Annotated in this window: 47 protein-coding genes and 1 rRNA gene; 36 read left to right on the forward strand and 12 right to left on the reverse strand. The window is 73.0% G+C overall.

The genetic code is table 11. From position 1 onward, the window contains the following. The first annotated feature begins 122 nt into the window (after window positions 1–122). The 7 genes from rrf (at window position 123) to H291_RS0100035 (ending at window position 8,938) form a co-directional block, all read left to right on the forward strand. Window positions 123–239, forward strand: a 5S ribosomal RNA gene (rrf, locus tag H291_RS0100005). Between the two features lie 158 nt (window positions 240–397). Continuing rightward, window positions 398–1,144 carry an IclR family transcriptional regulator gene (locus H291_RS0100010; protein ID WP_157236622.1) on the forward strand — a complete coding sequence of 249 codons (747 nt, stop codon included), beginning with the start codon at window positions 398–400 and terminating at the stop codon, window positions 1,142–1,144. Window positions 1,145–1,264: 120 nt separating this feature from the next. Continuing rightward, on the forward strand, window positions 1,265–2,851 hold the full coding sequence (gene aceB, locus H291_RS0100015) for a malate synthase A (RefSeq protein ID WP_020012914.1): 1,587 nt from the start codon (window positions 1,265–1,267) through the stop codon (window positions 2,849–2,851). 42 nt (window positions 2,852–2,893) lie between these two features. Then, the gene (locus tag H291_RS0100020; protein WP_020012915.1) at window positions 2,894–4,369 is read left to right on the forward strand and encodes an FAD-linked oxidase C-terminal domain-containing protein; all 1,476 of its coding nucleotides are present in this window, start codon (window positions 2,894–2,896) and stop codon (window positions 4,367–4,369) included. Next, the gene (locus H291_RS0100025; RefSeq protein ID WP_020012916.1) at window positions 4,369–5,637 is read left to right on the forward strand and encodes an FAD-binding oxidoreductase; all 1,269 of its coding nucleotides are present in this window, start codon (window positions 4,369–4,371) and stop codon (window positions 5,635–5,637) included. The genes H291_RS0100020 and H291_RS0100025 overlap by 1 nt, the downstream gene beginning before the upstream one ends. Next, window positions 5,637–6,989, forward strand: coding sequence for a glycolate oxidase subunit GlcF (gene glcF, locus H291_RS0100030; RefSeq protein ID WP_020012917.1), 1,353 nt, complete (start codon window positions 5,637–5,639; stop codon window positions 6,987–6,989). Before H291_RS0100025 ends, glcF begins: the two co-directional genes overlap by 1 nt. A gap of 131 nt (window positions 6,990–7,120) precedes the next feature. Next, window positions 7,121–8,938: an L-lactate permease gene (locus tag H291_RS0100035; protein ID WP_020012918.1), complete on the forward strand. Its 1,818-nt coding sequence runs from the start codon at window positions 7,121–7,123 to the stop codon at window positions 8,936–8,938. A gap of 136 nt (window positions 8,939–9,074) precedes the next feature. On the opposite strand, the gene H291_RS34845 is transcribed toward H291_RS0100035, so the two are convergent. Next, window positions 9,075–10,472 (reverse strand): hypothetical protein, encoded by a 1,398-nt coding sequence (locus H291_RS34845; protein ID WP_198012368.1) that lies wholly within the window; start codon window positions 10,470–10,472, stop codon window positions 9,075–9,077. Here H291_RS34845 and H291_RS34005 point away from each other — a divergent pair. The 15 genes from H291_RS34005 (at window position 10,437) to H291_RS0100110 (ending at window position 30,047) form a co-directional block, all read left to right on the forward strand. After that, the gene (locus H291_RS34005; RefSeq protein WP_198012369.1) at window positions 10,437–11,558 is read left to right on the forward strand and encodes a hypothetical protein; all 1,122 of its coding nucleotides are present in this window, start codon (window positions 10,437–10,439) and stop codon (window positions 11,556–11,558) included. The two genes, H291_RS34845 and H291_RS34005, sit on opposite strands and share 36 nt — an antisense overlap. Then, window positions 11,555–12,562 (forward strand): HAD-IIA family hydrolase, encoded by a 1,008-nt coding sequence (locus H291_RS0100045; protein ID WP_020012920.1) that lies wholly within the window; start codon window positions 11,555–11,557, stop codon window positions 12,560–12,562. The genes H291_RS34005 and H291_RS0100045 overlap by 4 nt, the downstream gene beginning before the upstream one ends. A 252-nt stretch (window positions 12,563–12,814) precedes the next feature. Then, the gene (locus tag H291_RS34010; protein WP_020012921.1) at window positions 12,815–12,991 is read left to right on the forward strand and encodes a hypothetical protein; all 177 of its coding nucleotides are present in this window, start codon (window positions 12,815–12,817) and stop codon (window positions 12,989–12,991) included. A gap of 11 nt (window positions 12,992–13,002) precedes the next feature. Further along, a complete protein-coding gene (locus tag H291_RS28020) occupies window positions 13,003–13,977 on the forward strand; it encodes a TlyA family RNA methyltransferase (RefSeq protein WP_033325239.1) in 975 nt (324 codons plus the stop codon). Further along, complete coding sequence (locus H291_RS28025) at window positions 13,974–14,921, forward strand: NAD kinase (RefSeq protein WP_121387838.1); 948 nt, start codon at window positions 13,974–13,976, stop codon at window positions 14,919–14,921. Before H291_RS28020 ends, H291_RS28025 begins: the two co-directional genes overlap by 4 nt. Window positions 14,922–14,929: 8 nt before the next feature. Further along, window positions 14,930–16,684 (forward strand): DNA repair protein RecN, encoded by a 1,755-nt coding sequence (recN, locus tag H291_RS0100065; protein ID WP_020012924.1) that lies wholly within the window; start codon window positions 14,930–14,932, stop codon window positions 16,682–16,684. 5 nt (window positions 16,685–16,689) lie between these two features. After that, on the forward strand, window positions 16,690–17,913 hold the full coding sequence (gene steA, locus H291_RS0100070; RefSeq protein WP_020012925.1) for a putative cytokinetic ring protein SteA: 1,224 nt from the start codon (window positions 16,690–16,692) through the stop codon (window positions 17,911–17,913). Window positions 17,914–18,002: 89 nt separating this feature from the next. Beyond that, window positions 18,003–19,028 (forward strand): copper transporter, encoded by a 1,026-nt coding sequence (locus H291_RS28030; RefSeq protein WP_020012926.1) that lies wholly within the window; start codon window positions 18,003–18,005, stop codon window positions 19,026–19,028. Window positions 19,029–19,124: 96 nt separating this feature from the next. Continuing rightward, complete coding sequence (locus H291_RS28035; RefSeq protein WP_020012927.1) at window positions 19,125–20,030, forward strand: hypothetical protein; 906 nt, start codon at window positions 19,125–19,127, stop codon at window positions 20,028–20,030. Continuing rightward, complete coding sequence (gene murJ / locus H291_RS0100085) at window positions 20,027–21,763, forward strand: murein biosynthesis integral membrane protein MurJ (RefSeq protein ID WP_020012928.1); 1,737 nt, start codon at window positions 20,027–20,029, stop codon at window positions 21,761–21,763. The genes H291_RS28035 and murJ overlap by 4 nt, the downstream gene beginning before the upstream one ends. A gap of 126 nt (window positions 21,764–21,889) precedes the next feature. After that, the gene (locus tag H291_RS0100090) at window positions 21,890–23,566 is read left to right on the forward strand and encodes a CTP synthase (RefSeq protein WP_020012929.1); all 1,677 of its coding nucleotides are present in this window, start codon (window positions 21,890–21,892) and stop codon (window positions 23,564–23,566) included. A gap of 37 nt (window positions 23,567–23,603) precedes the next feature. After that, window positions 23,604–24,236: an NUDIX domain-containing protein gene (locus H291_RS0100095; RefSeq protein WP_020012930.1), complete on the forward strand. Its 633-nt coding sequence runs from the start codon at window positions 23,604–23,606 to the stop codon at window positions 24,234–24,236. A 212-nt stretch (window positions 24,237–24,448) separates the two neighbouring features. Beyond that, on the forward strand, window positions 24,449–25,213 hold the full coding sequence (locus tag H291_RS28040; RefSeq protein ID WP_020012931.1) for a DUF4230 domain-containing protein: 765 nt from the start codon (window positions 24,449–24,451) through the stop codon (window positions 25,211–25,213). 75 nt (window positions 25,214–25,288) lie between these two features. Then, window positions 25,289–26,272: a hypothetical protein gene (locus tag H291_RS0100105; protein WP_121387844.1), complete on the forward strand. Its 984-nt coding sequence runs from the start codon at window positions 25,289–25,291 to the stop codon at window positions 26,270–26,272. A 259-nt stretch (window positions 26,273–26,531) separates the two neighbouring features. Further along, window positions 26,532–30,047, forward strand: a complete 3,516-nt coding sequence (locus tag H291_RS0100110; protein ID WP_020012933.1) for an AfsR/SARP family transcriptional regulator — start codon at window positions 26,532–26,534, stop codon at window positions 30,045–30,047. Between the two features lie 69 nt (window positions 30,048–30,116). On the opposite strand, the gene H291_RS0100115 is transcribed toward H291_RS0100110, so the two are convergent. The 6 genes from H291_RS0100115 to H291_RS0100140 all read right to left on the reverse strand — a co-directional run bounded on the left by H291_RS0100115 (window position 30,117) and on the right by H291_RS0100140 (window position 36,213). Beyond that, window positions 30,117–30,938 (reverse strand): ABC transporter permease, encoded by an 822-nt coding sequence (locus tag H291_RS0100115; RefSeq protein WP_020012934.1) that lies wholly within the window; start codon window positions 30,936–30,938, stop codon window positions 30,117–30,119. Further along, a complete protein-coding gene (locus H291_RS0100120) occupies window positions 30,935–31,930 on the reverse strand; it encodes a daunorubicin resistance protein DrrA family ABC transporter ATP-binding protein (RefSeq protein ID WP_020012935.1) in 996 nt (331 codons plus the stop codon). The genes H291_RS0100115 and H291_RS0100120 overlap by 4 nt, the downstream gene beginning before the upstream one ends. A 47-nt stretch (window positions 31,931–31,977) precedes the next feature. Next, window positions 31,978–32,925 carry a COX15/CtaA family protein gene (locus tag H291_RS0100125; protein ID WP_020012936.1) on the reverse strand — a complete coding sequence of 316 codons (948 nt, stop codon included), beginning with the start codon at window positions 32,923–32,925 and terminating at the stop codon, window positions 31,978–31,980. 156 nt (window positions 32,926–33,081) lie between these two features. Then, window positions 33,082–34,296, reverse strand: a complete 1,215-nt coding sequence (locus H291_RS0100130) for a S8 family peptidase (protein ID WP_020012937.1) — start codon at window positions 34,294–34,296, stop codon at window positions 33,082–33,084. 139 nt (window positions 34,297–34,435) lie between these two features. Further along, a complete protein-coding gene (locus H291_RS0100135; RefSeq protein WP_020012938.1) occupies window positions 34,436–35,209 on the reverse strand; it encodes an ABC transporter permease in 774 nt (257 codons plus the stop codon). Further along, complete coding sequence (locus H291_RS0100140) at window positions 35,206–36,213, reverse strand: ABC transporter ATP-binding protein (protein WP_020012939.1); 1,008 nt, start codon at window positions 36,211–36,213, stop codon at window positions 35,206–35,208. Before H291_RS0100140 ends, H291_RS0100135 begins: the two co-directional genes overlap by 4 nt. A gap of 222 nt (window positions 36,214–36,435) precedes the next feature. On the opposite strand from H291_RS0100140, the gene H291_RS28045 reads away from it, so the two are divergent. From H291_RS28045 to H291_RS0100180, 8 genes are read left to right on the forward strand one after another with little or no spacing between them, the layout of a single operon-like run. Beyond that, a complete protein-coding gene (locus H291_RS28045; protein ID WP_157236624.1) occupies window positions 36,436–37,227 on the forward strand; it encodes a helix-turn-helix transcriptional regulator in 792 nt (263 codons plus the stop codon). After that, window positions 37,227–38,663: a Fe-S cluster assembly protein SufB gene (sufB, locus tag H291_RS0100150; protein WP_020012941.1), complete on the forward strand. Its 1,437-nt coding sequence runs from the start codon at window positions 37,227–37,229 to the stop codon at window positions 38,661–38,663. Before H291_RS28045 ends, sufB begins: the two co-directional genes overlap by 1 nt. A gap of 1 nt (window position 38,664) precedes the next feature. After that, window positions 38,665–39,867 (forward strand): Fe-S cluster assembly protein SufD, encoded by a 1,203-nt coding sequence (gene sufD, locus H291_RS0100155; protein ID WP_020012942.1) that lies wholly within the window; start codon window positions 38,665–38,667, stop codon window positions 39,865–39,867. After that, the gene (locus H291_RS0100160; protein WP_020012943.1) at window positions 39,864–40,208 is read left to right on the forward strand and encodes a non-heme iron oxygenase ferredoxin subunit; all 345 of its coding nucleotides are present in this window, start codon (window positions 39,864–39,866) and stop codon (window positions 40,206–40,208) included. The genes sufD and H291_RS0100160 overlap by 4 nt, the downstream gene beginning before the upstream one ends. Window positions 40,209–40,255: 47 nt before the next feature. Continuing rightward, window positions 40,256–41,026 (forward strand): Fe-S cluster assembly ATPase SufC, encoded by a 771-nt coding sequence (gene sufC, locus H291_RS0100165; RefSeq protein ID WP_020012944.1) that lies wholly within the window; start codon window positions 40,256–40,258, stop codon window positions 41,024–41,026. A 30-nt stretch (window positions 41,027–41,056) separates the two neighbouring features. Beyond that, window positions 41,057–42,385, forward strand: a complete 1,329-nt coding sequence (locus tag H291_RS0100170; protein WP_033325244.1) for a cysteine desulfurase — start codon at window positions 41,057–41,059, stop codon at window positions 42,383–42,385. Between the two features lie 29 nt (window positions 42,386–42,414). Continuing rightward, window positions 42,415–42,894, forward strand: a complete 480-nt coding sequence (gene sufU / locus H291_RS0100175; RefSeq protein WP_020012946.1) for a Fe-S cluster assembly sulfur transfer protein SufU — start codon at window positions 42,415–42,417, stop codon at window positions 42,892–42,894. A gap of 10 nt (window positions 42,895–42,904) precedes the next feature. Further along, window positions 42,905–43,282, forward strand: coding sequence for a metal-sulfur cluster assembly factor (locus H291_RS0100180; protein WP_020012947.1), 378 nt, complete (start codon window positions 42,905–42,907; stop codon window positions 43,280–43,282). Window positions 43,283–43,658: 376 nt separating this feature from the next. Here the strand turns inward: H291_RS0100180 and H291_RS28050 are convergent, their stop codons facing one another. Then, window positions 43,659–44,234, reverse strand: coding sequence for a hypothetical protein (locus H291_RS28050; RefSeq protein ID WP_157236625.1), 576 nt, complete (start codon window positions 44,232–44,234; stop codon window positions 43,659–43,661). Between the two features lie 257 nt (window positions 44,235–44,491). Between H291_RS28050 and H291_RS0100190 the strand changes: the two genes are divergently transcribed. Together H291_RS0100190 and H291_RS0100200 are read left to right on the forward strand one after the other, a co-directional pair. After that, window positions 44,492–45,004, forward strand: coding sequence for a hypothetical protein (locus H291_RS0100190; protein WP_020012949.1), 513 nt, complete (start codon window positions 44,492–44,494; stop codon window positions 45,002–45,004). A 286-nt stretch (window positions 45,005–45,290) separates the two neighbouring features. Beyond that, the gene (locus H291_RS0100200) at window positions 45,291–46,313 is read left to right on the forward strand and encodes a hypothetical protein (protein ID WP_157236626.1); all 1,023 of its coding nucleotides are present in this window, start codon (window positions 45,291–45,293) and stop codon (window positions 46,311–46,313) included. A gap of 244 nt (window positions 46,314–46,557) precedes the next feature. Here H291_RS0100200 and H291_RS0100210 read toward each other — a convergent pair whose 3' ends face one another. Beyond that, window positions 46,558–47,796 (reverse strand): MFS transporter, encoded by a 1,239-nt coding sequence (locus H291_RS0100210; RefSeq protein ID WP_020012953.1) that lies wholly within the window; start codon window positions 47,794–47,796, stop codon window positions 46,558–46,560. A gap of 162 nt (window positions 47,797–47,958) precedes the next feature. Between H291_RS0100210 and H291_RS0100215 the strand changes: the two genes are divergently transcribed. Beyond that, window positions 47,959–48,684, forward strand: coding sequence for an alpha/beta fold hydrolase (locus H291_RS0100215; RefSeq protein WP_020012954.1), 726 nt, complete (start codon window positions 47,959–47,961; stop codon window positions 48,682–48,684). A gap of 2 nt (window positions 48,685–48,686) precedes the next feature. On the opposite strand, the gene H291_RS0100220 is transcribed toward H291_RS0100215, so the two are convergent. After that, window positions 48,687–51,914 (reverse strand): ATP-binding protein, encoded by a 3,228-nt coding sequence (locus H291_RS0100220; RefSeq protein ID WP_020012955.1) that lies wholly within the window; start codon window positions 51,912–51,914, stop codon window positions 48,687–48,689. Window positions 51,915–52,047: 133 nt separating this feature from the next. Here H291_RS0100220 and H291_RS34015 point away from each other — a divergent pair, with 133 nt between their 5' ends. Both H291_RS34015 and H291_RS0100230 read left to right on the forward strand, forming a co-directional pair. Further along, complete coding sequence (locus tag H291_RS34015) at window positions 52,048–53,418, forward strand: SigE family RNA polymerase sigma factor (RefSeq protein ID WP_084467539.1); 1,371 nt, start codon at window positions 52,048–52,050, stop codon at window positions 53,416–53,418. Between the two features lie 195 nt (window positions 53,419–53,613). Then, window positions 53,614–54,147, forward strand: coding sequence for a hypothetical protein (locus tag H291_RS0100230; RefSeq protein ID WP_020012957.1), 534 nt, complete (start codon window positions 53,614–53,616; stop codon window positions 54,145–54,147). Between the two features lie 6 nt (window positions 54,148–54,153). Here H291_RS0100230 and H291_RS0100235 read toward each other — a convergent pair whose 3' ends face one another. Next, window positions 54,154–54,357, reverse strand: a complete 204-nt coding sequence (locus tag H291_RS0100235; protein WP_020012958.1) for a hypothetical protein — start codon at window positions 54,355–54,357, stop codon at window positions 54,154–54,156. Between the two features lie 440 nt (window positions 54,358–54,797). Between H291_RS0100235 and H291_RS0100240 the strand changes: the two genes are divergently transcribed. Beyond that, a complete protein-coding gene (locus H291_RS0100240) occupies window positions 54,798–56,387 on the forward strand; it encodes an alpha/beta hydrolase (protein ID WP_020012959.1) in 1,590 nt (529 codons plus the stop codon). A 54-nt stretch (window positions 56,388–56,441) separates the two neighbouring features. Here the strand turns inward: H291_RS0100240 and H291_RS0100245 are convergent, their stop codons facing one another. Continuing rightward, window positions 56,442–57,290, reverse strand: a complete 849-nt coding sequence (locus H291_RS0100245) for a hypothetical protein (protein WP_020012960.1) — start codon at window positions 57,288–57,290, stop codon at window positions 56,442–56,444. Window positions 57,291–57,671 lie beyond the last annotated feature (381 nt).

The raw sequence follows: 57,671 nt of genomic DNA on the forward strand, positions 1-57,671 counted from the left end.
ACCGTGTTAAAAGAGATTCTTTGTTGTGCTACGCGTCCACTATGCGGTTCCCGAGTCACGGGCACCAACCCCCTGCCACTAGTGATAGTGGGTGTGTGGGGTTTGCTTGTTCTCGATAGTGTTACGGTGGTCATAGCGTGGGGGAAACGCCCGGTCCCATTCCGAACCCGGAAGCTTAGCCTCACAGCGCCGATGGTACTGCCCTGGTGACGGGGTGGGAGAGTAGGACGCCGCCGGACAACCATTCCCAGGAGGGGGTGGGGTTGCTAGCCCTGACGGGTTGGTGATCCCACCCCCTACCTGCATTCCCGGAACAAACGCCAGCACCCCGTCTTCCGCTGTGTGGAATGCTGGTTCCGCCGACCGGTAGGTCTGGCGTACCGACGGGGAGAACGACGTGGCAGAGACTGGTGTGCAGTCGGTCGAGCGAGCGCTCGACCTGCTGGAGATCCTTGCGGAGCTCGGCGGTGATGCCGGCCTGAGCGAGCTCTCGGAGCAGTCGGGGCTGCCGCTGCCTACCATTCATCGCCTGATGCGTACCCTCGTCGCCCGCGGTTACGCGCGGCGGCTGCCCTCGCGCCGTTATGCGCTCGGGGCCCGGGTGATGGGACTCGGTGACGCGGCCGGCCGACAGCTCGGCGCCGGCGCGCGCCGGCACCTGGCCCGCGTGGCGCGCGAGCTGGGCGAGACCGCGAACCTCGCGATGCTCGACGGCGAGATGGCGGTCTACGTGGCGCAGGCGGCGTCGTCGCACTCGATGCGGATGTTCACCGAGGTGGGGCGGCGAGTGAACCTGCACAGCACCGGCGTCGGCAAGGCGCTCCTGGGGGAGCTGTCCGATGGCGCGGTGCGCGAGATCGCGGCACGGGTGGGCCTCGCGCCCGCGACCGACCGGACGATCACCGACGTCGACGCGCTCCTGGCCGCCGTCGGCGAGATCCGGGAGCTCGGGTACGCCGTCGACGACGGGGAGCAGGAGATCGGCGTGCGGTGCTTCGCCGTCGTCGTGCCGGGGGTGCCGGTGCCGACCGCGCTGTCCGTGTCCGGGCCGGCGGCGCGGGTGTCGTTCGAGTTCGGCGAGCGCGCGGTCCCGCTGCTGCACGAGGTCGCCCGGGAGGTCGCGGCGGAGCTCTCCGGCAGCTGACGGGCCGCGGACGCGTTGACCGGGCGTCGTCGGGCACCTAGGGTTTTCGCTAGGAAGTATTCAGTTTCCGCATCGTGGAATTACTGCGGGAGCCGAGCCGATCGACCAAAGGAACTCGACGTGGACACTCCGGACGGCCTGACGATCAGCGGCGACATCGCGCCCCGCGCGGAAGAGGTGCTCACCCCGCAGGCGCTCGGGCTGGTGGTGGCCCTGCACCGGGCGCTCGACGACCGCCGGCTGGAGCTGCTCGAGGCGCGACGGCGCCGGGTCGAGGACCTCGCGGCGGGCGGCACCCTCGACTTCCTGCCCGAGACCCGGCACATCCGCGAGGACCCGACGTGGCGCGTCGCGGAGCCGGCCTCTGGCCTGGCCGACCGGCGCTGCGAGATCACCGGCCCCACGGACCGGAAGATGACCATCAACGCCCTGAACTCGGGCGCCAAGGCCTGGCTCGCCGACCACGAGGACGCGAACACCCCGCAGTGGAGCGCCGTCGTGGGCGGGCAGCTCAACCTGCTCGACGCCATCAACCGGAACATCGACTTCACGGGCGAGAACGGCAAGCACTACGCGCTCAAGCCGGACGACGAGCTGGCGACGATCATCGTGCGGCCGCGCGGCTGGCACCTGCCGGAGAAGCACCTGCTGGTGGACGGCCGTCCGGCGTCGGGCAGCCTGGTGGACTTCGCGCTCTACCTGGCCACGGCGGGGCTGCGGCAGATCGAGAAGGGCCAGGGCCCGTACTTCTACCTGCCGAAGATGGAGTCGCACCTGGAGGCCCGGCTCTGGAACGACGCGTTCGTGCTGGCCCAGGACTTCCTCGGCATCCCGCGGGGCACCATCCGCGCCACGGTGCTCATCGAGACCTACCCCGCGGCCTTCGAGATGGAGGAGATCCTCTACGAGCTGCGGGAGCACAGCGCGGGCCTGAACGCCGGGCGCTGGGACTTCATGTTCTCCGTGATCAAGTCGTTCCGGACGCGCGGCACGGACTTCATGCTGCCCGACCGCAACGCCGTCACCATGACGGTGCCGTTCATGCGGGCCTACACGGAGCTGCTGGTCAAGACGTGCCACACGCGCGGCGCGCACGCGATCGGTGGCATGGCCGCGTTCATCCCGAGCCGCGACGAGGCGGTCAACGAGGCCGCGTTCGCCAAGGTGCGCGACGACAAGACGCGCGAGGCCAACGACGGGTTCGACGGCTCGTGGGTGGCCCACCCCGGCATGGTCGGGGTCTGCACGGAGGTCTTCACCTCGGTGCTCGGCGACCGGCCGAACCAGATCGACCGCACCCGCGAGGAGGTGCAGGTCACCGCCGCGCAGCTGCTCGACGTCGCCGCCACCCCCGGCGACGTCACCGAGGCCGGGCTGCGGAACAACATCTCCGTGGGCATCCAGTACCTCAAGGCGTGGCTCGGCGGGCTCGGCGCCGTCGCGATCTTCAACCTGATGGAGGACGCCGCCACCGCGGAGATCTCCAGGTCCCAGGTGTGGCAGTGGCTGCACAACGACGTGACGCTCGCCGACACGGGCCACCGGGTCACGCGCGAGCTGATCGACCGGATCGTCGAGGAGGAGATCGCCAGGCTTCCCGGTGACCCTGCAGACTACGCGGAGGCCAGGCAGACGTTCCTGGAGGTGGCGGTCGCGGACGACTACGCGGACTTCCTGACCCTCCCGGCCTACGCCCGCATGCCCTGACCAGTACTCGACGAGCACCGCGCGCAACGAGGAGGTTGCCGGATGGGCGAGAGCAGTACCAGCGGGCTGAGGAACGTCGTCGGCGAGCTGCTGGCCGAGCTGGGCGGCGAGCAGGTGATCACCGACCGGCAGCGGCGGCGGACCTACGAGTGCGACGGGCTCGCCGCCTACCGCGTGATCCCCGGCGCGGTGGTCCTCGCCCGGGACGCGGCCGACGTCGCGACGGCGGTACGGGCCTGCGCGCGACACGGCGTGCCGTTCGTCGCGCGCGGGTCGGGCACCGGGCTGTCGGGCGGGGCGCTGCCGCACGCCGAGGGCGTCCTCGTGGTCATGTCGCAGCTGCGGGCGATCCGGGAGGCGGACCTGGCCAACCAGCGCGCCGTCGTGGACCCCGGGGTGATCAACCTCCAGCTCACCGCCGCGACCAGCCCCGACGGGTACTACTTCGCGCCCGACCCCTCCAGCCAGTCCGTGTGCTCGATCGGCGGCAACGTCGCCGAGAACTCGGGCGGCGCGCACTGCCTCAAGTACGGCTTCACCACCAACCACGTCACGGGCGTGGACCTGGTGACGCCCGGTGGCGAGCAGGTCGAGATCGGCGGCAAGGCGCCGGACCCGCCGGGGTACGACCTACTCGGCGCGCTCGTCGGCAGCGAGGGCACGCTCGGCATCGTCACCGCCGCGACGGTGCGCCTGACGCGGCTGCCGCAGGAGGTCCGCACCCTGCTGGCCGCCTTCCGCACCATGGACGACGCCGGGGCCGCCACCTCCGCGATCATCGCGGCCGGCGTGATCCCCGCGGCGATCGAGATGATGGACGCCCTGGCGATCGAGGCCGCCGAGGCCGCCGTGCACTGCGACTACCCGCACGGCGCGGGCGCGGTGCTCGTGATCGAGCTCGACGGGCCCGCCCCGGACGTCGCGGGGGAGTTCGACGACGTCGTCCGGCTGTGCGAGGGGGCCGGCGCGTTCGAGGTGCGGGTCGCGGCGGACGACGAGGAGCGCGCCCTGATCTGGAAGGGCCGCAAGTCCGCGTTCGCGGCGGTCGGCCGGATCAGCCCGGACTACATCGTGCAGGACGGCGTGATCCCGCGCACCGCCCTGCCGCTCGTGCTGCGGCAGATCGCCGAGCTGAGCGAGAGCGCGGGCGTGCGGGTGGCGAACGTCTTCCACGCGGGCGACGGCAACCTGCACCCGCTGGTGCTGTTCGACGGCGCGGTCGAGGGCGCCGTCGACCGCGCCGAGGCGGTGGCCGGCGGGATCCTCGACCTGTGCCTGGAGCACGGCGGGTCCATCACGGGCGAGCACGGCGTGGGCGCCGACAAGGCCAAGCACATGCCGCGCATGTTCACGCCCGACGACCTGGACACGATGCAGGCGGTGCGCTGCGCGTTCGACCCCGAGGGCATCTCGAACCCCGGCAAGGTTTTCCCGACGCCGCGGCTGTGCGGGGAACGGCCCGGGCGGCACCGAGGCGCGCACCCGCTCGCGGAGTCCGGCGTGGCGGAGGTCTTCTGATGGCGGACCTGCGGCGGCTCGCCGGGGCGCTGCGGCACGACGGCGGCGCGGTGCGCGAGGCGGGACCGGAGGACACCGTCGACGGGGTACCCGCCACGGTGGTGGCGCGGCCGGCGTCGGCGGACGGCGTGGCCGCCCTGCTGCGCGAGGCGACCGCGCAGGGGCTGGTCACCGTGGCGCGCGGCGCCGGGACGGCGCTCGACTGGGGCGCCCCGCCGGAGCGTGTCGACCTGGTCCTGGAGACCACGGGCCTGGACCGGCTCGTGGAGCACGGCGCGGGAGACCTGGTGGTCGTGGCCGAGGCCGGGCTGCCCGTCGCGGAGCTGCTGGAGAAGGTCGGCGGCGCGGCGCAGGAGCTGGTGGTCGACCTGCCGCCCGCGCGGCTGGCTGGCGGCTCCACGGTGGGCGGTCTGCTGTCGACGGGCGTGTCCGGCCCGCGGCGCCTGCAGCGCGGCGGGGTGCGCGACCTCGTGCTGGGCGCGACCGTTGTGCTCGCCGACGGCACCGTCGCGTCGTCGGGCGGCAAGGTGGTCAAGAACGTGGCCGGCTACGACCTCGCCAAGCTCCTGACCGGTGCGTACGGGACCCTCGGCATCGTGGTCCGGGCGGCGTTCCGGCTGCACCCGGCGCGGCCGGACCGTGCGTTCGTGATCGGCTCGGGCCCGGCGGCCGACGTCGCCGCGCAGGCCCGCGACGTGGTCGCCTCGCAGCTCGCGCCCGCCGCGGTCGAGATCGACCGGCCCGCGGGCAGCGACGTCGCCGAGGTGGCGGTGCTGCTGGAGGGGACCGGGGCTGCCGTCGGGCAGCGGGCCGCCGACGCGGCCGGGCTGCTGGGCGGCCGGGTCCGGGCGGAGCAACCGGAGTGGTGGGCGGCGCTGCCCGGGACCAGCGGCGGGCCTACCTGCGACGGCTCGACCCTCGTCAAGGCGACCGCGACGCTCACCGGGGTGGCCGGGCTGCTGGCCGCGGCACGAGAAAGCGAGCAGCGGTACGGGGCCGGTGTCGCGCTGCGCGGGACCGCCGCCGGAGTGCTGTACGCCCTGGTGACGGGCTCGCCCGAGGCGACCGCGCTCGCCGTCGGGCACTTGCGGGCGGCCGCACCCAGCCCACGGGAGGGGACCGTGACCGTGCTGCGGGCGACGCCCGAGGTGCGGGCGGCGCTGGACGCGTGGGGGCCCGTGGGCGGGCTCGACCTGATGCGGGCGATCAAGCGACAGCTCGATCCCGGGCGGAACCTGGCACCCGGCCGATTCGTGGGAGGCATCTGATGAGCGAGGCGAAGCCGGACCTGCTGGGCTCCTTCGACGAGCGGGGGTCCACCGGGCAGGGGGCGTTCGACGGGCACCGTCCGCCGTCCCGCGAGCTGGTGGACGACTGCGTGCACTGCGGGTTCTGCCTCCCCGCCTGCCCCACCTACTCGCTGTGGGGCGAGGAGATGGACTCCCCGCGCGGCCGGATCTACCTCATGAAGGAGGGGCTGGAGGGCGAGCCGATGTCGGCGGCGCTCGTGCAGCACGTCGACGCGTGCCTGGGGTGCATGGCGTGCGTGACGGCGTGCCCGTCGGGGGTCCGGTACGACACGCTCGTCGAGGCGACCCGGCAGCAGGTCGAGCGGCGCGGCGCCGAGCACCGGTCGCGCGGGCAGCGGCTGCTCCGGTCGGCGATCTTCGCGCTGTTCCCGCACCCGGAGCGGCTTCGGCGGGTGCTGCCGCTGCTCGCGATGTACCAGCGCTCGGGGCTCTCCCGCCTGGTGCGGCCGGTGCTGGCGCGGACGTCCCCGACGCTGGCGACCATGGAGGCGATCGCGCCGCCCGTGGGGCCGCGCGTGCCGGTGCCGGCGCTGGTCCCGGCGGTCGGGGAGCGGCGGATGACGGTCGGGCTGCTGCTGGGCTGCGTGCAGCGCGAGTTCTACCCCGGCGTGAACGCGGCGACGGCGCGGGTGCTCGCCGCGGAGGGCTGCGACGTCGTGGTGCCGCCGGACCAGGGCTGCTGCGGCGCGCTGTCCGTGCACGCCGGGCGCGAGGCCGAGGGGCTCGACTACGCGCGGGCGCTGGTCGACGCGTTCGCCGACGCCGGCGTCGAGCGGATCGTGGCCAACTCGGCCGGGTGCGGGTCCACGATGAAGGACTACGCCGACCTGCTGGCCGACGACCCCGCCTACGCGGAGCGGGCGGCCGCCTTCGCGGCCCGGACCCGGGACGTCTCCGAGGTGCTGGCGGAGCTGGAGCCGGTCGCGCCGAGGCACCCGCTGCCGCTCACGATCGCGTATCACGACGCCTGCCACCTGCGGCACGCGCAGGGCGTGAAGGCGCAGCCGCGCGCGGTGCTCGCGACGATCCCGGGGCTGGTGGTCAAGGAGATCGCCGAGGGCGACATGTGCTGCGGGTCGGCCGGGATCTACAACCTCACCAACCCTGAGCCGGCGCGGGAGCTGGGTGATCGCAAGGCCACGCACGTGGCGGCCACGGGCGCGGAGCTGCTGGTCACGTCCAACCCGGGCTGTCTGCTGCAGATCACCGGCGCGCTGTCCCGGCAGGGACGCGCCATGCCGACGGCGCACATGGTGCTGGTGCTGGACGCGTCCCTGCGTGGGGTGGGGGTCGAGGAACTGCTGGGCTGAGCCGAACCGTTCGGGTGAAAACTCCCGATTGCGCCGGTTTGCTGCTAGATTGTCACTGTGTGGAGTGTCAATTCCACCATGCGAAAGTTCCAGAGAACCCTACCCGGCAACGAGGCCGGACTGGAGTCACCATGGACAATCTCGGCGTCCTCGCCCTGCTCGCGCTGCTCCCGATCCTCGTCGTAGGCACCCTGCTGCTCGGATTTCGCTGGCCGGCCCGGACCGCGATGCCGGTCGGCCTAGCTCTGGTCGTGGTCATCGCCCTGTTCGCGTGGCGTATGTCCCCGGTCGCGGTGGGCGCATCCGTCGTCCAGGGACTGTTGATCGCGATCGGTCTGCTCTGGATCATCTTCGGCGCGCTGCTGATGCTGGAGACGCTGGCCAAGAGTGGCGCGCTGCAGACGATCCGGGCGGGCTTCACCACGATCAGCCCCGACCGGCGGGTGCAGGTGATCATCGTCGCCTGGCTCTTCGGGTCGTTCATCGAGGGGGCGGCCGGGTTCGGCACGCCCGCCGCCGTGGTCGCGCCACTCATGCTCGCGCTCGGTTTCCCCGCGGCCGCCGCCGTCATGGCGGGCCTCATCATCCAGTCCACGCCGGTGAGCTTCGGCGCCGTCGGTACGCCCATGCTGACCGGGCTGGGTACGGGACTGGCGGACACCTCGGGCGCGCTGGCCCCCGAGGTCCAGGCGCGCGCCGACGCCCTCGGGCTGGACCATCTCGGGTTCATCGCCCACACCGCGACCCAGGTGGCGACCATCCACGCGATAGTCGGCATCCTCGTGCCGCTCATCCTCGTCACGCTGATGTGCGGCTTCTACGGCGAGAGACGATCGTTCCGTGCGGGCCTCGCCGTCGCCCCGTTCGCCGTCTACGCGGCGCTCGCCATGATCGTGCCGTACGTGACCGTGGCCTACCTGCTGGGTCCGGAGTTCCCGTCGCTGCTCGGTGGGTTCCTCGGGCTGGTGCTCGTGATGTTCACGTCGTCGAAGGGCTTCCTCATGCCCAAGGACGTCTGGGACTTCCCGCCGCGCGAGCGCTGGAGCGACCGGTGGATGGGGACGGTGGACCCGACGGCGGAGGCGGCGACGCTGACGCGCCGCATGTCGATGGTCCGGGCGTGGTCGCCGTACGTGATCGTGGCGGCGCTGCTGTTGATCACCCGGAACGTCCCGGTGATCAAGGACTTCCTCACGGGCCCCGCGGTGCTCGAGGTGCCGGACATCTTCGGCACCGGGATCAGCCAGAACATGGACCTGCTGTACTCGCCGGGGGCCATCTTCCTCCTGGTCTGCCTCGTGACCTACGTGCTGCACGGCATGCGGGGCCCGCAGATCAGGGAGTCGTGGAAGGTGGCCGGTGGTCAGCTCGGCGGCGCGGCGTTCGCCCTGCTGTGCGCGGTGCCGCTGGTGCGCATCTTCATCAACTCCGGGCCCGACTTCAACGCCGCCGGGCTCGACTCGATGCCGATCACGCTGGCGCAGGCCGCGGCGGACCTGGCGGGCCAGGGCTGGCCGATCGTGTCCCCGTTCATCGGCGCGCTGGGCGCGTTCGTCGCGGGCTCGAACACGGTCTCCAACATGATGTTCGCGCTGTTCCAGTTCAACACCGGGCTGGGGATCGGGGCGGCGACGCCGGAGACCGTGGCGGCGCTCCAGGCCGTGGGTGGTGCTGCGGGCAACATGGTGGCCGTGCACAACGTGGTCGCCGCGGCCGCGACGGTCGGCCTGCTCGGGCGCGAGGGCGACCTGATCCGCAAGACGATCCTCCCCATGACGTACTACTGCCTCGCGACGGGCGGCATCGGGTACCTCTGGATCTTCGGGTTCGCGTTCAACGCCGGGATGGTGGTGCTGCTGCTCGTGGTCGCGGCCCTGACCCTGGTGACCGTGCGGATGCTGCGGCGGCCGGACGCCTCCAACCCGGAGGTCCTGCCGGCCCGCCCGTGAGCGGGTTGCGGCGGGCTGTCCTGGGGGAGCGTCCTGGGGCCTGGTCGGCAGTTGGCATTGAGATCGGTCCAGTGTTGGACCGATCTCAATGCCAACTGCCGATTCTGCGTTCTGTCGTCGCCCGCGGACGCGCACGTCACATCCTTTCGACCCCGGGAGACGACGGCTCCCGTGGGAGAATGTTCGGGCATCTGTCATCGAAGGGAACACCGTGAACGAAACGCCCCGTGACCAGGGGAACGACCGCGAGGGCGACCGCCGCGGCGAGCGCAAGGGCGCCTACCGCAACGACGGCAACGGTCCGCGTCGCGACGACCGGGGCGGTGAGCGCGGTGGAGACCGGGGCCGCCGGTATGACGGCGCCCGCGGGGGCAGCGGGCCCCGGCGTGACGACGACCGGCCGCGTCGTTCGTTCGACGACCGGGGCGGCGACCGCCCACGTCGTGACGACCGCGGCGGCGACCGTCCGTTCCGGAGCGGAGGCGACGACCGGCCGCGCCGCCCGTACGGCGAGCGCGACAACCGGGGTGGCGACCGGGACAACCGCGGGGACCGCGACTTCCGGGGCGGCCGCGACGACCGCGGCGCGCGGAACGACCGCTCGTACCGGGGCAACGACGGCGACCGTCCGCGTCGCTCGTTCGACGACCGTGCGGGCAGCGGCCCGCGCCGGGACGACGACCGGCCTCGCCGGAGCTTCGACCGGGACGATCGGCCGCAGCGTTCGTTCGACGACCGTCCGCGCCGGTCCTTCGAGGACCGCGGGGGCGACCGTCCCCGCCGCGACGAGGGCGACCGCCCGCGCCGCAGCTTCGACGACCGCGGTGGGAACCGCCCGGCACGTCGGGACGACGACCGTCCGCGCCGCTCGTTCGACGACCGGGACAACCGTGGTCCGCGTCGCGACGACGACCGCCCGCGTCGTTTGTTCGACGACCGTGGCGGCGACCGCCCGCGGCGCAACGACGGTGACCGCCCGTTCCGCCGGAACGACGACGAGCGGCCCCGTCGCTCGTTCGACGACCGGGACAACCGTGGCCCGCGCCGCGACGACGACCGTCCGCGCCGTTCCTTCGACGACCGCGGCGACCGTCCGCGCCGTTCCTACGGCGACCGCGACGACCGGGGCGCGCGCGACGGCCGCGGCCGGGACGACCGCCCGCAGCGTTCGTTCGACGACCGTCCCCGACGTTCCTTCGAGGACCGCGGGGGCGACCGTCCCCGTCGTGACGAGGGTGACCGCTCCTCCCGGCGCAACGACGACGACCGGCCGCGCCGCTCGTACGGCGACCGCGACGAGCGCGGTGGCGACCGCCCCCGTCGCGACGAGCGCGGTGGCGACCGCCCCCGTCGCGACGAGCGCGGTGGCGACCGTCCGCGTCGCTCGTTCGGCGACCGTGACGACCGTCCGCGCCAGGACGCGGGCGAGGAGCGCGCCCCCCGCGTTCCCGAGCCGGAGATCGCCGAGGACGCCTCGTTCAGCCAGCTCGACCGCGACGTGCGCTCGCGCCTGCGCGGCCTGAGCAAGGAGCACGCCGAGTACGTCGGGCTGCACCTGGTGATGGCGGGCCGGCTGCTCGACGTCGACCCGGAGCGTGCCTACGAGCACACCCAGGCCGCGGTGCGCGGCGCCGGTCGTATCGACATCGTCCGCGAGGCCGCGGGCCTCGCGGCGTACCACACCAACCGGTACGCCGAGGCGCTGCGCGAGCTGCGCACGGTGCGCCGGCTGAACGGCTCCTCCGAGCACCTGCCGATCATGGCCGACGCCGAGCGCGGCCTCGGCCGTCCGGAGCGTGCCCTGGCGCTCGCCGCCTCGGAGGAGGCCGCGACGCTCGACGCCACCGGGCGCATCGAGCTTGCGATCGTGGCCAGCGGCGCCCGCTCCGACCTGGGCGAGCACGACGCCGCCCTGGCCGTGCTCGACAAGGTCTCGGCCGAGGACGCCCAGGGCGACCTCGGGCTGCGCGTGGTGCAGGCCCGCGCGGTCGCGCTCGAGGCCGCTGGCCGCGCTGACGAGGCGGCCGCGCTCCTCGCGAGCGTCGACAGCGAGGCGCTCGAGCGCGCGATCGGCGCGCAGACCCCGGACGAGGACATCACCGTGTTCGACGTCGAGGAGGACGCGGAGCTCGCCGAGCAGGAGTACGCCGCCGAGCACCCGGAGGAGTTCGCGGACGAGGGCGACTCGGACGAGGAGGGCGACGAGGACTCCGACGAGGACTCCGACGAGGACGACTCTGACGACGAGGAGTCCGGTGACTCCGCCGATTCTGGCGACTCGGCTGACTCCGGTGACTCGGCCGATTCCGCCGACTCGGCCGATTCCGCCGACTCGGCGGACTCCGCCGACTCGGCCGATTCCGCGGACTCCGCTGACTCTGCCGACTCGCCGGACGAGCCGGAGTCGGACGAGTCCGAGGACGAGGACGAGGGTGACGGCGAGTCGGAGGACGACGCGTCGGCCGCCGATGCCGGATCCTACGAGAAGGAGTCCGGCTCCGCCGAGGCCTCCGACGCCGTGATCGACATCGACGAGCCCGCCGTCACGGAGCCGACCGACACCACCTCGACGGCGCCCGCCCAGGGTGACCGCTCCGACGTCGGGCAGGAGAAGGAGTGACGGCGAACGCCGGCCTGCTGGCGAGCGACGCCCCGCTCGCCGCGGCCTACGACCTCGCGCTCGTCGACCTGGACGGCGTGGCGTACAAGGGGCACCTGCCGATCGAGCACGCGTCGGCGAGCCTGGCCGCGGCGCGGTCGGGCGGCATGCGGCTGCTGTTCGTGACGAACAACGCCTCGCGGGAGCCGGAGGACGTCGCGGGCCAGCTCACGGGCCTCGACATCCCGACGAACCCGGACGAGGTGATGACCGCGGCGCAGGCCTGCGCCGCGCTGCTCACCACGCGGCTCGACGCGGGCGCGAAGGTGCTCGTCGTCGGCGGCAAGGGCCTGGTCACCGCGGTGCGGTCGGCTGGCTTCACCGTGGTGGAGTCGGCGGACGACGACCCGGACGCCGTCGCGCAGGGGTACACCCCCGAGCTGGGCTGGACCCAGCTCGCCGAGGCGGCGTACGCGGTGAGCCGGGGCGCCTGGCACGTGGCGAGCAACCTGGACCTGTCGCTGCCGACGGCGCGTGGGTTCGCGCCGGGGAACGGTGCCCTCGTGGGCGCCGTCGTGGCCGCGACGGGAGTCACGCCGGACAGCGCCGGCAAGCCGTCGCCCACGATGTACCGGCTCGCCGTCGAGCGGGCCCGCGCGAGCCGGCCGCTGGTGATCGGGGACCGGCTCGACACGGATCTCGCGGGCGCACGCGGCGGCGGGTACCCGGGGCTGCACGTGCTCACGGGCGTGTCGACGGCGCGGGACGCCGTGCTGGCCGTGCCGGGGGAGCGCCCGTCGTTCCTGGGCGCCGACCTCCGGGCGCTGCTGGAGCCGCACCAGGTTCCCGTCCTCGCGGACGGCTGGTACGTGTCCGGCGGCGCGGCGGCGCGGGTGTCGGACGGCGAGCTCCGGCTCGACGGCGCCGGCATCGACCTGGTCCGCGCCGCGTGCGCCGCGACCTGGGCCGCGGTGGATGCGGGCGAACGGGTGGACGAGAAGACGATCCCGGACCTGCCGGTGTGAGAGGTGCGCTTCCACCCAGTCATTGCGCCCGGAACCGACGTGTTTCCGGGCGCAATGACTGGGTGGAAGCGCACTTCGGCGATCCCCACAGAATTCTCCCGGGTTCTGTCGGGGGCGACGGGTACCGTGTCATGCAGCACGCCGACCGGCCCGCGGCGGCGGACGGCTGACAGCAGCGACGGTCGAGAGCAGAGGCGGCCGACAGCACGGACGAGCGCAGTACGGACGAGCACAGTGGAGCGTTGACGCACGATGGACGAGTTCTACGAGACCGAGGAACCCGCGACCGGCCAGGCCGATCCCGAGGCGGGCGTCCGGCGCGCGCTCGACACGCTCGACGGCCTCGACGAGCTGCCCCCGGCCGAGCACGTCGCCCGGTTCGAGGCGGTCCACGACGCCCTGCGGGCGCACCTGAGCGGTGACGCCTGACGGTGGCGACGATGACAGCGAGCACGCGCGTGGACGCGGAGCTGGTCCGGCGTGGGCTGGCCCGGTCGCGTCGGCATGCCGCGGAGCTCGTGGCGGCCGGCCGGATCTCGGTGGCCGGCCGGGTGGTGGTCAAGCCGTCCGCGTCGGTGTCCGACGGCGCCGAGGTGACCGTCGCGCCCGGACCCGACCCCGAGCACGACTTCGCGTCGCGCGCCGCCTGGAAGCTGGCGGGCGCGCTCGACGCGCTGGCCCGGGTCCCGGGCGCACCCGTGGTCGAGGGCGCGTTCTGCGCCGACCTCGGCGCGTCGACCGGCGGGTTCACCGACGTGCTGCTGCGTCGCGGGGCCGCCCACGTGGTCGCTGTCGACGTGGGCCACGACCAGATCGTGCCCGCGCTGCGCGGCGACGACCGGGTGACCGTGGTCGAGGGCTTCAACGTGCGCGACCTGACCCCGGGCGACCTCGCGCAGTGCCCGGACCTCGTGGTCGCCGACCTGTCCTTCATCTCCCTGACCGTGGTGCTGCCCGCCGTCGCGGGCGTGCTGCGCCCGGGCGCGCAGGCGCTGCTGATGGTCAAGCCGCAGTTCGAGGTCGGCCGCGAGCGCCTGGGCAGCGGCGGCGTGGTCCGTGACCCGGCGCTGCACGTCGAGGCCGTGACCACGGTGCTGCGTGCCGCCGACGGCCTCGGTCTGCGGGCCCGCGCGGTGGTGCCGAGCCCGCTGCCGGGCCCGAGCGGCAACCGGGAGTTCTTCGTCTGGCTCGCCGTCGATCCCGTGGCCTGGGCGGACGAGCACGACCTGGCCCTGGTGGCCGCCGCCGAGACGGCGGTGGCCTGGGACCCCGCGCCGGGTGAGCCCGCCGGGCGGCCCGGCCGCCCGCCCGAGCCGCCGGCCGTCGTCGTGCACGGTGGGGAAGAGGCCGAACCAGGGCCGGTATCCGAGAAGACGCAGCAGCACACCGACGAGCAGAAGGAGCCCAGCCCGTGACCCGGCGAGTGCTCATCGTGACCCATGGCGGCCGCCCTCAGGCGGTCGCGGCGCTGGCGGAGGCCCTGCGCGAGCTGAAGGCCGCGGGCTTCGAGTACACGCTGCACGACGACGCGCTCGCCGAGGAGTTCGGCGACCACATGGCGGCCAAGCGCGTCGCCGAGGGCGTGCACAACGCCGAGGCCGTGATGGTGCTCGGGGGCGACGGCACGATCCTGCGTGCCGCGGAGCTGACGCGGGGCACCGACGTGCCGCTGCTGGGCGTGAACCTGGGGCACGTGGGCTTCCTCGCGGAGTCCGAGCGGGAGGACCTGCGCGCCGCCGTCCAGCGGCTCGTGGCGCACGACTACGACGTGGAGGAGCGCGCCACGGTCGACGTCACGGTGCACCTGCCCGGCACGGCGGAGCCCGTGGTCGGCTGGGCGCTGAACGAGGCGACAGTGGAGAAGGCGTCGCGCGACCGCATGCTGGAGGTCGCGATCGGGGTGGACGGCCGCCCGCTCCTGTCGTTCGGCTGCGACGGCGTGGTGATGTCCACCGCCACGGGTTCGACGGCGCACGCGTTCTCGGGCGGCGGCCCCGTCATCTGGCCCGACGTCGACGCCGTGCTCATGGTGCCGCTGTCCGCGCACGCTCTGTTCGCGCGGCCGCTGGTCATCGGCCCGAAGTCGCGCTACACGGTCGACGTGCTGCCGCAGTCGACGGTCGAGGGCGTGCTGACCTGTGACGGGCGCCGGGAGATCCGGCTGCCCCGCGGTTCTCGCGTCGTGGTGCGTCAGGGGGGTACGGTGCGCCTCGCACGGCTGTCGAACGCGCCGTTCGCGGACCGCCTCGTGTCGAAGTTCAACCTGCCCGTGTCGGGCTGGCGGGACCGTGTCGGGTCGGGGCACGTCGAGGCGCAAGATGTACCTTCTGACCCAGCCGACACCACACCAGAGACCTAAGGAGTCAGGTGCTCGAGGAGATCGCTATCGAGAACCTGGGCGTCATCCGCTCGGCCCGGGTACCCCTGTCGGACGGCCTGACCGTCATCACGGGCGAGACGGGCGCGGGCAAGACGATGGTGCTCACGGGGCTGAACCTGCTCATGGGCGCCAAGGCCGACCCGCAGTCGGTGCGCCCGGGGGCGTCGTCGGCCGCGGTGGAGGGGCGGGTGCGCGTCTCCGGGCGCGACGCCGTGCTGGGCCGGGTCGACGAGGCGGGCGGCGAGGTGGAGGACGACGGCACCGTCGTGATCCTGCGCACCATCGCCGACGGCCGCTCGCGGGCCCACCTTGGCGGCCGCGCCGTGCCGCAGGGCGTGCTCGCGGAGATCGCGGAAGACCTGTTCACCGTGCACGGGCAGGCCGACCAGCTCCGGCTGCGCACGGCGGCCAAGCAGCGCGACGCGCTCGACACGTTCGTGGGCCCCGCGCACCAGCGCGTGCTCGCCGCCTACCGCACCGCGTGGAGCGAGCGGGGCGGCCTGCTCACCGAGATCGCGGACCTGGAGGCGCGCGGCGCCGAGCGGGCCCGCGAGGTGGAGCTGCTGCGCATCGGCCTGGAGGAGATCGAGCGCGTCGACCCGCAGACGGGCGAGGACGCCGAGCTGCAGGCCCTGATCGAGCGCCTGTCGAACGCGGAGGGCCTGCGCACGGCCGCGACCGAGGCCCACGAGGCCGTCGCGGGCGAGGACGCCGACGGCGCGCGCGAGAACGCGATCGCCCTGGTGGAGCGGGCGCGCCGCGCGCTCGACGCCGCGGCGCACTCCGACGCCGCGCTCGGCGTCCTGGCCACCCGGTTCGCCGAGGTGGGCTACCTCCTGTCGGACGTGGCGACCGACGTCGCCGCCTACGTCGACGACCTGCAGGCCGACCCCGCCGGGCTGGAGACGGCGCACAACCGCATGGCGGAGCTGAACGCCCTGACCCGCTCCTACGGCGAGACCATCGACGAGGTGCTGCAGTGGGCCAGCGACGCGGGCCTGCGCCTGCTCGACCTGGACGACGGCGGCGACCGCCTCACCTCGATGCGTGCCCGCGTGGCGGAGCTGGACGGCGAGCTGAACCGGCTGGCGGAGATCCTCACGGCCGAGCGCACGCGCGGCGCGTCCGACCTGGCCACGGCCGTGACGAACGAGCTGCACGGGCTCGCGATGGGCGGCGCCCACCTGGTCGTCACGGTGGACCGGCTGGACCAGCCCGGACCGTTCGGCGCCGACCAGGTCACGTTCCTGCTGGTGCCGCACCCCGGCGCCCCGGAGCGGCCGCTCGGCAAGGGCGCGTCCGGCGGTGAGCTCTCCCGCGTGATGCTCGCGCTCGAGGTCGCCCTGGCGACGTCGGGCGGCGCGGCCGCGGCGCGGACGGCGGAGACCCCGCGCAGCACCTTCGTCTTCGACGAGGTCGACGCCGGCGTCGGCGGCCGGGCCGCGGTCGAGGTGGGCCGCCGGCTGGCCCAGCTCGGGCGGAGCACCCAGGTGGTCGTCGTGACCCACCTGGCGCAGGTCGCCGCGTTCGCGGACGCCCACCTCGTGGTCACCAAGAGCTCGGACGGCGAGGCCGGTGCGAGCGACGGCGACGACGGGATGATCACGGTCACGGGTGTGCGCGAGGTCACCGCGGACGCACGCGTCCGTGAGCTCGCCCGCATGCTGTCCGGCCAGGACGACTCGGAGACGGCGCGTACCCACGCGCTGGAGCTCCTGGAGTCCTCGGTCGTGGGACGATAGAGCGGATGAAGCTGATCTCCCGACCCGAGAAGCGCGCCGACAAGAGCGCCGCGAAGAGTGCACCGGACCTCGCTCCGGTGCTGCCGCAGGCCGTGGCGCACGGCCCCGCCCGGATCGGAGCTCGCACCAAGGAGCTCACGTCCCGGCTGAACCACGGCGACGTCGCCGTGATCGACCACGTCGACATCGACCGCGTCGCCGCCGACGCGCTGGTCTCCGCGGCCCCGGTGGCCGTCCTGAACGCCGCGCCGTCCACGTCCGGGCGGTACCCGAACACGGGTCCCGAGATCCTGGTCGAGGCCGGCATCGTCCTCGTGGACGACCTCGGCCCGTCGGTCATGGCCATCGACGAGCACGCCGAGGTCGAGATCGTGGGCGGCGAGATCGTCGTGGGCGGCGAGGTCGTGGCCACGGGCACGCACCAGACGCCGCGCACGGTCGCCGCGAACATGGCCGCCGCCCGTGAGGGGCTGTCGGCCGAGATCGAGCGGTTCGCCGAGAACACCATGACCTACCTGCGTCGCGAGCGGGACCTCCTGCTCGACGGCGTGGGCGTGCCCGACATCCGGACCGACATCGACGGCCGGCACGTGCTGATCGTCGTGCGCGGGTACCACTACCGGGAGGACCTGGCGCAGCTGCGGTCCTACATCCGCGAGAACCGGCCGGTCCTCATCGGTGTGGACGGTGGCGCGGACGCGATCATCGATGCGGGCTGGCAGCCCGACATGATCGTGGGCGACATGGACTCCGTCTCCGACCGGGCCCTGGCCTGCGGCGCGGAGATCGTGGTGCACGCCTACCGCGACGGCAAGGCGCCCGGGCTGGAGCGCGTCAAGGCGCTCGGCGTGGAGCCCGTCGTCTTCCCCGCCACGGGGACCAGCGAGGACATCACGATGCTGCTGGCCGACGACAAGGGCGCCGAGCTCATCGTCGCCGTCGGCACGCACGCCACCCTCGTGGAGTTCCTGGACAAGGGGCGCTCGGGCATGGCCTCGACCTTCCTGACGCGGCTCCGCGTGGGCGGCAAGCTCGTGGACGCCAAGGGCGTGTCCCGGCTGTACCGCACGCGGATCTCGAACACCCAGCTCACGCTGCTGTCGGGAGCAGGTGTCGCGGCGGTGCTCGCGGCCCTCGCCTCGACCTCGGCCGGGCAGACCTTCTTCGGCCTGATCGGGGCACGGTTCGACGACGTGGTGTCCTGGATCGGTACCCTGTTCGGCGGCTGACCTGCCGGGATGCTCTCCCGCACGCCACACCGCCCCGACCTGACGCCGGGCTGACCCGCCCGGAACATGCTTAAGGACTTCTCCCTACCGTGATCGACTTCCGATACCACCTCGTCTCGCTCATCTCCGTGTTCCTCGCCCTCGCCGTCGGCATCATCCTCGGCGCCGGACCCCTGCAGGGCGCGATCGGGGAGACCCTGACGGAACAGGTGGACGCGCTGCGCGCCGAGCGCAGCGACCTGCGCACCGAGCTGGACGCCACCCAGAACGCCCTGGACGGCGACGAGCGCTACATCGAGGCGGTCGGCACCCAGCTGGTGACCGGGTCGCTGGAGAACGAGCGCGTCGCGGTGGTGCAGCTCGGCGAGGTCTCGCAGGACGTCCACGACGGCGTGCTGAACCAGCTCGACACGGCCGGCGCCACGGTGGTGGCCAAGACCGAGCTGACCGACGCCTGGACCGACCCCGAGGAGGAGTCGACGCGCGAGACCGTCGCCGCGGGGCTGCGTGACGGTCTCGGCGACGCCGTCCCGGAGAACGACGACCCGAGCGCCGTGCTCGGCGCCGCGCTGGCCGTCGCGCTCACGGGCGACGACGGCGGCAGCGACCGCAGCTCGCAGGCCACCGACCTGGAGAACCAGCTCGAGCGCTTCGGCTTCGTGGAGCCGGGCGAGGAGCAGACCGAGGCCGCGGAGGCCCTGGTGCTGCTCGTGGGCCCCGCGGGCCAGCCGCAGCAGACGGCCGACGGCGCCACCGAGGAGGCGGAGCCGACGCCGGACGTCTGGACCGCCGTCACGCAGGCCGCCCAGGAGGTCTCCGGCGCGGCCGTGCTCGCCGGGCCGACGGACGACCCGGGCGACGCCGTGCAGGCCGTGCGGGACAACGAGGAGCTCGCCGCCGAGGTCAGCACCGTCAGCGGCATCGACCGGCTCGTGGGCCGCATCAACGTGCCCCTCGCCGTCGCGGCCCGCCTGGACGGCGTCGTGGGGCAGTACGGGTTCGAGGACGACGCGACGCTCGTGCTGCCGCCGTCCACCGACGGAACCGGCGCCGAGACGCCCGACGGGGCCACTGACGGCGCCACCGACGAGGCCACCGAGGGAAGCGCGGGCTGAGCCGGTATACGTAGAGCCTGAGCCGCGGGCCGGCTCAGGGCGCAGACTCGAAGCGCAGGGGTCGGCGACCGACCGAAACGGACTTGAGGGGTAGTCATGGGTGCAGGCAGGTTCATCGTCGCGGGTGTCGTGGCCGGTGTCGCGACCGCGTTCGCGCGCCGCAAGCTCGACGAGCGGGTCACCGAGGGCGGCCTCGGTGGCGACAAGACGTGGACGCGGACCAACCACCGCGGCGAGCCGATCAGCCTGTTGGAGGGCCCCGCGGTGACCGCGGGCCTCGTGGCCGGCGCCGCGGTCTCCGGTGGCACCGCCCCGGGCGCGACGGCGTTCGCCACGGCCGCCGCGGGCGGGTTCGGCCTCTACGACGACATCGCCGAGGACACCGAGACCCGCACCAAGGGCCTGCGCGGCCACCTCGGCGCGCTCAAGGAGGGGCGACTGACGACGGGCGGCCTCAAGGTGCTCGGCATCTCCGGCTCCGCGCTGCTGGCCTCGGCCGTCGGCACGCCCCGCACGGCGCGCACCGCGTTCGGCCACATCGTCGACATCGGCCTGAACGGCGCGCTCATCGGCGGCACCGCGAACCTGGTCAACCTCTTCGACCTGCGGCCGGGCCGGGCGCTCAAGGTCGGCGTCGCCGCCAGCCTGCCCTTCGCGCTCGCCGGCACCGGCGCCGCGGGCGCCGCCCTGGGGGCCGCTGCCGCGGCCGCGCCCGCTGACCTGGGGGAGAAGGACATGCTGGGCGACGGCGGCGCCAACGCCCTCGGCGCCCTGGTCGGCAGCCAGGTCGCGTTCAACACGCCCCGGGCGGTGCGCTGGGCGACGCTCGCCGGCGTCGTCGGCCTCATGGTGGCCTCGGAGAAGGTGAGCTTCTCCAAGGTGATCGCCGGGAACGAGTGGCTGAACAAGATCGACATGCTCGGACGCCGTCCGGCTCCGGCGGTCGAGGATTCGGTGGCCGAGCTCGCGCAGACCAAGCCCGTGGCCACCCCGGGCGCGTGAGCCGCACCCGGTCCCTGGCGAGCGCGGCGCTGCTCGTCACCGTCGTCACCCTCGCCAGCCGCCTGGTCGGATTCGGTCGCTGGCTCGCGCAGGGCGCGTGGCTGGGGTCGGACGGCGTCGGGACGGTCTTCAACTCCGCCAACCAGCTGCCCAACCTGCTGTTCGAGGTCGCGGCCGGTGGGGCGCTGGCGGGCGCCGTCGTGCCGCTGCTGGCCGGGCCCCTGGCGCGGGCTGCGTTCACCGCGGACGGCACCGCGGCGTCCAAGGAGCAGGCCTCGCGGATCGCGTCGGCCCTGCTCGGCTGGACGCTGCTGATCCTGGTCCCGCTGGCCGCCCTGACGGCCCTCCTCGCGCGTCCGGTCATCAGCCTGACCGGCCTGGAAGACCCGGCGCAGGTGGACGTCGCCACGGCCTTCCTGCGGGTGTTCGCGGTGCAGGTGCCGCTGTACGGGCTGGCCGTGGTGCTGGGCGGCATCCTGCAGGCGCACAAGCGGTTCTTCTGGCCGGCGTTCGCGCCGCTGGTCTCCAGCCTCGTCGTGATCGTGGTCTACGGCGTCTTCGCCGTGCTGGCCGACGGCGACCAGCAGGACGTCGCCGCGCTCTCGTCCCAGGCGCTGGTCTGGCTGGCCTGGGGCACGACGGTGGGGGTCCTGTTCCTGGCGCTGCCGCTCGTGGTGCCCGTGTGGCGCACGGGGCTGCGGCTGCGGCCCACGCTGCGCTTCCCGTCCGGCGAGGGGCCACGGGCCGCGCGCCTGGCGTTCGCGGGCGTGGGCGCGCTCGTGGCGCAGCAGCTGTCCGTGTTCCTGACGCTGCGCGCGGCCAACGCCGCGGGCGGCGACGGCACCCTGTCGGTCTACCTGTACGCGCAGCAGGTCTACCTGCTGCCCTACGCGGTGCTCGCGTTCCCGATCGCGACCAGCGCGTTCCCGCACTTCGCGGAGCACGCCTCCGCGGGCCGGCTCGGGGAGCTGCGCGGCCTGGTGGCGCGCACGACGCGCAGCCTGCTGTTCGTCACGGCGCTCGGCATGGCCGCGCTCGTCGCGGCGGCCCCGTTCGTCGAGCGGGTCTTCGACCTCATCGTGCTGGGCGACGCGCCCGGCCTGGCCGCCGGGCTCATGGCGATGGCGCCGGGGCTGATCGGGTTCGCACTGATCCTGCACCTGTCGCGCGCGCTGTACGCCGTGGACCACGGGCGGGCCGCGGTCACCGCGACCGCGAGCGGCTGGGGCGTGGCGGCCGTCGGCGCGGCGCTGGTGCCGGTGCTGTTCGCCGGCCGCGAGCCGGCCTGCGCGCGCGCCGGCTGCGTGGACCTCGCGCTGCGGACCGACGTCATGGCGGCCCTCGGCGCGGTGGGCACGGCCGGGATGGTCGTGGCCGGCCTGGGCCTCCTCCTGGCCGTGCGCCGGCACCTGGGCCGGGACGCGCTGGGCGGCGTCTGGCGGGCGCTGTTCGTGCTCCTGGTCGCGGCCGCCGTCGGGGCCGCGGCCGGGCTCGGGGCGCCCTGGCAGCTCGGCCTGTCCGAGGGCTCGTTCTTCTCGGCCTCCCGCTCGACCCCGGGCGAGGTGGAGTTCGACGGCGGTGCGTTCGCCGCCGATCTCAGCCTCGGGCTGGCGTTCGGTCTGCTGGCCGCCGTCGTCACCGCGGTGGTCGCGGTGCTGCTGGACCGGGACCTGCGGGCCGCCGTCGGGCCCCTGCTCAGGACGTTGGGGAGGAAGTTCTCCAGGAAGACCTGACTTAGCGAGCGCAAAGGCCGCAGCAGGGGCAGACTCGACCCAAAGGGTCGAAAGTCCCCGCTCGGCGAGCGCGTGTGCCGGTCGTTACACCACCAGCACGCCGTACCTCGTTTAGGATGGAGTTCCGTGGTCGAACACCGAAGCAGTCTCCAGTCCCGTCAGCGGTCCGGCGCCTCCACGCCGACCAAGCACATCTTCGTCACCGGTGGTGTGGCGTCCTCTCTCGGCAAGGGACTGACGGCGTCATCGCTCGGTCGCCTGCTCCGCTCGCGTGGCCTCAGCGTCACCATGCAGAAGCTGGATCCCTACCTCAACGTGGATCCCGGCACCATGAACCCGTTCCAGCACGGTGAGGTCTTCGTCACCGAGGACGGCGCCGAGACCGACCTGGACATCGGGCACTACGAGCGGTTCCTCGACGTCGAGCTGCCCGCCTCGTCCAACGTGACCACCGGCCAGGTGTACTCGCGCGTCATCGCCAAGGAGCGCCGCGGCGAGTACCTGGGCGACACCGTGCAGGTCATCCCGCACATCACCGACGAGATCAAGTTCCGGATGCGCGAGCAGGCGTCCGACGCCGTCGACGTGATCATCACCGAGATCGGCGGCACCGTCGGCGACATCGAGTCGCAGCCGTTCCTCGAGTCCGCGCGCCAGGTGCGGCACGAGCTCGGCCGCGACAACGTGTTCTTCCTGCACGTGTCGCTGGTGCCGTACATCGGCCCCTCGGGCGAGCTGAAGACCAAGCCGACGCAGCACTCCGTGGCCGCGCTGCGCTCGATCGGCATCCAGCCGGACGCGATCGTGCTGCGCTCCGACCGCGTGGTGCCCGAGAGCATCAAGCGCAAGATCGCGCTGATGTGCGACGTCGACAACGAGGCCGTCATCAACTGCGCCGACGCGCCGTCGATCTACGACATCCCGCGCGTCATCCACGCCGAGGGCCTGGACGCCTACGTGGTGCGCCGCCTGGGCATGCCCTTCCACGACGTCGACTGGGACGGCTGGAGCCGGCTCCTGGAGCGCGTGCACGAGCCCGAGCACAACGTCGAGGTCGCGCTGGTCGGCAAGTACATCGACCTGCCGGACGCCTACCTGTCGGTGACGGAGGCGCTGCGCGCCGGCGGCTTCGCCAACGACGCGAAGGTGGCCATCCGCTGGGTCGCGGCCGACGACTGCCAGACGCCGGAGGGGGCCCAGGCCTCGCTGGAGGGCGTCGACGCGGTGCTGGTGCCGGGCGGCTTCGGCGTGCGCGGCATCGACGGCAAGGTCGGGGCGCTGCGCTGGTCGCGCGAGAACCTGGTGCCGACCCTGGGCATCTGCCTGGGCCTGCAGTCGATGGTGATCGAGTACGCGCGCAACGTGCTGGGCTGGGCCGACGCGTCGTCCACCGAGTTCCACCCGACCAGCAGCCACCCCGTCGTGGCGACCATGGCCGAGCAGAAGTCGATCGTGGAGGGCGAGGGCGACATGGGCGGCACCATGCGCCTGGGCGCCTACGAGGCGTCGCTCACCGCCGGCTCCGTCGTCGCGAAGGCGTACGGGAGCGAGAAGGTGACGGAGCGGCACCGCCACCGGTACGAGGTGAACAACGCGTTCCGCGGCGAGCTGGAGGAGGCCGGCCTGCTGATCTCGGGCACGTCCCCCGACTCGTCGCTCGTGGAGTTCGTGGAGCTGCCCGCCGAGACGCACCCGTACTTCGTGTCCACGCAGGCGCACCCCGAGTTCAAGTCGCGCCCCACGCGGGCACACCCGCTGTTCGCGGGTCTGATCGCGGCGGCGCTCGAGAAGCAGTCCTCGTGAAACCGGGGATCGTCGGCAGGTGCGGCGGAGGGACAGCATGAGCAGCGACGAGGTCACGGACGTCATCGACCCCCGCCCCGCGCGGCGGCTCGACGTACCGTTCCAGGGTTTTGTGGTCGACATGGTCTCGGACGAGGTCGACCTCGGCGAGGCCGGCGGCATCGTCCGCCGGGAGTACGTCGACCACCCGGGCGCGGTGGTCGTGGTGGCGCTGACGGACGACGGCAACGTGCTGCTGCTGCGCCAGTACCGGCACCCGGTCGGCGCCTTCCTCTGGGAGGCGCCCGCCGGGCTGCTCGACCTGGACGGCGAGGACCCGCACGTGGCCGCGGCCCGCGAGCTGGCCGAGGAGGCGGACATGAACGCCGGCTCCTGGGACGTGCTGCTCGACCTGCTGCCCACGCCGGGCGGCAGCAACGAGGCCGTCCGCGTGTACCTGGCGCGCGACCTCACGCCGGTGCCCGACGACGAGCGGCACACCCGCGAGGCCGAGGAGGCCGACATGGTCGTGGTGCCGGTGCCGCTGGAGGAGGCCGCGGCGCTCGCGCTCGCGGGCCGGCTGCACAACGCGGCGACCATCGCGGGCGTGCTGGCGGCGGCGATCGGCCGGGCCTCCGACTGGGAGACCCTGCGCCCGGTCGACAGCCCCTGGGAGTACCGCAAGAACTAAGGGTAAAAACTTGGTTCGCGGTGATTGCTGACTTCGGTCGGTTGCTTCGAGATCGGTCGGTCGACTGACCGATCTCGGGGCAACCGACCGAAGTCGTTTCTGGCGCTCGCCTTGAGGGCGCGGGACTTCTGCGCGAGTGTCAGTGGTGGGGGCTAGCGTGGGACACCTGGGTGGGAGATATGTCGGGTATCTCCCCGGGAAGGGGCGCGGCGATGACGGGCACCGAGGTAGAGACCGAGCAGGTGGGTTCCAGGACCGAGCCGACGCCGTCGGGCAGCGGGCCGACGGCGGACGGGCCGCGCCGCCGCATGCCCGCCGGGCTGGCGGGTGTGCTGGGGTTCCTCCTGGGCGCCGCGCTGACCGCCGGACTCGTCGCGGGGGCGGTCTTCACGCTGCGTGACGACTTCCGCGACGCGATCTGGCGCACGCTGCTGGACAGCATGAACCCGTTCTCGACGGGCGAGGTGGACCGGTCGGAGACGCCGGTGCTGGTCAGCATCAAGGACCTGGCGCGGTTCGTGGCCGCCGAGGCGCAGTACGAGGTGCTCGTCGACCTGGAGAACGACGTGAAGTACGTGCCGAGCTGGCTCGCGGGGGAGCGCCTGGTGCTCGCCGTGAACGGCTCCGTCGAGGCGTACGTGGACTTCACGGGCGTGGACGCGGACGCGATCGAGATCTCCGAGGACGGCACGAAGGTCACCGTCACGGTTCCCGAGCCGGAGCTCGCCGAGCCGCGCATCGACCTCGAGGCCAGCCGCGCCCTGACGGAGGACCGCGGGCTCGTGGACCGGGTGGGTGATCTCTTCGAGTCCGACACGGACGCCCGGCAGGAGGCGCTCGCGACGGCGCAGGGCCGGATCTCGGACGCCGCGGCGGGCTCCGACCTGGACGAACGGGCCCGCGCGAACACGACCGCGACCCTCGAGGCGATGTTGTCCCCGTTGGGGTACGACCAGGTGGTGGTCGAGTTCGGGTAAGTGTCCGGGTAAGTCGCGAAGGTCGCTCACCGGGCGTGTCATAACGGCGTCACCGTGCTGCGCTATTCTCCCCGCGTGACCAGCGAACCCGACATGCTTCCCAACGTTTCGTCCCTCCCTGCCTGGCTCGTCCCGTCCGTCTACCTGAACTGGTCCGAGGACTGGCTGGGCGAGGCGGTCGCGATCGCGAGCCGTAGCCACGAGCACCGGCTGCCGGGCGGCGCGGACGGCCCCCAGCGCGGTGACGTCGTCGTCACCGTCGTGGGCTCCGAGCCGGGCATCGTCGCCGCGGTCGAGCTCATGGGTGCGAGCCAGGGCGAGGACTGGGTCAGCGACGAGGTCTTCGGCCCCGACAAGCCCGTCGTCTGGGACGACCTCTTCAACGGCGCCGCCGCGTACGCGCGCTCGTCCGGCTGGCTGCCGCAGGAGCACGCCCGTCTCGTGCTCGACGGCATCGCCCACCAGTACAAGCACGGCGCCACCGGCACGCTCGACGCCGGCAACTGCGAGACCGACGAGCTGTCGCCCAACCTGCACGTGCTGCGCCTGCTGGGCCACAAGCAGGTCTCGGGCACGGACCTGCGCCGCGAGGAGCGCTGCGCGTCGTGCGAGCGGTTCGTCGACGTCATGCAGCTGCGCCCGCACGACGACGGCGCCCACACCGGCCAGACCGGCGAGCGTCCCCTGGCCGAGCTCATCGAGCAGACCTTCCTGGTGTGCGGCCCGTGCCACGCGCTGCTGCACCCGCACGCCGTGCTGTCGCAGCGCGCGCAGATGCGCCCGGCGTGCCCGTCGTGCGGTCAGCGCGGCGCCACCAAGCGCATCGTGTGGGGCCAGGGCATCCACGACAACATGAAGCTCGAGCCCGACGTGGTCTACGGCGGCTTCGACACCCCGGTCCCGACGCCGGACTGGTACTGCCCGGAGTGCTACGCGAACTTCTCCTCGGGTGCCGTGGCGCAGCGCGCGCTGGGCGACATGCCGGACGCCGTGCCGGTCGGCGTCGGCGCGGTGGGCACGCCCGCCAACGGCGAGGACCTCTGGACGCCTGAGGTCTGAGTTTCTGCGTTCTGATAGGTCGGGCCCCCAGGTCACCTCGGTGACCTGGGGGCCCGACCCATTCCTGGGCTGACTCAGGGCGGCGGCCGTCGCAGGCCGGCCCGCTGAGGTCGGCAGTTGGGTTGAGTTGTCGGCAGTTGGCATCGAGATCGGCTCAGGGCTGTGCCGAGCTCGATGCCAACTGCCGAGTCTGTGGGGCAAACTGCCGCTGGCGGGTTACAGCGGCGGGCGGCGGTGCCGACGATCTAGAGTGGCGCGCATGGTGCCCGTCAACTCCGCCCAGGGGCCCGGAGCGCGTCCGGACCGGCCCGTGGTGGGAGTTCTCGGTCCGGTCACCGTGCTGTCCGACGCCGGCCCGGTCGCCCCGCGCGGCACCCGCGCCGGTGCACTCGTGGCGCAGCTGGCGCTCGCCGCGCCGCATGCCGTGACGGCGTCCGCCCTCGTCGACGCGCTGTGGGGCGAGGAGCTGCCGGCGAACCCGCGCGCGGCGCTGCAGAGCCTCGTGTCGCGGTTGCGTGCCCTGGGCCCGGACGTCGTGCGGTCCACGACGGCGGGGTACGCGCTCGGGGGCGCGAGCGACCTGGACCAGGCGCGCGCCGCCGTCGCGGAGGCCCGGGAGCTGCTCGCGGCGCCGGACGGCGGGGGAGCGCAGGCCGGCCCGGGTGCCCGGGCGGCGGCGCTGCTGGACGACGCCCTCGCGCTCTGGCGCGGCGAACCCGGCGAGGGACTGGACGACGCCGCACCCGGCGTCGCCGCCGAGCTGCGGTCGACCGCAGCAGGGCTGCGCGACGAGCTCACGACGCTGCGGCGCCGGGCCGCCGTGGCCGCGGGAGACTCCGTCGAGGTCGCGGCGCTCGCCGCGGACGCGCTGGCCGCCGACCCCCTCGACGAGGACGCCGCGCGCGACCTCATGACGGCGCTCGCGGCGTCGGGCCGTCCCGACGAGGCGGTGCGCGTGTTCGGGCGGCTGCGGCACGCGCTGGTCGCCGAGCTGGGCTCCGATCCCGCGCCCGATCTGGTGACGCTGTACGAGCGGATCGTCGGCACCGAGTCCGAGGCGGTCCCGCGTGCCGTCGGGAGATCGGCTGGCGCCGGTCGCTTCGTGCGCGGGCTCCGCGCCGCCGCGACGCCCCTGATCGGCCGCGACGACGACGTCCGCGCCGTCGTCGGCGAGCTCGCGCGGCACCGCGTGGTGACGATCCTCGGCGCGGGCGGGCTCGGCAAGACCCGCCTGGCCCAGGAGGTGGCGCGCACGGTCGCGGAGGACGGGCCGACGCCGGGCTCGCCGGGCGGGATGTCCGTCGCGGTGGCGGAGCTGGCCGGTGTGCGGACCGACGACGACGTGGCGCTCGCGATCGCGGACGGCCTGGGCCTGTCGTCGGCCGCGGCGTCCACCCGCCTGGCCGACCGCCTGCTCGCCGGCGACCTGCGCGACCGCATGGTGGAGCGGGCCCGCGGCGGCCGGACGCTCCTGGTGCTGGACAACTGCGAGCACGTGCCGGACGGCGCCGCCCGCTGGGCGGACGTGCTGCTCTCGGCCGCGCCCGGCCTGCGCATCCTGACCACCAGCCGCGCACCCCTGCAGGTCGCGGCCGAGCAGGTGTACCCGCTGGCGCCGCTCGCGTCGGCCGGCGCGGCGAGCGACTCTGGCGAGGCGAGCGACTCCGGCGCCGGGCGCGGCCCGGCCGTCGAGCTGTTCCGGCAGCGCGCCCTCGCGGCCCGCCCCGGCGCCCAGCTGCCCGACGCCGTCGTCGCACGCCTCTGCGACCGGCTCGACGGGCTGCCGCTGGCGATCGAGCTGGCCGCCGCACGGGTGCGCACGCTGTCGGTCGAGGAGATCGAGCGGCACCTGGGCGCCCGGTTCGCCCTGCTGCGCGGCGGCGACCGCACCGTGCCGGACCGGCACCGCACGCTCGAGGCCGTCATCGAGTGGAGCTGGAACCTGCTGGAGCCCTCGCAGCGCGCGCTGTGGCGCCGGGTCTCCGTGCTGCCCGACGGGCTGTCCGTGCAGGCAGCGGCGGCGCTCGGCCGGCTCGGGCCCGCCGCGGAGGGTGAGGCACCCGCGGTCGGAACCACCGACGCGGTGCCGCTCGACGTGCTCGACGACATCGACGGCCTGGTGCTCCAGTCCCTGCTCGTGGTCGAGGAGGACGCCGCCGCGTCCGGCGGGGCCGGAGGCGCTCCGGCCCCCGTCCGCTACCGGATGCTGGAGACGGTCCGCGAGTTCGGCCTGCTGCGGCTGGCCGAGGCGGGCGAGGACGACGCCGTCCGCGACGCGCTGCTGCGCTGGGGCAAGGACGTGGCGACGTACTGCACGTCGCGGCTGCTCGGGTCCGACCAGGTCGCCGCGATCGGCCTCCTGCGGTGCGAGCACGAGAACCTGCTGTTCGCGATCCGGGCCGCGGCGCGTGCGGGGCGGCCGGACGTCGTCGTGCACGGGTTCGTGGCGCTCGGCGGTGCGTGGACCCTGCGCGGCGCCGAGGACCGCGCGGCCGACCTCGCGCCCGCCGTCCTCGACGCCGTCACGGGCTGGGCGGTCCCGGCCGCGGAGGCCGACGTCACCGCCCTGGCGCTCGCGTACGCGGCGGCCACCACGGCGTTCTCCGGGACGACGGCGAACCTGCGGGCGCTGGCCCGGCTGCGGCGCGTGCTGCGTGACCACGGCGACGCCGTCGGGCCGCGGACCCGGGCGGTGGCGACCATGCTGCTGGCGGGGGAGCCGGGTGCGGTGGTGGGCCTGCGCGACTCGGACGACCCGCTCATCGCCTTCCTGGCCCACCTCGTCATGTCGCAGGAGGCGGAGAACGCCGGGCGGCTCGACGAGGCGCTCGCCGGCGCGGAGCGCGCGTACCAGCTGGCCCAGGGCATCGGCGACGTCGCGAGCCGGGCCGGTGCCGCGATGTTCCTGGCCACCACGGCATTCGGCGCGGGGGACGGCGGGACCGCGAAGCACTGGTCCCGCGTGGCGCGCGAGGGCCTGACGGTGATCGGCGCCGACGGTGCGCTGCGGCAGCTCGACTGGGTGGACCTCGGGGCCGCGATCGCCGACGGCGACCTGGCGGGCGCCGAGCGGATCTGCGCGCGGGTCGAGCGCGCCGGGGACAGGTCGGACCAGGCCGAGCGCGGGGGAGACGAGTCGCGCGCCGTGGTCCGGGCGGGCCGGGCCGAGATCGCGTGGGCGCGGGGCGACGTCGCCGGGGCGCTCGACCTGTACGAGCAGGCCGTGCGGGTGTTCGCGGACCTCACCGTTCCTGGGGGCGACCTGGTGTTCGGTGAGGATGGGGCCTCCGGCGCCGGGGCCGGAGGTGGGGCCGACCCGTCCCCGGCCGCGCCCTGGGCGGTGATCGTCGGGTCCGCGTGGATCGTGCGCCTGGTCGACGCCGGGCAGCACGCGCGGGCGCAGCAGGTGGCCGACGTCGTGCGGCGTCGTGCGGTGGTGCTGTACCGGGAGCTCATGCGGCACATTGCCGACCATCCCGTGCTCGGCACGGTCTGCCTCGCGCTGGGCGCGGTGCTCGCGTCGGGCGGGGCGAGGGCCGCCGTCGGGCTGGAGCTGCTGGCCCTGGCCGAGGTGCTGGGCTCCCGGCAGGACTTCATGGCGCTGCGCCGCGAGCCGGTCCTCGCGGCGGCTGCCGAGCGGCACGGCACCGACGCGGTGGCCGCCGCGCGGGCCCGCATCGCGGCGCTCCCGCGCGACACCCTGGCGGCGCACGCCCTCACGAGGCTCGAGACGCTCACGGCAGAGCCGGTGAACGTAGGGGTGGTCGCTCCATGAGGGCTCATGGAGCGACCACCCCTACGTTCGGCGCCCCGCCCCGCCGCGACAGCGACAGCGGCGGCCGCCTCAGGCCTTGCGGAGGTAGGCCCGGACCGCGATCGGCGCGAAGATCACCACGACGACGGCCGCGCTGAGCAGCGTCCAGCCGACATCGGCGGTGACCAGGCCCTCGTTCGCCAGCGTGCGCACGGCGGAGACCAGGTGCGACACCGGGTTCACGTTCACGAACGCCTGCATCCAGCCCGGCAGGGTGTCGACCTCGACGAAGGCGTTGGACAGGAAGGTCAGCGGGAACAGGACCATGAACGAGACGCCCTGCACGAACGTGGCCGAGCGCGCGATCACGCCGATGTAGGCGAAGATCCAGCTCAGGGCCCACGCGCAGACGATCACGAGCAGGCCGGCGAGCACCACGCCGCCGAAGCCGCCGCCTGGGCGCCAGCCCATCACGATGCCGGTCAGGAACGTGATGGTGGTCGCGACGACGTAGCGGACGGTGTCGGCCAGCAGCGCCCCGGCGAGCGGCGCGATGCGCGCGATCGGCAGGGATCGGAAGCGGTCGAACACCCCCTTGTCCATGTCCTCCCGGAGCTGGACGCCGGTCACCACGGAGGCCGTGATCACGGTCTGCGCGAGGATGCCCGGGATGATCAGCGGCAGGTACGCCGCCACGCTGCCCGAGACGGCGCCGCCGAACAGGTACGTGAACATCAGCGTGAAGATGATCGGCTGGAAGGTCACGTCGATGAGCTGCTCGGGCGTGTGCCGCACCTTGAGCAGACCGCGGTAGGCCATGGTGACCGACTGCGAGACGGTGGTGGCCAGCCCGATCCGCGCCGGTCGGGGCGTGACGGGGCTGGGCGCTGGGGCGAGGGTCGCGGTGGTCATGCGTTCACCTTCTCGGTGTGGTCGGATGCGGGGCCGGCCGGGGCGGTGTCGTCGTCGGCGGCGTGGCCCGTGAGGGTCAGGAAGACCTCGTCCAGGCTCGGCTTGTCGAGGCTCACCGAGTCGATGGCCACGCTCGCCTCGCGGAACCGGACGAGCAGGTCGGCGACGGCCTCGGCGTGGGGGACGGGCACGGTGATGCGCAGCCCCTCCGGGGCGACGGTCCCCGCGGTGCCGAAGACCTGCTGCACCAGGCTGAGAGCGGTGCCCAGGTCGCCCGACTCGGCGAGCCCGACCTGCAGCGACTGGGCGCCCACGGTGGCCTTGAGCTCGTCGGCGGTGCCCTCGGCCACGACCTTGCCGCGGTCGATGACGGCGATCCGGTCGGCGAGCTGGTCGGCCTCGTCGAGGTACTGGGTGGTCAGCAGCACGGTGGAGCCGTCCGCGACCAGGCGGCGGATGGTGTCCCACATCTGGTTGCGGGTGCGCGGGTCCAGGCCGGTCGTGGGCTCGTCCAGGAAGATGAGCGGCGGCCGGGCGATCAGGCTCGCCGCCAGGTCGAGCCGGCGGCGCATGCCGCCCGAGTAGTCGCGCAGGGGCCGCTTGGCGGCCTCCGTCAGGGAGAACTCCTCCAGGAGCTCGGCGGCCTTGGCCCGCGCGGCACGCGACGACAGGCCGAGCAGGCGGCCGAAGACCACCAGGTTCTCGGTGGCGCTCAGCGTCTCGTCGACGGAGGCGTACTGGCCCGTCACGCCGATGAGGGAGCGCACGGCGGCGGCGTCGCGGACGACGTCGTACCCGAGCACGCGGGCCTCGCCGCCGTCGGGCCGCAGCAGGGTGGCGAGCATGCGGATGGTCGTGGTCTTGCCCGCGCCGTTGGGCCCGAGCACGCCGTAGACGGTCCCGGTGCGGACGGTGAGGTCGACGCCGTCCACGGCGCGGTTGTCGCCGAAGATCTTGACGAGGCCCTGTGCCTCGATCGCGTTCGTGTTCATGGCCCCAGCGTGCGTGGGGCCGCTCGCACGGGGCTGTCAGACCGCTGTCACGCCGCGGCCACCGCTGTCACGTCCCGCACCCGCGTCGTCAGCCACACCCGGGTGGTGCCCGCGATCAGCGCAGCCGCGCCGATCATGTGCAGCCCGACCAGCAGCTCCGGCAGGTCCGTGAAGTACTGGACGTACCCGATCAGGCCCTGCGCCAGCGTGATGACCAGCAGGATCACGGCCGCACGGCGCACCGTGCCGGGGCCCCGGCGGACCGCCACGAGCACGGCGACCAGCGCCACCAGGAAGACCCACACCGCGGCCGCGTGCCACTTGGTCAGGAGCGCGGGGTCGATGGCGAACCGGTAGCCCACCTCGGAGTCGCCGCTGTGCGGGCCGGCCCCCGTGGTGAGCACGCCGAGCACCACGACGACGGCGGTCAGCCCGGCCAGCACCCAGGTCAGGGTGCGCACCTGCGGCGTGACCACGAGGCGGGGGGCGGCGTCGCCCTCGTCGTGTCGGTGCAGCATGTAGAGGGACACCGCGACCAGCGCGCCCGAGACGGCGAAGTGCAGGGACACCCAGCCCGGGTGCAGGTGCAGCAGCACCACGATGCCGCCGATCAGGGCCTGCATCAGCACGCCGACGCCGGGCACCAGGCCGAGCATCCGGTACGACGCGGTGCGCTTGAGGTCGGTGCAGACCAGCACCGCGACGAGCACGGCGATGACCCCCAGCACCCCCGTCAGCGTGCGGTTCCCGAACTCGATGAACGGGTGCAGGGTGGTGGCCTCGTGGAACACCGGGGTGAAGCTGCCGGGCTCGCACTGGGGCCACGTGGAGCAGCCCAGGCCGGAGTCGGTCAGGCGCACGGCGCCGCCGGTCCCGATGATGCCGATCTGGCCGATCAGGTTCGCGATCAGGACGGCGCGGGTCCAGTGCCGGAAGCGGTCCACGCGGCCGGGGAGCGCGTCGATCCAGGAGGTGGGGGCGGCGGGTGCGGTCACGGGTCCCACGCTAGTGCCCGCCGGGGACGACGCCTCCCGTGCCGGTCCCGCACCGGGTGTGATTCTTTGCCGACTACCTGTCAGGAACGCCACAGACGTGTCAGACGCTCAGATCACCGGGGTGACCTGAGCGTCTGACACGGGCGGGAGGGACGGTCAGAGACCGCCGACGTTGAGCAGCAGGTTCGGCGAACCGGTGCCCGGGTCGGTCACGACGTCGGCCACGGCGGCGCCGGTGAGGGCGTCACCGACCTCGGCCGGCGTCGCGCTCGGGTTGCCGCCCAGGACGAGCGCGGCGGCGCCCGCGACGTGCGGCGTGGCCATCGAGGTACCGCTGATGGTGTTCGTGTCGCTGTCACCCGTGTACCAGGCCGACGTGATGTCGGTGCCCGGCGCGAAGATGTCCACGCAGGTGCCGATGTTGGAGTACACGGCACGTGCGTCCGTGTCCTCGGTGGCGCCCACCGTGATCGCCTCGGGGGTGGAGCTCGGCGAGCCGTCGCACGCGTCGGCGGCGTAGTCGTTGCCGGCGGCCAGCGCGAAGGTGACGCCGTCCGCGACGGCCGCGGAGACGGCGTCGTTCACGGCCTGCGAGAAGCCGCCGCCCAGGGACATGTTGGCCACCGCGGGCTCGCCCGCCTCGTGGTCGGCCGTGACCCAGTCGATGCCGGCGATCACGCCGTCGAAGCTGCCCGAGCCGGAGCAGTCCAGCACGCGCACGCCGACGAGCGAGACGTCCTTGGCCACGCCGTAGGCCGAGCCGCCGACGGTGCCCGCGACGTGCGTGCCGTGGCCCGCGCAGTCGGTGGCGTCGTCGTCGCCGTCCACGGTGTCGGTGCCGCTGACCGCGCGGCCGCCGAAGTCCTCGTGGCTGTTCAGGATGCCGGTGTCGATGATGTACGCCGTCACGCCCGAGCCCGAGTTCCCGTAGGTGTAGGAGTCGTCGAGCGGCAGGGCCTCCTGGTCGATGCGGTCCAGGCCCCAGGAGGGGACCGGCGACTGCGTGTCGGACGCGGTCATCACGCGGTTCTGCTCCACGTACGCCACGGACGGGTCCGCCTCGAGCCGCTCGGCCTGCTCCGCCGACATCGACGCCGAGAAGCCGCGCACCGCGTTGGTGTACGAGTGGCGCACCTCGCCGCCGTACTCCTGCACCAGGCTGCTGGCGGCGCTCCGGACCTGCTTCTTGCTGACGTCGCTGTCCTTGAGGACCACGATGTACGAGTCCTCGATCAGCGCGCCCGCGACGGGCGCGGGCGCCTCGTCCGGTGCCGCCGAGGTCATGGCCGCTGCCGCCGGGGCCGCCGCGAGGGCGATCGCGATGCCGGCACCGACGATCAGCCGACGGCGGTTGCTGTGAGTGGAAGTCACGCTGCCTCCCTGGGGAATGTAGGTGAAGTGAACCCTAAATGGGCAAATTTCACCCGCCAACCTCACGAAAAGGTCATACCGCCCGGGTATGCGTGTGTGGTAGGTGGTTTCCCGGTGGGGCCTGCGGCCGCAGCAGAGATCAGTGCCAGCGGAAGAGCCGGGCCGCGCCCGCGCCCAGCGCCGCCGTCCAGGCCAGCAGCACCACCACGGAGAACGGCGGAACGGCGCCGTACAGCAGCGCGCCCCGCATCGCCTCGCCCAGCGCGCCGGACGGCAGCAGCACCGCCACGTGCGACAGCGGCCCCGCGAGCTGCTGCGCGGGCAGCAGCACGCCGCCGCCCACGGTGAGCAGCACGAGCACCAGGTTGGCCACGGCGAGCACGCCCTCGGCGCGCAGGGTCCCGGCGAGCAGCAGGGCCAGGGCGGTGAACGCGGCGGTGCCCAGCAGCCCCGCGCCGACGACGGCGGGCAGCGCGCCCAGCTCCGGCCGCCAGCCGAGCGCCACGGCGACGCCGCAGATCACGACCACCTGCACCACCTCGACGGCGAGCACGCCGAGCACCTTGCCGGCCAGCAGCCCCGACCGGCCGAGCGGCGTGGTCGCCATCAGGCGCAGGACGCCGTTGCGCCGGTCGAAAGCCGTGGCGATCGCCTGCGACGTGAACGCCGTCGACATGACGGCCAGCGCGAGCACGCCGGGCGTCACGAAGTCGACCCGGGAGAACCCGTGCGTGTCCAGGTCGATGAACGACGTGCGCACCAGCGCGAACAGGACCAGCACGGGCAGCACGATCGTGACGAGCAGCTGCTCGCCGTTGCGCAGGATCGCGCGGGTCTCGAAGGACGCCTGGGCTGCGATCCGACGGAGGACGGGGGCGGCCGCAGGCTCGGCCCGCAGTGTGGGTGCGCTCATCGCAGGTTCCTCCCCGTCAGGTCGAGGAACACGTCCTCGAGAGTGCGGCTACCGGTGGTGACCGACCGGGCGAGCACGCCCCGCTCGGCGAGCCAGCCGGTCACCGCGGCGACGGCCGCCGGGTCCACGGCCCCGGTCAGCGTGTAGACGCCGGCCTCGCTCTCGCCCACCACCCAGTCGCCGGGCAGCGCGGCGCGCAGCCCCGTCAGGTCCAGCCCCGCGGCCGCCTCGACGCGGATCGAGCTCGGCCCGGCACCGGCGCCGTCGGTCAGCTCGCGGACGCTCCCGGACGCGATCACGCGGCCGTGGTCCACGACGTGCACGTGGTCGGCCAGGTCGGCAGCCTCGTCCATGAGGTGCGTGGTCAGCACGATCGCGACGCCGTCGGCCCGCAGCTCGCGCACCAGGTCCCACACGGCGCGCCGGCTCTGCGGGTCCATACCCGCGCTCGGCTCGTCGAGGAAGACGACGTCGGGCCGCCCGATCACCGCTGCGGCCAGCGCCACGCGCTGCCGCTGCCCGCCGGACAGACGGCGCACGGTGGTGCGGGCGAAGCCGTGCAGGCCGAGGCGTTCGGCGAGCTCGTCCACGGGGCGCGGCGCCGCGTACATGGCGGCGACGTGCCGCAGCAGCTCCAGCGCGCGCACGCCGGTGGGCAGGCCGCCGTCCTGCAGCATGACGCCGACCCGCGGGCGTAGCGCGCGGGCGTCGGCCACGGGGTCGTGGCCGAGCACGCGGACGGTGCCGCCGTCGGGGGAGCGCAGGCCCTCGCAGCACTCGATGGTGGTCGTCTTGCCGGCACCGTTGGGGCCGAGGACGGCGGTGACGGCGCCGCGGCGGGCGACCAGGTCGAGGCCGTCCACGACGGCGCGGCCGTCGTAGCGTTTGACGAGCCCGCGCACCTGGACGGCGACCTCGTGGTCGGCACCGGCGGGGCTGGCTGTGGCGGCGCTCGCGGTGGCCGCCTGGGCGGGGTCGATCGCGGGCGCGTCGGACAGGGGCACCGCACAATCGTAGGCGGCGGCGCGGACCGGCGGCGTCGTCGGGCGTGACCTGGGCGTGGACCGGGCGTGTGAGATGTGTCGCGATCGGGCGCAACTGAGGGTCGCCTTCCTTGCGCATCTCGAATTAGGGAACAAGGATGTTCCCAAAAGCATTGGCGTCTACGCAGGCGTGCACCCCGGGTGAAGTCTGCCCCCGGACCGACGGACGAGGAGGTGACCAGCATGAGCGCGACAGCACAGGTGTCCGCCGGGCACGCGGAGAGCCACCACTCGGCGAGCCACGAGACCGACGGCACCACGCGGCGGCGCGTGCTCGAGCTCGTCGCCTCCCGCGGTCCGGTCACGGCGGGTGCGCTGGCCGCGGTGCTGGGGCTGACCGCCCCGGCCGTGCGCCGGCACCTCACCCTCCTGGAGGAGGACGGCAAGATCACCGTCCACGAGGCGACGCCGTCGGGCGCCCCGCGCCGCGGGCGTCCCGCCCGCCGGTACGTGGTCACCAGCGGCGGCCAGTCCGAGCTGGCCGGCGGCTACCAGGAGATCGCCCGGCAGGTGCTGCGGTTCCTCAGGGAGACGGGCGGCAGCGCGGCCGTGGCGGGCTTCGCCAAGGAGCGGTTCGACGCCGTGGCCCGCAGCTACGCGCCGCACCTGACCGCCCCCGACGCCGAGGGCCGCGCCGCCCAGCTCGTCCAGCTGCTGTCGGCCGACGGCTACGCCGCCTCCGTGCGGCCCGTGCCCGCGCCGCTGACCGGCCCCACGGCCGGTGTCGTGGCGCCCGCGGTCCAGCTCTGCCAGGGGCACTGCCCGGTCCAGCACGTGGCCGAGGAGTTCCCCGAGCTGTGCGAGCAGGAGGCCCGCGCGTTCAGCGAGCTGCTGGGCTCGCACGTGCAACGGCTGGCGACGATCGCCGGCGGCGCGCACGCTTGCACGACCAACATCCCCGTGACCGCCTCGGCCCACCAGGGCACGGGCGGCCCGAGACCCTTCCCCGCGACGACCCCCACCGAAGGAAAGTGATGAGCGCAGAAACGCAAGCGCCAGAGCAGCGCTCCGACGACGAGATCATCGCCAGCATCGGCGCGTACGAGTACGGCTGGCACGACAGCGACGAAGCCGGCGCGATCGCCCAGCGTGGCCTGAACGAGGACGTGGTCCGCAACATCTCGGCCCTGAAGAAGGAGCCCGAGTGGATGCTGAACCAGCGTCTCAAGGCGCTGCGTCTCTTCGGCAAGAAGCCGATGCCGAGCTGGGGCTCCGACCTGTCGGGCATCGACTTCGACAAGATCAAGTACTTCGTGCGGTCCACGGAGAAGCAGGCCACCTCCTGGGAGGAGCTGCCCGAGGACATCAAGGCCACGTACGACCGGCTCGGCATCCCGGAGGCGGAGAAGCAGCGCCTCGTCGCGGGTGTCGCCGCGCAGTACGAGTCCGAGGTCGTCTACCACCAGATCCGTGAGGACCTGGAGGAGCAGGGCGTCATCTTCGTCGACACCGACACCGGCCTGCGCGACTACCCGGAGCTCTTCCAGGAGTACTTCGGCACGGTCATCCCGTCGGGCGACAACAAGTTCGCCGCGCTGAACTCGGCCGTGTGGTCGGGCGGCTCGTTCGTCTACGTGCCGCCGGGCGTGCACGTGGAGATCCCGCTGCAGGCCTACTTCCGGATCAACACCGAGAACATGGGCCAGTTCGAGCGCACGCTGATCATCGCCGACGAGGGCAGCTACGTGCACTACGTCGAGGGCTGCACGGCGCCGATCTACACGTCGGACTCCCTGCACTCGGCCGTCGTCGAGATCGTCGTCAAGAAGAACGCCCGCGTGCGCTACACGACGATCCAGAACTGGTCGAACAACGTGTACAACCTGGTGACCAAGCGGGCCACCGCGGCCGAGGGCGCCACCATGGAGTGGGTCGACGGCAACATCGGCTCGAAGGTCACCATGAAGTACCCGGCGATCTACCTGCTGGGCGAGCACGCCCGCGGCGAGACGCTGTCCATCGCCTTCGCGGGCGAGGGCCAGCACCAGGACGCGGGCGCCAAGATGGTCCACGCGGCACCGAACACGTCGTCGTCGATCGTCAGCAAGTCCGTGGCGCGCGGCGGCGGCCGCACGTCGTACCGCGGTCTGGTGCAGGTGCTCGAGGGCGCCTCCCACTCCGCGTCCAACGTCCTCTGCGACGCGCTGCTGGTGGACCAGATCTCCCGCAGCGACACCTACCCGTACGTGGACGTCCGTGAGGACGACGTGTCCATGGGGCACGAGGCCACGGTCTCGCGGGTGAGCGAGGACCAGCTGTTCTACCTCATGTCCCGAGGCATGGAGGAGACCGAGGCCATGGCCATGATCGTGCGCGGGTTCGTCGAGCCCATCGCGCGCGAGCTGCCCATGGAGTACGCACTCGAGCTCAACCGCCTCATCGAGCTGCAGATGGAAGGGTCCGTCGGCTGACATGACTCTCACGACCGATCACTCGCGCGCTGTTGCCGACGGCGCCCACTCCCACGGCGCCGTCAAGCCCCAGGGCTCCCGAGCCGAGCGCCTCACGTCCTTCTCCCTGGAGGACATCCCCGTACCGAACGGACGCGAGGAGGAGTGGCGCTTCTCGCCGGCCGACCGCCTCCAGCCGCTGTTCCAGTCGGACCTCGGCTCCTCGGGCGTCACGGTCGAGGTGACCGCCGCCCCCGAGGTCAAGGTGGAGACCGTCGCCCGCGACGACGCCCGCCTCGGCACCGCCGGCAAGCCCGGCGACCGCACGGCCGTCACCGCCTGGAACGCGTTCCAGCAGGCCACCGTCGTGACGGTGCCGGCGGAGGCCATCGCCTCCGACGTCACCTCCGTGCGTCTGCAGGGCGTGTCGACCGACGCGACCGCCGCCCACGTGCTGGTCCGCGCCGAGCGGCACTCCGAGGCCGTCGTGGTCATCGACCACAACGGCGTCGGCTCGCTCTCCGAGACCGTCGAGATCGTGGTCGAGGACGGCGCGCACCTGACCGTCGTCAGCGTCCAGGACTGGGCCGAGGGTGCCGTGCACGCCTCGTCGCACCGGGCGCGCATCGGCCGCGACGCCAAGCTCAAGCACGTCGTGGTGACGTTCGGCGGCGACGTCGTGCGCATCACGCCCGACGCCGAGTTCACCGCCGAGGGCGGCGACGTCGAGATGGTGGGCCTGTACTTCGCGGACACCGACCAGCACCAGGAGCACCGCCTCTTCGTGGACCACGCCGTGCCGGAGTGCAAGTCGCGCGTGACCTACAAGGGCGCGCTGCAGGGCTCCGGGGCGCACACCGTGTGGGTGGGCGACGTCCTGATCCGGGCGAACGCCGAGAACACCGACACCTACGAGCTCAACCGCAACCTGGTCCTCACGGACGGCGCGCGCGCGGACTCGGTGCCGAACCTCGAGATCGAGACCGGCGAGATCGCCGGCGCCGGCCACGCCAGCGCCACCGGCCGCTTCGACGACGAGCAGCTCTTCTACCTCCAGGCCCGGGGCATCCCCGAGATCGAGGCCCGTCGTCTCGTCGTGCGCGGCTTCTTCGCCGAGCTCATCCACGAGATCGGCGTCCCGTCGGTCGAGGAGCGCCTGCTCGCCTCCATCGAGGCCGAGCTGGAGAAGTCGATGAGCGTCATCACCGGGGCTCCGACCGCATGACCGCGCAGCTGGCCTGCATGACCGACGACCTGGGACCGGAGGAGGCGATGCTCGTGGAGCTCGACGGCGCCGACGGCGCCCCGGTCCCGGTCGCGGTGGCCCGCGACGCCGACGGCAACTTCCACGCCGTCTCGGACATCTGCTCGCACGGCGCCGTCTCGCTGTCCGACGGCGAGGTCGAGGGCTGCCTCGTGGAGTGCTGGCTGCACGGTTCCCAGTTCGACCTGCGGACCGGCATGCCCGTCCAGCTCCCGGCGATCCGCCCCGTGCCGGTCTACCCGGTGACGCTCGACGGGGACAAGGTGCTCGTCGACATCGACGTGACCGTCCCCGTCTCCTGAACCACACATTCTTGAACCACTGACTTCGCAACCCTGGAGTAACAGATATGCCCACCCTCGAGATCCGCGACCTGCATGTCAGCGTCGAGACCAAGGAAGGCCCCAAGCCGATCCTGCGCGGCGTCGACCTGACGATCGCCAGCGGCGAGACCCACGCGATCATGGGCCCCAACGGCTCGGGCAAGTCCACCCTGGCCTCGGCGCTCGCCGGCCACCCCAAGTACACCGTCACCTCGGGCACCGTCACGCTCGACGGTGAGGACCTGCTGGCGATGACCGTGGACGAGCGCGCCCGCGCCGGCCTGTTCCTGGCCATGCAGTACCCGGTCGAGGTCACCGGCGTCTCCGTCGCGAACTTCCTGCGCACCGCCAAGACCGCCATCGACGGCACCGCCCCCGCCCTGCGTACCTGGGGCAAGGAGGTCAAGGGCGCGATGGAGAACCTCCGCATGGACCCGGCCTTCGCCGAGCGCTCCGTGAACGAGGGCTTCTCCGGCGGTGAGAAGAAGCGCCACGAGATCCTGCAGATGGAGCTCTTCAAGCCGCGCTTCGCCATCCTCGACGAGACCGACTCCGGCCTCGACGTCGACGCGCTGCGCATCGTGTCGGAGGGCGTCAACCGCGCCAAGGAGAACACCGAGGTCGGCGTTCTGCTGATCACGCACTACACGCGCATCCTGCGCTACATCAAGCCCGACTTCGTGCACGTCTTCGTCGACGGCAAGATCGCCGAGGAGGGCGGCTCCGAGCTGGCCGACCGCCTCGAGGAAGAGGGCTACGACAAGTACGTCGGCGCGAACGCGACGGCCACGGCCTGACCGACCGCTGAGGCACTTCGAGGGGACATGATGACCACCACCACCGTGCGTCCGGGTGACCCGGCGCTGCAGCCCGCCGAGACCGGCTCGCTCTCCACCACCGAGCTGGCCGCCGTCCGGGCGGACTTCCCGCTGCTCGAGCGCACGGTGCGGGGTGGTCAGCCCCTCGTGTACCTGGACTCCGCCGCCACCTCCCAGAAACCCCAGGTGGTGCTGGACACCGAGGTGGACTTCTACGAGCAGCGCAACGCCGCGGTCCACCGCGGCGCGCACCAGCTCGCGGAGGAGGCCACCGAGGCGTTCGAGCAGGCGCGCGCGTCCGTGGCCGCGTTCGTCGGCGCGGACGAGGGCGAGATCGTCTGGCAGCCCGGCGCCACCGCGGCGATCAACGTCGTGGCCTACGCCTTCTCCAACGCGACCCTCGGGCGCGGGGGAGAGGCCGCGGCGCGGTTCCGGCTCGCGCCGGGCGACGAGATCGTGGTCACCGAGGCGGAGCACCACGCCAACCTCGTCCCGTGGCAGGAGCTGGCCGCCCGCACGGGCGCCGTCCTGCGCTGGATCCCGGTGGGCGACGACGGCCGGCTCGACCTGACGACCCTCGACGAGGTCGTCACCGAGCGCACGAAGGTGCTGGCCTTCGGGCACGTGTCGAACGTGACCGGCGCGATCGCGCCCGTGGCCACCCTGGTGGCGGCGGCGAAGCGGGTCGGCGCGCTCACCGTGCTCGACGCCTGCCAGTCCGTGCCGAACATGCCCGTGGACCTGCACGCGCTCGACGTCGACTTCGCCGCGTTCAGCGGGCACAAGATGCTCGGCCCCACCGGCGTCGGTGCCCTGTACGGGCGGCGCGAGCTGCTGGAGGCCATGCCGCCCACGGTCACCGGCGGGTCCATGGTCGAGGTCGTGACCATGGAGACCACCACGTACGCGCCGCCGCCACAGCGTTTCGAGGCCGGCACCCAGATGGTCGCCCAGGCCGTCGGCATGGGCTGCGCGGCGCAGTACCTCGACGAGCTCGGCATGGCGGGCGTGGCCCGGCACGAGACCGAGCTCGCGGCCGAGATGCTCAAGATCGTCGACATCCCGGGCGTGCGGGTGATCGGCCCCCTCGACACCGCCGACCGGCTCGCCGTGGTCTCGTTCGTGGTCGACGGCGTGCACGCGCACGACGTCGGGCAGGTGCTGGACGACAAGGGCATCGCCGTGCGGGTGGGCCACCACTGCGCGCAGCCGCTGCACCGCCGGTTCGGCGTGGCCGCCACGGCGCGCGCGTCGGCGTCGGTCTACACGACGGTCGAAGAAGTTGTCGCCTTCCGGGAAGCGTTGGCGGGGGTCCGCGCGTTCTTCGGTGCGGAGTGATTCTTCGTGAGATCTAGAAAGGCAGCGTCGTGAGCACGCTCGAGCAGATGTACCAGCAGGTGATCCTGGACCACGCGAAGCACCCGGTGGGCCGTGGGCTCGTCGACGTCGCCTCCGTGGCGGGACACCTCGCGGGGGAGTCGCACCAGGTGAACCCGACGTGCGGTGACGAGGTGACCCTCCGGGTCGACGTCACGCCGGAGGGTTCCGTGGCGGGCGTCTCCTGGGAGGGGCAGGGATGCTCCATCTCGCAGGCTTCCGTGTCGGTCATGACGTCGCTGGTCGAGGGCGCCGACCTCGCCGAGGTGGCGCGGCTCGACGGCCTGTTCCACGACCTGATGTCGTCCCGCGGCAAGGGCCTGGACGACGACGCCGCCGAGGACGCCCTCGGCGACGCGACCGCTTTCACGGGCGTCTCGCAGTACCCCGCCCGGATCAAGTGCGCGCTGCTCGGCTGGGCGGCGCTCAAGGACTCGCTGGCGCGCAGCGGCGCGCTGGCCACGAGCTGAGGAGAGACCGATGACTGAGGCGAGCACCGACGTCGGGCAGGACGCCCCGGCCGCTCCGGCCGAGGGCGTTGGCCCGTCGCCCACCACCGTGGTGGACGTCGAGGAGGCCATGCGCGACGTGATCGACCCCGAGCTGGGCATCAACGTCGTGGACCTGGGCCTGATCTACGGCATCCAGGTGGACCAGAACAACCACGCGACCATCGACATGACGCTCACGTCGGCGGCCTGCCCGCTGACCGACGTCATCGAGGACCAGAGCGCGCAGGCGCTCGAGGGGCTCGTGGACGGGTTCCGCGTGAACTGGGTCTGGATGCCGCCGTGGGGTCCGGAGAAGATCACGGACGACGGCAAGGAGCAGCTGCGGATGCTCGGGTTCAACGTCTGAGATCTCGGGCGGTCAGGCCGTAGGTCCCTGAACCGGGGAACTGCGGCCTGAACTGCGAAATTCCATTCGGAACCAGGGCAGGAACTGACTCGGATGGCCCCTTGAAGCCATCCGAAACTCTTGGTGCCTCACAGGTCTGATGGTCTTCTCAGAGGTCGCGATGCAGATCGGGACGGCATGGGGCTGCGTCGTAGGCTCGCTCGAGGCCGACGGGCGTGGCGGTGCACCTGGGTGGGTAGAGATATCCACTTGTTGCATCGTCCGCTGGAGATATCCACGTACGGCGCTTTCAGTATCTGACTATCGCCTCAGTACGATGAGAAATTTGCGTGAGGTCTCGAGGTGGTGCAGGCCACGCGAGATCAAATGATTCTCGTCAGCAGGGCGTCGCCGAGAGACGCACGTAGTAAACGGGGTCCAGGTTGTTCCCGCCGCCGTAGTAGCCATCCGAACCGCTCCCGGTGCAGTAGATCTGTCTCCCCGCGGAGTCGTACGTCCGGTAGGAAGCCCCGCCGGTCTGCCGGTTGAGGTAACGACCAATTCCGGTCCACTGGTAGACGGAATAAAGGCCGTAGTCGTAGAACCAGAACTCCCGCATCTCCGGGTTTGTACCGTCCCACATGGGTACCTTCTGACAGACATAGCCCGGGGAGCAGACGGGTTGGGTGTCCGGCTGGTACTCCCGTATCTGCGCAGCGGTCGGGCTCGTCCTCGGGTTGTAGTCCTTCAAGACGCCGTACCCGGATTCCGCCGGAACCACCACCGGCGCAGCCGCTGCCATCTCCATCGGAGACAGTGTGGTGAGGTCGGCGCTCTCAGCAGCCTTTACCGTCGAGCTGTTCCTGCTAGCGCTTGTCGCCGCCGGGCTCGCTGACGTGGCGACTGCCATGAGGGATGCCGTGGCCAGAGCGATCCAGAGACGTGTAAGTCGGGCAGATGCGCGAGTGTTCATGCGGGTGAGCCTTGGACGAGATCAAGCGCTCGGCAACCTACTTCGGTCAGTGCCGAATGGCCATTCGATCACGTTGTGGCGGTCGCCGAGCGGTCGATCTCATTGATCGCTTCACCGTGATACGGGAACGCACGGCTTTTCGGCCGCAGCCGAAGTTTGTGGCAGGCGTGAGTGATCGGGTTCTAGGTTCGGCGCGTTCCGCGTAACGCCAGGCACCGTGCCCGGGCAACTCGGCGCGGAGCAGGAGGAGAATCCAGATGACACTCCAGAAGCGCTGGCTCGCCACGCTGTCGAGTGCGCTGATGGCGCTTCTTTGCGTCCTCGGTGGTACCCAGGCGGCGCAGGCGTACGACGACCGAGACCTGACCGCCCTGGGCGGCGACCGCATCGTCGGTACGACAAACGGCGCGAGCACAGGCGAGGTGGCGCCTGCGGCCTGGACACCGAACGTGTCCCCGCTCCTCACGGAGGAGGCCGCCGCTCGGAACCTGACGACCGCTGACCGGAACGCTGCCCTGAACAACTGTCCGCGCCTCTACGCGTGCGTCGCTGTCGGTCAGGGAGACGGCCGCCACACCGTCTTCTTCCTGTACCACTGCGACACGCGCACACTGACCAACTTCATCGACGCTGGTGCCATCACCAACCACCAGTCTCCCGGTGCTACGGTCCGGTTCACCGGCCCAGGCGTATCCCCTCTCGCGTTCGCGCCTCGCGTGGACCCCTACTCGTTCAACCCCCTGCCGTACAACCGGGTCGACCCGTGCTGAGACTCGTCCGAGGCACATAGACCTGAGGGGGAAAGTTGCCGCGCAAGCGGGCCTCGTCTCGGCCGTTATGGGCGTCCCGGCAACGAGCCGGGGCGCCCTGTCGGGACACGGGACGGCCAGCACCCGCCGCTACGCGGACATGGTTGCGGAGGATCGTCGCCAGCGCCTGGCCGGGTACGAGCTTTACCGCTCTGGCGGTCTTGAGCCCGGGGAACCCGGCGTCGAGGACTGAGAAAACCCGGACATGGTTGCCGGCCCGAAGGCGCGGAGTAGGCTCGCCGCCACGATGAGTGAGTTCCAGCGCGACCGCACCGTTGACAGCTCCCTGTTCGCCAAGTTCGCGAAGCACAACCGCGATCGCACGACGTGGAACCTGGTCGTGGTGATGCTGTTGGTCTGCGCGATCGCGACGCCTACGACGTGGTTGTCGGTGGAGCACTTCCGTACCTTCGCGATCCTCGATGAGCGTGGAGTGACGACCTCGGCCAAGGTCGTTGCGCTGACGAGCGGTGGCCGGGGGCTACACGAGATCGTGGTCGTCCCTGACGACAACACCTCGGTGCACACCCGCCTGCGCCACTGGCCTCGTGACACCGAGGTCGGTGACACGCTGCAGATCACCTATGACCCGCTGAACCCCGGCCGGGTCGTCGCGACGGACGCGCCTGTTGTCGACGCGTGGATCGCCACGACCGCGCTCCTGGAGATCGGCGCACTCTGGCTGGTTGTCGCCGTTGTGCCGCCGAGCACCGCGCTGCTGTTGCGTCGAGCTCGCGACCCCGCCTGGCGCCCTCGTCCAGATCCGGGGGCGCCGGGTGACGAGGTTGGAGTGCAGACGCACCGCAAGCCGCTCATGTGGGTACCGGCCGCCTGGCGCAAGGTCGGCGACTGGGCGCGTGAGGAAGGCGCGTGGAAGTCGATCCTGATCTTCGTCTTCCTGCCGGTCACGCTGACGTGCTTCGGTGTCGGATTCACCGTGGAGGGGGTCCGTGGCCTGGTCGCCCTTGAAGAACGTGGCGTTCCTGCCCGGGCCGAGGTCGTCGGCTCGGAATGGGCCGGCAACCACCAGCAGCAGCTGACACTCCTGGTCGACGGGGAGGAGGCGTGGATCAGCCGATGGGCCGGCGTGCCAGAACACGGCGATCTGATCGACGTGATCCATCTGCCCGATGATCCCCAGGTTGTCCGCCAGGTCGGCGTCTTCCCGTGGGGGCATGAGGAGTTCGTCTGGGCGTCGCTGGGCCTCGGCGGGGTCATCATGGCGCCGCTCGTCGTGCCCGCGGCGATCGCAGGCCTGCTGCGTCGATAGACGTGCTTGTCTCAGGCGGCGAGTGTGGCTGATGTGGCGTCGGTCTGAGGAGGCATCGCGGGACCGGATCTTGCCCGGCGCGTCGGCCGCGGCGATCAGATCTGCTGGCGGCGAGCACGGTCCTCTGCGCGCAAGGCCCGGTAATTCTCGTCGGAGAACACCCGTGCCAGACCGAACGCCCCGGCCCCCTCCACGGGAGCCGGGGCGTCCTCGTCCACGGATCAGCACCCGCCGACGGCGCCCGTCATGCCCCCGCCGGCAGCACCGCCCGCTGCCGGCCCACGGTGAGCACGTACAGCAGCAGGCCCGCGGTGGTCAGGACGACGCCCGCCCAGACGGTGGACAGCGTGCCCCAGCCGGCGTCGAGCGTGATGGCGCCGCCGATCGCGCCCAGCGAGTTGGCCAGGTTGAGGGCGGCGAGGTTGAGCGCGCCCATCAGCGTCGGGGCGTCGGGCGCGAAGCCCGTCAGCCGCACCTGGATGGTGGGGATCGCGAACATCATGGTCGCGCCGGTGCCGAAGAAGCAGAACAGCAGGACCGTCAGGTTGCTGCCCGCCACCCCGATCAGCACCAGGAAGACCAGCACGCCGCCGTACCCGTACAGCAGGCCGCGGCTCTCGTACCGGTCGGCGATCCGCCCGCCCCAGCTGTTGCCCACCGCCATACCGACGCCGAAGACGGCCAGCGCGACCGGGATCAAGGACGCGTCCTGGCCTGCGGCGTCAGTGATGAACGGCCCGATGAAGGTGTAGACGGCGAAGATGCTGGAGATGCCGAGCGAGGCGACGGCGACCATGAGCCAGACGTTGAGCCGGCGCAGCGCGCCCAGCTCGTTCCGCACGGAGCCGCCGTGCAGGTCGCGGGTGCGGGGCAGCCAGGACACGAGGGCGGCGCCGGCGAGCAGGCCCAGGACGACCACGGCCCAGTACATGGCGCGCCAGCCGGCGTTCTGCCCGATGAGCGTGCCCAGCGGCGACCCGAAGATGGTGGCGACGGTCAGGCCGGCCATGACGGTCGCGAAGGCCTTGCCGCCCTTCCCGGGGCCGTAGACGTAGGCGGCGACGACGGCGCCGGCGCCGAAGAACGCGCCCTGCACGCTGCCCGTGACGAACCGGGCCACGACCAGCAGCCCGATGTTCGGCGCCCACGCGGACAGCGCGTTGCCGACCAGGAAGAGGACGATCAGGCCGAGCAGCAGGGTGCGGCGGTTCATGCGCGCCGCGAGCAGCGTGATCGCGGGCGAGCCGATCATGACGCCGAAGGCGTAGGCGGTGATCGCGTAGGTCGCCACGGGGATCGACACGCCCAGGTCGGCGGAGAAGAGCTGAAGGATGCCGTTGCTGCCGAACTCGCCGGTGCCGATCGCGAACGTGCCCAGGGCCAGGGCGAACAGGGCCAGGCGGGGGTTGCGGATGGGTGAGGTCGCGGACTCGTGCCGCTTCTCCTCGGCCGTGCACTGACTCTCGAACGCCTGCTGGTGCATGGGTTTCCTCTGCCTGGCCTCGACGGTGACTGCCTCTCACGCGGATGTTCACCCAGACCACTGGAGGACTACTTGATCGAGGGGCGCTTCGCCGTCCAGTGCCGCTCCACTCGAGCCTCGTAGCGTTCGAGGTTCGATACCCCAGCGCAGAGGAGCTCGACCGTGACCGGAACGACACCCAACAAGCCCACGATCGTGCTCGTGCACGGGGCGTTCGCGGACAGCAGCGGCTTCGAGGGGATCAGCCGCCGGCTGCTCGCCGCGGGCTACCCGGTGGTGGCCGCGCCCAACCCGCTGCGCGGCGTCGCCTCCGACGCGGCACAGGTGCGGGCGGTGCTCGACAGCATCAAGGGCCCGGTCGTGCTGGTGGGGCACTCCTACGGGGGCGCTGTCATCTCGTCGGCGGCCACGGGGAACGAGAACGTCCGCGCGCTGGTCTACGTGGCGGCGTTCGTCCCGGACACCGGGGAGAGCGTCGAGGCCCTCGTCGGCAAGTTCCCCGGCAGCACCGTGGGCGAGTCGCTCAAGCCCGTCCCGCTGTCCGGCGGGCTGGTCGACCTGTACATCGACCCCGAGGTGTTCCCCCAGCGGTTCGCGACCGACGTGCCCGCCGAGCAGGCCGAGCTCTTCGCGATCTTCCAGCGGCCCGCCACCAACGCGGCGCTCGGCGAGCCGGCGTCGGGTGCGCAGGCCTGGCACTCGATCCCGAGCTACAACCTGATCAGCGGTGCGGACCAGATCATCCCGCCCGCCGCCCAGGAGTTCATGGCCGAGCGGGCCGGCTCGACGGTGGAGACGGTCGAGGGCGCCTCGCACATGGTCTTCGTCTCCCACCCGGACGCGACCGTGGGCCTGATCGAGCGGGCGGTCGCCGAGACCGCGGGCTGACCTCAGAGGCCGACGCCGCTCCCCGGCCCGCCGGGGAGCAGGCGCTCGGCGCGCCGGGCGAACAGGTGTGCCTCGTGCTCCGTGGACAGGGTGCGCGCCCGCTCCACGGCGGCGCGGACGACGTCGTCCGGTCGGCCCGACGCCTGCAGCAGCCGCGCCCGCTGGATCAGCAGGAAGCCCTCGGCGTACCGCTGGCCGTACGCCTCGAGGGCGGCGTCGGCGCGGTCGAGCGCCGCGGCCGCCTCGGCGGTCCGCCCGGCGGACAGCCACATCTCGGCGACCAGCCCGTGCCAGGTCGCCAGGCCCGAGCGCGGCGGGTCCACCAGCGCGCCGGCGACGAGCTGCTCGGCGCGGCGTGCGGCGCCGACCGTGTCCTGACCGGTCAGCGCCTGCACCCAGCACCGGGCCAGGCGGGGGTAGCTGCCCAGGAAGACGAAGGAGAACTCGGGGTCCACGGCGATGCCCCGCTCCGCCGCCCGCAGCGCCCAGGCCTCGTCGCCGGCGAGCGCCGCGACCGTGACGGCGAAGGCGGACCAGACGGTCGTCGCGTACGGGTCCGCCGAGGCGGCGGCCTCCAGCCGGTCGAGCTGTTCCCGGGCCGAGTCGACGTCGCCGTGCAGGGCGGTCATCAGGGCGAGCATCACGGGGGAGAGGAGCTGCAGGTCGTGCCGGAGCTGGTCCTGGTCCGTACCGGTGGCGTCGTCCAGCATCGTGGTGCGTGACTTGCTCAGGTACCGGAAGGCCTCGCCGATGTTGCCGACGTCCCACTGGTGGATGCCCCAGGCGTGCTGCCCGTAGGCCCGCACGACGGGGTTGGCCGACGCTTCGCCGTCCTCGAGGAGGCGGCGCGCCAGGGGGCCGGCGAGGTCGAGCTGGATGCCCTGGGAGTAGCCCGCCCAGCGGGAGAAGAGGAAGTCGGCGGCCACGACCTGGTGCCCCAGGCTCCGGGCCAGGTGCTCGGCGCGCTCCAGGACGTCGATGGCCGAGGCGACGTACCCGGAGCGCATGCCGATGACGGCCGTGAGCTGCGACAGCGCGGACAGCTCCAGCTCGGCCAGGCTCGCCGCGCGCGCGGTGCGCGCCGCCGCCCGCAGGTGTCCCGACGCGGCCTCGAACGCGGACTTTCCCGCCGCGCAGCGGCCGGCGTCCACCAGGGCGCGTGCCGTCCGCCCGAGGTCGGCGAGCGGGCCCGCGGCCCACAGGTGGTGCGCGAGGCGTTCGGCGATCGGCTCGCTCTCGGGGCTGGTGCGCTCCAGCGCGTCCGCCAGCCGCAGGTGCAGCCGGCCGGCGTGCGGCGGGGCGATCGTGCCGGCGACCGACTCGCGGACGACGTCGTGCGTGAACCGGACCGCGTACGGGTCGCCCGGCACGGGCTCGATCAGGCCCGCGGCGTCCAGGGGTTCCAGCCGGTCGTGGCACGTGGGCACGTCCAGGCGGGCGGCCTGTGCCAGGAGCGGCACGTCGACCTCCCGCCCGGCGAGGGCGGCGAGGCGCAGCAGGTCCCGGGCCTGGTCGTCGAGGGCGGCCATGCGCCCGCGGACGACGTCCACGACCGACGACGGCACGCCCACGCGGGCGACGGCGTCGGTGGTGAGCGCGCCGGTCTCGGCCAGCAGCCGGGACAGCTCCCGGACGAAGAACGCGTTGCCGCGGGTGCGGGCGTGCAGGTCCGCGGTCACGTCGCGGCCCGGCGTCTGGCCGGTCTCCCGGCGCACGAGCTCCGCGACGTCGTCCGGGCGCAGCGGTCCGAGCCTGATCCGGCGCTGTCCCGGCGCGCGGCTGACCGCGGCCAGCATCCGCGCGAGCTCCGGCTCGGGCTCGGCGCGCCGGTCCCGCAGCGCCCCGATCACGACGGCGCCGTCGGGCAGGCGGGTCGCCAGGTGCGCGAGCAGGCGGAGCGAGGTGGCGTCGGCCCAGTGCAGGTCGTCGACCACCAGCAGCAGCGGGCGGAGCGCCGCCGCCTCGCCGATCACGGCGACCACCTGCTCGAACAGCCGGAACTGGAGGTTGCTGTCGGGGATGATGTCGCCCGCGAGCAGGTCGTCGTGCGGTTCCAGCAGGTGCCCCAGCTCGCCGGACAGCGCCGCCTCGCGCACGCCCGCGGGCACCCGGTCCAGGATGGCCCCGACCGCCTGGATCCAGGGCCACATCGTCGGCGCACCCGCCCCGTCGAGGCAGTTGCCCCACACCGCGAGCGCGTCGCGCCGCTCGGCCTCGGCCGCGATCTCCTTGAGCAGCCGGGTCTTGCCGACGCCGGGTTCGCCCTCGACGACAGCGAGGCCCGACCCCGCGGCGAACGCCGGTTCCAGCACCTCCCGGAGCGCCGAGATCTCGTCCACCCGCCCGACGATGCCGGACGGCGCCGTCGGCCGTTCCGCGACGGGCGGGCGTCCCGGCCCGGACGGGCCGCCGTCGGCGACCGTGGGCCGGTGCAGCAGCCGCCCGTGCGCGGCGCGGAGCACGGGGCCGGGTTCGATGCCGAGCTCGTGGGCCAGCCGGTCGCGGGCCGCCTCGTACGCCGCCAGGGCCTCGGCCGGGCGTCCGGCGTCGGCCAGGCAGGTGACCAGGCTCGCCTGGACGGGCTCGTGGAGCGGCCCCATCGTCGAGGCCAGGCGCAGGTGCGGCAGCACCCGCTCGGGCCGGCCCAGGTCCGTGGCGAGGTCGGCGGCGGCCACGCACGCGTCGAAGAACTCCGAGTCCAGGCCCGCGAGCACGCCTGTCGCGGCCGGCTCGTGGACCAGTCCCTCGCAGGCCGAGCCGCTCCACAGGCCCAGCGCCTCGACGTAGAGGTCGAGGGCCGCAGCGCGCCGTTCGTCGGCGAGCGTCGCGGCCGCGGAGGCCGCCAGCCGGCGGAACATGACGAGGTCCAGCGTCTCCGGTCCGGCGGTGCAGAGGTAGGCGCTGCCACGGCGCACCAGGTAGGAGCTCGCTCCCCGGGCCGGGCGCTCCGGTTCCAGCAGGTGCCGCAGCGCCCCGACGTACTTGTGGATCGTGTTGAGCGCGCTCGACGGTGCCGCGTCGCCCCAGATGGAGGCGATCAGCTCGCCCGTGCCGGTCGGCCGGCCCACGCGGGCCAGCAGGAGGGCGAGCAGGGAGGCCTGCTGTCGCGGTCCCGCGTCCAGCTCGACGTCGCCGCGCCACACCCGCAGCGGCCCGAGCACCTGCAGGCGCAGCGGACCGGTAGGGGGCGTCCGGAGATCGCCCCCGACGCCGTCGGAACCGGTACGCACGACTCCAGATTCTATGTCCACGACCGGATCTCACCCGCTGGTGAGCGGCGGGTGATCTTTCCCGCCGCGGTGCCGTTCCGGAACGCCCGGGTACGGTCTCAACCTGCGAGGGTTCCGACGCGTGGGTAGGGGCATGGAGACACTTTCGGGAAGACGGGTCGAGGTCCGGGTGGGCGGCCGGTCGCGCGACGAGGAGTTCGTCGCGTTCGTGGAGACCGAGGGCCCGTACCTGTACCGGACGGCGCTCTTCCTGGTCGGTGAGCGGGCCCCGGCCGAGGACCTGGTCCAGGGCACCTTCGAGCGCGTCTACCGGCGCTGGGACGCCGCCCGGGCCGGGAGCCCACGCGCCTACGCGCGGAAGGTGCTGGTCAACCTCAGGACCGACACGTGGCGCCGGACGCGGCTGACCGACACCCCTGGTGACGACAACCTCCCGGTCGCGCACGAGGAGGACCACGCCGTGCAGGTCGCGCTGCGGGACGAGCTCGCCCGCGCGCTGGGGAGCCTCTCGCCGCAGCAGCGCCGGGTCGTGGTGCTGCGGCACATCCTCGACCTGCCGGAGGCGCAGGTCGCCCAGGAGATCGGGCGGTCCGTCGGCACGGTCAAGGCGGCGAGCTCCCGGGGCCTCGAGCGGCTCCGCGCGCTCCTGACCGAGGCCGGCCCGGAGACCGTGGACGAGCCGGTGTTCGACGGTCGCGAGACGCTGGACCGCAGCAAGGCCGTCGCGGCACGGCGGGCCCGCCGCACCGCCGCGCTCAGCACGGCCGCGGTCGCGGTGTGCGCTCTGTTCGCCCTGGTCGTGCACGGTCCGGTCGGTGTGCCGGTGCTCGACGCCGTCACGACGCCGGCCCACCGCTGGCTGGTGGAGACGTTCGGCCTGCCCGTGGTCGACACGGATCGTGACGACGACGGCGCGGTCCGGGACGACGACGCCGTGACCGGGCAGGACGCCGCCGTCGGGCTGGGGGACCTCGACATCCCGGAGATGGCGGCCGTCGCCTCCGACTGCGCCGGGGACCTCGCCACGCCGGAGGCGACCGGGACGATCCCGGTCCCGGCTGACGCACCGACGGGGAACTTCACGATCACCCAGGCGCTCGACGCCGACGACGCCCGTCCCGCGGTCGAGTGCGTCGACTACGTCACCGAGCACCGGGTGGACCTGGGGACGCCTCCTGACTTCATGGTCGGGGCCTTCATCGGGAGCGATCTCAATGTCCCGTTCGCGGTGCGTCGCGACGGCACGCTGGTCGCCGCACCGCGCCGGCCCGACGTCGGCCCCGGGTCGGAGCCGATCACCCTGCTGGCGCGGCCGAAGCCTGGGGCTGACGGCGAGTCCGTCCTGGAGACCTGGCAGCTCTCGGCCGCCGTGCCGGGCTCGTCGGGTACGTCCGACGTCGAGCGCCCCCCGTATCTCGACGTCGGCAGCCCGGTCCTCACCGAGACGCACGTCGCCTGGAGCGTGGGACTCGACGAGAGTGAGCCGGTCGTGGTCAAGGCGTAGGGGCCGGACGGCGAGGTCCGTACCGTCGCGCGCTACGAGCCGGACCCCGCACGGAGCGTCTGGAAGGTCGCGGCGGGAGGGCGGACGCTCGCGATCCTGCACATCACGGAGGAGAACTTCGGCCTTGCGGATCGCTGTGCGGGGTCGATCGATCTGGTCGATCTGGAGGCGCCCGATGCTGACGTCGACCGGGACGTGGTGACGGACGTGTGCGCGATCTCGGACAGCGACGAGGGCGTCGTCGTCTCGCGCAATCCCGCCGAGGGACCGAGCGTGATGGGGCTCCTCTCTGCAGGTACCGGGCTGCGCGAGCTCGTGCGGCTCGATCAGGACGCGGCGTGGAACCACTACGCGTTCCTGTCCGGGGACATGCTGCTGTTCGAGTCGGGGCAGTGGATGGTGGCGGTCGATACCGGGTCGCGGGAGGCCACCGTCGTGCGCGAGGACGCCGGGTGGACGATCGGGGCTCTCGATGACGGGGTGCTCTGGGCGGGCGACGGGGACATCCACTACCTGCGGCTGCACGCGCGGGACGGCGTGGAGGTGCCGGCGTTGACGACGCTCGGGCCTGAGGCGAGGAGGACCTCGTGGCTGGACGTCGCCGGGTCCGGGAACCGGGTCGTCTGGACGGAGCACCGCAGGGCGGACATGGAGCGGCTGCAGGAGCAGGATTCCTACGGGTTCGGCGAGCTGGAGCAGACCCTGGTCTACGCGCGGACGTCGTGGTGAGACCCGTCAGCCCTGGTGCGTCGCGTCCTCGCCGGGCACCGCGTCGACCGCGCCGGCGACGTAGGCGCGGCGGATCCAGCTCGCGATGACCGGGACGGCGTCCTCGTGCTGCTCCAGGAGCAGCTCGGCGACGGTCATGTCCCGGGCGTCGTCCATGGGCACGCCGGCGGCCGCCATCGCGTCCACGAGCTCGTTGCGTTCCGCGGTCATCCGTGCAGCCTCCCCCTGCGTGATGCGCTGCTGAGCCGCGTCTGACTCTCCTCGACCGTAACCTCGATGACTTGTGATCGAAAGCCGGGGGACCCGGGCGGCCTTCACCCGGTCCTCCGGGAGCGGCGCGGCGCCGACGGGTGGCATGACACATGTCACCCGTCGGTGCGCCGATCCTCCCGGCCGCCGGTGACGGCTCGTCACTGGGGCCGCGCGAGCCCCGCGCCGAGACTGGTCGGACCGACCTCGGGGGCTGGTCGACTCGCACGACGGCTGCTCCCCGGGGTGAAGCTCTCTGCCGGAGGAAGGTCACGATGCGAGACCGCGCGAAGCCGTCCCAGAACGACGACGGGCCTGCCACACCCGTCCCCGAAGAGTCACGGCCGCGAGGCCTGAGGTGGCCACGGCCACCTCGAAGCAGAGCGCGGCGCGGGGTCGCCGTGACGCTGGCGGTGGGCCTGGTGGCCTCGGTGGGTGCCGCCGCCGGCCTGCCCGCCATGGCCGACGACCGGGCCGCCACGACGACGGCGTCCACGACGACGGCGTCCACGGTCGCGGAGGCGCCCGTCCCGGCGCCGGCCGAGTGGGGCACCTGTCCCACGGACGTCGTCGTGGACGCCGCCCCGTACGTGCTGGACTGCGCCACCGTGCAGGTGCCCCTGGACTACGCCGAGCCCGAGGGCAGGCAGATCGACCTCACGATCTCCCGGATGGCCAGCACCAACCCGGAGAAGCGCCGCGGCATCCTGCTGCTGAACCCCGGCGGCCCGTCGGGCTCCGGGCTCACGCTGTCCACGCTGCTGGCGTCCAAGGGGCTGCCGAAGAGCGTGCGCGACGCCTACGACGTCATCGCCATGGACACCCGCGGCATCGGGCACTCGACGGCCGCGCGCTGCGGCTTCACCGCTGAGACCCCGCACTTCGGCAACCTGCCGCCCTTCGCGGTGGACGAGGCCGCCGTCGACGCGCAGGCGAAGGTCGTCAAGGGCATCGCCGAGCAGTGCGCCGCGTCGCCCGACGCCGAGCTGCTGCAGCACCTGAACACGCCCAACACGGCGCGTGACCTGGACCAGATCCGGGCGGCGCTGGGCGAGGAGAAGGCCAGCTACCTCGGCTACTCCTACGGCAGCGGCCTGGGCGCCACGTACGACGCGATGTTCCCCGACCGGGCCGACCGCGTCGTGCTGGACAGCAACATCGGTGACACGCACCTGAACCAGGACGTCATCCGCCTGTGGGGTCCCGGCATGGAGGACACGTTCCCCGACTTCGCGAAGTGGGCGGCCAAGCGGCACGCCACCTACGGGCTGGGGCGTACCCCGGCACAGGTCCGGGCCACGTTCTTCGAGCTGGCCGAGCGGCTCGACGAGAAGCCGCTGGACGGCGTCGACGGCGTGATCTTCCGGATGGGTACCTTCGGGTACCTCTACAGCCCCGGGCAGTACCCCAAGATCGCCGAGCTCTGGGAGGCGGTCCTGACCGACGACGCCGGTGCGGTCAAGCAGCAGCTGGCCGACGTGCCGGCGGGCACACCGGGCGGCGCCCTCGCCGAGCCGGCGACGGCCGGGACCGACACGGCGGCCGCCGCCGAGGAGCCCTGGCCGCTCGACAACGCCCTGACGGTGTTCCTCTCGGTGAGCTGCAACGACTCCGACTGGGCCGAGGCCGTGCAGCACTACAAGGACACCGTGGCCGCGGACCGGAAGGCGTACCCGATGTTCGGCGCAGCGGGGGCCAACATCACGCCGTGCGCCTACTGGCCGTACGAGCCCGTCGAGCAGGCGGAGATCTCACCGGAGGGCAAGCGGAACATCCTGATCGTGCAGAACGAGCGGGACCCGGCCACGCCGGTGGCCGCCGCGCAGCGCACCCGCGAGGCGTTCGGCGACCGGTCGCGCCTGGTGACCGTCGACAACAGCGGGCACGGCGCCTACCTGCTGCACGACAACCCGTGCGCGCTGGAGACCACCACGAAGTTCCTGGTGGACGGCACGCTGCCCAAGCGGGACGTGTCGTGCCGGGCGGGCTGATCCACTGAGGACCGCGATGACGTCCCGGGGCTCCGGGGCGTCATCGAGGTCCGTTCACGACGCGTCGTCAGGGATGAGCTCGTCGGCCTGCAGCTCGGTGCGCAGCTCCTCCTCGAGCTCGTCGTGCAGGACGGCGGGGACGGGGCGCTCGTCCGTCCTGATGCGCTCCCGGTAGGTGCGTCCCGCTGCCCGCACCGCCGCCACGACCGCGTCGTCGGCCAGGTCGAGGGGCGGCCGGCCGAGCTGCGGCAGCGCCGCGCGGCGGACCGCCGCCGCGAGCAGCTCGTCCACCTCGGAGGTGGACCCGGAGCCGCCGGAGCCGGTCTGCGCCATGCGTACGGGCAGCACCTCCACCTCGATGCGGCGCTCGCGGGCGACCTCCTGCACCGCGGCCGTCAGGGCCTCCTGGTACGTCTTCTCGTCCTGCCTGGACAGGGCGTCGACGGCGTCCCGGTCGGCCATGGCGGCACGGGTCCGTCCGTGGTCGGGTCCCAGCTCGTCGTGCAGCGCCCGGACCTGCCGGTCGAGCTCGTCGAACTCGGCCCAGCCGTCCACGCCGAACCCGGCGAGGACGTCCCCCGCATCGACCCATACCTGCAGCGGCTGGTGCCAGGGCAGGACGTCGTCCGGGTCGGCCTCGCCCGCCGGTCCCGGCTCCGTGGGCTCGCCGACGCCGTTCAGGTCCAGGGTCAGCACCAGCTCGTCGGCGAGCTCGACGGCGAGCTCCAGCTCGGTGGTCACGCCCGCGTCCGCGCCGCCGTCCAGACCCAGGGGAGTCGTGGTCGGGGCGGATGCGGGCAGCACCGGGCTCGTCAGCGACTCACCGCCCGACGACTCGGCGGCAGGCTCGAGCTGCTCGACGCCGGCCGCGTCAGGGCGCTCTCCCGTGTCGTTCGTGGTCATGTGTTGGTCCCTCCGAAAAGGCGTGCCGGTCGGCCGGTACCGAAGGGACCGGCAGACGGCGACTGGCGCACGATCGTGGCGCCCTCGTCCTCGCGCGGCCGACGCAGTGCATGCACCGGTGAGAGAATGCGGAACGGAGGCTGGCCGTCTGCTTGACCAGGTACCACACTACCCGCAGCGCGGGACGGCGAGCGGCTCCCGTCCACGACGGAGCACCCCGGCCTGCGGTTCCGTCCCGCCGGAGCCGGGCCGAAGTTCGATCTCGCGCCGAGGTCGCCGTATCCTGAACCCGTGCGTGGCTCCCGCCCCGTGCGTTGGCGAGCACGCTCCCGTCCGGGGCGTGGCCGCCCGTGCTGACTCCGGACCCCGGCCCCGTGGGGT

It is taken from the genome of Promicromonospora sukumoe 327MFSha3.1, from assembly GCF_000385135.1.
GTDB lineage: Bacteria > Actinomycetota > Actinomycetes > Actinomycetales > Cellulomonadaceae > Promicromonospora > Promicromonospora sukumoe_B.

Excerpts from the sequence above, each read along its gene's own strand:
- H291_RS0100020 (WP_020012915.1), top strand. The coding sequence starts at position 2,894 with ATGGGCGAGAGCAGTACCAGCGGGCTGAGGAACGTCGTCGGCGAGCTG.
- glcF (WP_020012917.1), top strand. The coding sequence starts at position 5,637 with ATGAGCGAGGCGAAGCCGGACCTGCTGGGCTCCTTCGACGAGCGGGGG.
- H291_RS0100190 (WP_020012949.1), top strand. The coding sequence starts at position 44,492 with ATGACACTCCAGAAGCGCTGGCTCGCCACGCTGTCGAGTGCGCTGATG.
- H291_RS0100095 (WP_020012930.1), top strand. The coding sequence starts at position 23,604 with ATGAGCAGCGACGAGGTCACGGACGTCATCGACCCCCGCCCCGCGCGG.
- H291_RS28020 (WP_033325239.1), top strand. The coding sequence starts at position 13,003 with ATGACAGCGAGCACGCGCGTGGACGCGGAGCTGGTCCGGCGTGGGCTG.
- H291_RS0100120 (WP_020012935.1), bottom strand. The coding sequence starts at position 31,930 with ATGAACACGAACGCGATCGAGGCACAGGGCCTCGTCAAGATCTTCGGC.
- H291_RS0100160 (WP_020012943.1), top strand. The coding sequence starts at position 39,864 with ATGACCGCGCAGCTGGCCTGCATGACCGACGACCTGGGACCGGAGGAG.
- H291_RS0100110 (WP_020012933.1), top strand. The coding sequence starts at position 26,532 with ATGGTGCCCGTCAACTCCGCCCAGGGGCCCGGAGCGCGTCCGGACCGG.
- H291_RS28035 (WP_020012927.1), top strand. The coding sequence starts at position 19,125 with ATGGGTGCAGGCAGGTTCATCGTCGCGGGTGTCGTGGCCGGTGTCGCG.
- H291_RS0100025 (WP_020012916.1), top strand. The coding sequence starts at position 4,369 with ATGGCGGACCTGCGGCGGCTCGCCGGGGCGCTGCGGCACGACGGCGGC.
- H291_RS0100210 (WP_020012953.1), bottom strand. The coding sequence starts at position 47,796 with ATGCACCAGCAGGCGTTCGAGAGTCAGTGCACGGCCGAGGAGAAGCGG.
- H291_RS34015 (WP_084467539.1), top strand. The coding sequence starts at position 52,048 with ATGGAGACACTTTCGGGAAGACGGGTCGAGGTCCGGGTGGGCGGCCGG.
- H291_RS0100180 (WP_020012947.1), top strand. The coding sequence starts at position 42,905 with ATGACTGAGGCGAGCACCGACGTCGGGCAGGACGCCCCGGCCGCTCCG.
- H291_RS28045 (WP_157236624.1), top strand. The coding sequence starts at position 36,436 with ATGAGCGCGACAGCACAGGTGTCCGCCGGGCACGCGGAGAGCCACCAC.
- sufB (WP_020012941.1), top strand. The coding sequence starts at position 37,227 with ATGAGCGCAGAAACGCAAGCGCCAGAGCAGCGCTCCGACGACGAGATC.
- H291_RS0100135 (WP_020012938.1), bottom strand. The coding sequence starts at position 35,209 with ATGAGCGCACCCACACTGCGGGCCGAGCCTGCGGCCGCCCCCGTCCTC.
- sufC (WP_020012944.1), top strand. The coding sequence starts at position 40,256 with ATGCCCACCCTCGAGATCCGCGACCTGCATGTCAGCGTCGAGACCAAG.
- H291_RS0100235 (WP_020012958.1), bottom strand. The coding sequence starts at position 54,357 with ATGACCGCGGAACGCAACGAGCTCGTGGACGCGATGGCGGCCGCCGGC.
- H291_RS34010 (WP_020012921.1), top strand. The coding sequence starts at position 12,815 with ATGGACGAGTTCTACGAGACCGAGGAACCCGCGACCGGCCAGGCCGAT.
- H291_RS0100170 (WP_033325244.1), top strand. The coding sequence starts at position 41,057 with ATGACCACCACCACCGTGCGTCCGGGTGACCCGGCGCTGCAGCCCGCC.
- H291_RS0100035 (WP_020012918.1), top strand. The coding sequence starts at position 7,121 with ATGGACAATCTCGGCGTCCTCGCCCTGCTCGCGCTGCTCCCGATCCTC.
- H291_RS0100200 (WP_157236626.1), top strand. The coding sequence starts at position 45,291 with ATGAGTGAGTTCCAGCGCGACCGCACCGTTGACAGCTCCCTGTTCGCC.
- H291_RS28050 (WP_157236625.1), bottom strand. The coding sequence starts at position 44,234 with ATGAACACTCGCGCATCTGCCCGACTTACACGTCTCTGGATCGCTCTG.
- H291_RS0100245 (WP_020012960.1), bottom strand. The coding sequence starts at position 57,290 with ATGACCACGAACGACACGGGAGAGCGCCCTGACGCGGCCGGCGTCGAG.
- sufD (WP_020012942.1), top strand. The coding sequence starts at position 38,665 with ATGACTCTCACGACCGATCACTCGCGCGCTGTTGCCGACGGCGCCCAC.
- H291_RS28040 (WP_020012931.1), top strand. The coding sequence starts at position 24,449 with ATGACGGGCACCGAGGTAGAGACCGAGCAGGTGGGTTCCAGGACCGAG.
- H291_RS0100115 (WP_020012934.1), bottom strand. The coding sequence starts at position 30,938 with ATGACCACCGCGACCCTCGCCCCAGCGCCCAGCCCCGTCACGCCCCGA.
- steA (WP_020012925.1), top strand. The coding sequence starts at position 16,690 with ATGAAGCTGATCTCCCGACCCGAGAAGCGCGCCGACAAGAGCGCCGCG.